This is a genomic window from Bacillus sp. RK1064, from assembly GCF_051488405.1.
Classification (GTDB): domain Bacteria; phylum Bacillota; class Bacilli; order Bacillales; family Bacillaceae; genus Bacillus.
Genome location: NZ_JBPSCZ010000001.1, coordinates 690,950 through 748,620, shown reverse-complemented (window position 1 = coordinate 748,620; position 57,671 = coordinate 690,950). Strand labels below are relative to the sequence as shown.

Here is a 57,671-nt window from a genome sequence, read left to right as displayed (position 1 = left end):
GAAGCTGAGCAGCAGCTTTCCGCACTTGAAGAAGACATACTGGGTCAGGTCAAGCGCTTTAGGGAAGCGGAACAAAAGCTTGAGCAAATGAAACGTCAATACGAGAAAAAAGAAACGGCTCTTTACCAAGCCTATCAATATGTGCAGCAGGCAAGATCGAAAAAAGAGATGCTAGAATCCATGCAGGAAGACTTTTCAGGCTTTTTCCAAGGAGTGAAAGAGGTCTTAAAGGCAAAAGAGCGTTTAGGCGGTATTCACGGTGCCATTGCAGAGCTGATTCAAACAGATCAGCAGCATGAGACAGCGATTGAAATCGCGCTAGGCGCAGCAACGCAGCACGTAGTCACAGAAAATGAAGCAGCTGCGAGACAAGCAATTGCATACTTAAAGCAGCACTCCTTTGGACGTGCGACCTTCCTGCCAATGAATGTGATCAAAGAACGAACCATTCAGCATAGGGACGTCCAAACAGCTGAGCAGCATGCTGCATTTATCGGTGTAGCAAGTCACCTTGTTTCCTTTGATGAAAAGTATCAAAAAGTCATACAGAACTTGCTTGGAACGGTACTTATCGTTAGAGACTTAAAAGGCGCCAATGAACTGGCAAAAATGCTTGGTCATCGTTATCGCATCGTGACCCTTGATGGAGATGTCGTGAACCCCGGCGGTTCAATGACCGGTGGCGGTGTAAAGAAAAAGAACAACTCTCTTCTTTCAAGAAACCGGGAGATCGAAACATTAACAAAGCAGCTCGTTGAAATGGAAGAAAAAACAACGATCCTTGAAAAAGAAACAAAAGAAACGAAGCAATTGATTGCAGTAAACGAAAGCCAATTAAACGAACTGCGTCAACGCGGAGAAACGCTTCGAGAAAAGCAGCAAGAGCTCAAAGGGAAGCTATACGAACTGCAAGTAGCCGAAAAAAATATTAATGCTCACCTTGAACTCTATGATCAAGAAAAAGAAGAATTGCAGCAGCGTTCTACTGAACTTACAGATAAGGACAAAACGCAGGCAGCCCTTGAAGTTTCAATAGGGGAGAAACTGACCACGCTTGATCAAGAGATCAATACATTAACAAAGCGTAAGCAGACTCAAAGCTCAACGAAAGAAACCATTTCTGCCGAATTAACAGAGCTGAAAATCTTGCTTGCCAAAAAAGAGCAGTCCTTAGCGAATGAACAAGAAAAGCTTTCGAGCTTAATGGCCGAATTAGAAGAGGCTGAACAAACGCTGATGGAAACAAAAGAAGACCTGTCACTCTTAACAAGTGAAATGACGTCTAGCTCAAGCGGAGCAGAACAGCTGGAAGAAGCGGCGAAAGAGAAACTGGAAAACAAAAACAAAACAACCGCACTTATTTCAGAGCGTCGTAAACAGCGCCTGGCTCTTTCTGAAACGTTAGAATTTGCTGAACGTGAATTGAAAGAACAAAAGCGTCTTTACAAGCAGCTCACCACAAGCTTAAAAGATGAAGAGATTAAGCTTGGCCGTATGGAAGTTGAGCTCGACAACCTCATCGCTTATTTGAACGAAGAGTATGCCCTTTCGTTTGAAGGGGCAAAAGAGATGTATCATCTGACGTTATCACCAGATGAAGCAAGAAAACGAGTGAAGCTGATCAAATTAGCCATTGAAGAGCTAGGAACAGTGAACTTAGGCAGCATTGATGAGTATGAACGAGTAAATGAACGATATCTCTTTTTAACAGAACAGCGAAACGATCTGACAGAAGCGAAAAATACATTATTCCAAGTCATCGAAGAAATGGATCAAGAGATGACAAAGCGCTTCTCTGAAACATTCTCGCAAATCCGCGGGCATTTCGAATCGGTTTTCCAAGCATTATTTGGCGGCGGAAGAGCAGATCTTAAGCTGACAGATCCAAACGATTTACTAAACTCTGGCGTTGATATTGTCGCGCAGCCGCCAGGGAAAAAACTGCAAAACTTAAGCCTGCTTTCAGGCGGAGAGAGAGCATTAACAGCGATTGCTTTACTATTCTCTATTTTAAAAGTCAGACCTGTTCCATTCTGCGTGTTAGATGAGGTCGAAGCGGCGCTTGATGAAGCAAATGTTTTCCGCTTTGCGCAATATTTAAAGAAATACAGCCAGGAAACACAGTTCATTGTCATTACGCACCGTAAAGGAACAATGGAAGAAGCAGATGTGCTCTATGGCGTTACGATGCAGGAGTCAGGTGTTTCTAAGCTTGTATCCGTCAAACTAGAAGAAACGAAAGAGCTTGTCCAGTAATTAAAGGAGGTTTTTGAACCAAATGAGCTTTTTTAAGAAATTAAAAGAAAAATTTACGCAGCAAACCGATTCAGTATCAGAAAAGTTTAAAGATGGACTTGAAAAAACGAGAAACTCCTTTCAAGGAAGAGTAAATGAACTGATTTCTCGCTACCGTAAAGTCGATGAAGACTTTTTTGAAGAATTAGAAGAAGTTCTGATCGGAGCAGATGTCGGTTTCACAACGGTGATGGAACTGATTGATGAGCTGAAAAAAGAAGTGAAATTAAGAAACATTCAAGACCCAAGTGAAGTACAATCGGTCATCTCTGAAAAACTGGTTGAAATCTACAATAGCGGAGAGGAACAAATCTCTGCGCTGAACATCGAAGACGGCCGATTAAATATCATTTTATTTGTAGGTGTCAATGGCGTTGGGAAAACAACGACTATCGGCAAGCTTGCGAATAAGCTGAAAAATGAAGGGAAATCCGTCATTTTAGCAGCAGGTGATACGTTCCGTGCCGGTGCAATTGAGCAGCTTGAAGTATGGGGAGAGCGTTCAGGTGTCCCTGTTGTCAAACAGACGGCTGGCTCTGACCCAGCAGCGGTGATCTATGATGCCGTTCAATCAGCAAAAGCGAAAAATGCGGATGTACTCATCTGTGATACAGCAGGACGACTGCAAAACAAAGTCAACTTGATGAAAGAGCTGGAGAAGGTCAAGAGAGTCATTGAACGCGAGGTTCCAGATGCACCTCATGAAGTACTGCTCGCTCTTGATGCAACAACCGGTCAAAATGCGATGGCACAAGCGAAGGAATTTTCTAAAGCGACGAATGTGACAGGAATTGCTTTAACAAAGCTTGACGGTACTGCAAAAGGCGGAATTGTCCTTGCAATTCGCAATGAGCTGAACATCCCCGTGAAGCTTGTCGGTTTAGGTGAAAAGGTAGACGATCTGCAAGAGTTCGATGCAGAATCGTATGTGTATGGATTATTCTCAGACGTCATTGATCAAGAGGACTAACAAAAATGCCGGCAAAAACTGCTGGCATTTTTATTTATACACCGCTTCATGAAGTGACAAGATAAAAACTTGACACACAGTAGAGAACCGTGTAAACTTAGTTGATGTAAAGGGAATGAACTTAACAAAGGGGAGAGAGCCCATGACGCTTGAAAAAACAACGAGAATGAACTACTTGTTTGACTTCTATCAATCGTTGTTAACCGCAAAGCAAAAGAGCTACATGTCGCTTTACTACCTAGACGATTTTTCCCTCGGTGAAATTGCGGATGAATATGAAGTATCAAGACAGGCTGTTTATGATAATATTAAACGGACTGAAGCGATGCTTGAACAATATGAAGAAAAGCTGCTCTTGTTTAAGAAATTTAAAGAGCGTAAAGAACTTCTCAAAAAAATGAGAGAGCTTGTAGCAGATTCCGCTCAGACGGAAGAAGCAGAAGCTTTAATTGAATCGCTTGAGAAATTAGATTAGGAGGCGGCACAGTATGGCATTTGAAGGATTAGCCGACCGACTGCAGCAGACGATTTCAAAAATCCGCGGCAAAGGAAAAGTGTCAGAGCAAGATGTAAAAGAAATGATGCGCGAGGTACGCCTTGCCCTTCTTGAAGCTGACGTCAATTTTAAAGTAGTCAAAGACTTTGTGAAAAAAGTAAGCGAGCGGGCAGTTGGACAAGAGGTGATGAAAAGCCTTACCCCTGGACAACAGGTCATTAAAGTTGTAAAAGAAGAACTCACTGAATTAATGGGTGGGGAAGAGAGTAAAATCGCTGTAGCGAAAAAATCTCCGACAGTCATTATGATGGTTGGTCTTCAAGGGGCAGGTAAAACAACCACAACTGGGAAGCTTGCCAATTTACTTCGCAAAAAACATAATCGCAAGCCGATGATGGTGGCTGCAGATATTTACAGACCAGCAGCGATCCAGCAGCTTCAAACGCTGGGGAAACAGCTTGATATGCCTGTGTTTTCATTAGGTGATCAAGTCAGTCCTGTCGACATTGCCAAACAGGCAATCGAAAAAGCGAAAGAAGAACACCACGATTATGTCATTTTAGATACAGCAGGACGCCTTCATATCGATGAAGAATTGATGGATGAACTTCAGAAAGTAAAAGAAGTAGCGAGTCCAGAAGAAATTTTCCTTGTTGTTGACTCTATGACAGGTCAAGATGCTGTCAATGTAGCAAAAAGCTTTAATGAACAGCTTGGTTTAACAGGTGTCGTTCTAACGAAACTAGACGGGGATACACGAGGCGGGGCAGCACTTTCCATTCGAGCTGTCACCAATACGCCGATTAAATTCGCCGCACTAGGAGAAAAGCTGGATGCGATTGAACCATTCCACCCGGAGCGGATGGCATCAAGAATTCTTGGCATGGGAGATGTGCTTACACTTATTGAAAAAGCACAGGCAAACGTTGACCAAGATAAAGCGAAAGAGCTTGAACAAAAAATGCGGACCATGAGCTTTACGCTCGATGATTTCCTCGAGCAGCTTGGGCAAGTTCGTAATATGGGTCCACTTGATGAATTGATCCAAATGATGCCGGGAGCCGGTAAAATGAAAGGGCTCAAAAACGTCCAAGTAGACGAAAAGCAGCTCAATCACATCGAAGCGATCATTAAATCAATGACGACCGAGGAAAAAGAACAGCCAGAGGTCATCAATGCAAGCCGAAGAAGACGGATTGCAAAAGGAAGCGGAACATCTGTACAGGAAGTCAATCGCCTTTTAAAGCAATTTGACGAAATGAAAAAGATGATGAAGCAAATGACCAACATGTCCAAAGGGAAGAAAAAAGGCTTTAAATTACCATTTATGTAATTGGTTATACATGATAAAACCGTTGTTAAGAAAAAACACTTTACAAACCCTTTTATCATTGTTAATATACTATCTTGTTGAAATATTTTCGGAGGTGCTAGTAAAATGGCAGTAAAAATTCGTTTAAAACGTATGGGATCAAAAAGATCTCCTTTCTATCGTATTGTTGTAGCAGATTCTCGTTCACCACGTGACGGTCGTTTCATCGAAACAGTTGGAACATACAATCCAGTGTTATCACCAGCTGAGGTGAAAATCAACGAAGAATTAGCGCTTAAATGGCTTCAAAATGGTGCGAAACCATCTGATACAGTTCGCAACCTTTTCTCAAGCCAAGGAATTCTTGAAAAATTTCATAATGCGAAAAACAGCAAATAATGAATGAGCTGTCCTTGGAAGAATTGATTGTGTCCATCGTCGAGCCACTTGTTGATTTCCCTGAAGATATTCACGTATCTTCATTAGAAAAAGATGAGCAAGTGATTTACACACTGTCTGTCAATGCTGAAGATACCGGAAAAGTGATCGGAAAGCAGGGACGTACAGCAAAAGCGATACGAACAGTCATGTTTGCAGCAAGTGCAGAGTCTTCTAAGAAAGTTCAACTTGAGATTGCTGACTAAAAAGGGAGAGGGCTTAGGACCTCCCCTTTTTTTACACGTTTAAATCTATTTTTCGTTATACTGTAGAGGACAAATGCCTTCGGATAGGGGGACAAAAAGGAAGATGCAGATCATTCAACATGTCACCGTCATGCAAGTATTAACTGAAAGCAGTAAGGACAAACTGTTAACGACTTTTTTGGAGAAAAAAGAAAGACTAGAACGTGAATGCAATCAACTATATTTTCAACTGAAAAAACATGAAAAAGAACCACATCAGCAAGAAGCCATCCCTCAATTTCAAAAAGCCATCGATAAACGCCAGGAGAAGATCCGGCAAATTGATTTTCAAGTAGAGCAGCTGCATATTTTGCCGCTTGGAAGTGAAATGAAAGAGACAGAAGTGGATGCGCTGGTTGAAGTGAAAATAGGTGATAAATGGGATGACAAGATGCAAGATAATGTCATCGTCGTGAAAGACGGCACCATTGTGGAAATACGTCAGGGGTGATTGAGAACATGGAACGAGAATGGTTGAATGTTGGAAAGATTGTCAATACACACGGAGTCCGCGGAGAAGTACGCGTCGTGTCAAAGACAGATTTCCCAGAAGAGCGTTACAAAAAAGGAAGCCTTCTCTATATTTTTAAGCAAGGTCAAGGGGAGCCGCTGAAAGTCACTGTCGCATCACATAGGCAGCATAAACAGTTTGATTTGCTCACATTTGAAGAAATTAGCTCCTTAAATGAAGCAGAGCAGTTGAAAGAATCGATTTTAAAAGTAGAAAAAGAACATCTCGGTTCTTTGGGCGAAGGAGAATTTTATTTCCATCAAATCATTGGCTGTGAAGTATACGATGAAGAAGATCAGCTTGTCGGCCAAATCAAAGAGATTTTAACACCAGGGGCAAATGATGTCTGGGTGGTTGGAAGAAAAGGCAAAAAAGATGCCCTGATTCCTTATATCCCATCTGTTGTCAAAAAGATCGATATCTCATCCAAAACCGTACACATTGAAGTGATGGAAGGACTCATTGACGAATGAAAATCGACTTTTTAACGCTTTTTCCTGAAATGTTCGAAGGTGTGCTTCACTCATCGATCTTAAAAAAGGCACAGGAGAAAGAAGCTGTCTCATTCAATGTTGTCAATTTTAGAGAGTACTCGGATCATAAGCATAAAACAGTGGATGACTATCCGTATGGCGGCGGTGCTGGTATGGTACTGAAAGCACAGCCCGTATTCGATGCGGTAGAAGATTTGACGAAGAAAGCAAGCAAGAAGCCCCGAGTCATTCTTGTCTGTCCTCAAGGGGAAAGATATACACAAAAGAAGGCAGAGGAACTTGCAAAAGAAGAACACCTTATGTTCATTTGCGGCCATTATGAAGGCTACGATGAGCGCATCAGGGAGCATCTTGTCACAGATGAAATCTCAATTGGGGATTTCGTTCTCACAGGCGGAGAACTGCCAGCGATGATGATTGCAGACAGTGTGGTCAGGCTTTTGCCTCATGTGCTTGGAAAAGAAGCGTCTCACATTGAAGATTCATTTAGTACAGGTCTGCTAGAGCACCCGCACTATACAAGACCTGCCGATTATAAAGGACTAAAAGTGCCGGATGTGCTCCTCTCTGGAAATCATGCAAAAATTGAAGAGTGGCGGCGCAAAGAATCCTTGAAGAGAACCTATACAAGACGGCCAGATTTGATCGATTCATGCAAAACGTTAACAGATGAAGAAAAAAGATGGCTTTGGCAGCTTCATAATGACTAGATTGTATTGCACACTGCATAGAGGTATGGTATGATACTACTTGTGACTTGGACGGCTTGCCGATTCAAGTTTGAAAACGATGTTCCGCTGCAATGAAGAAAGAGGACATGAGCATCTGTTGGAAGGAGTTGAAAACGATGCAACATTTGATTGAAGAAATCACAAAAGAACAATTACGCACTGATCTTCCTGCGTTCCGTCCTGGTGACACTTTACGTGTACACGTTAAAGTTGTCGAGGGTACTCGTGAGCGTATCCAGATCTTTGAAGGTGTTGTAATTAAGCGTCGTGGTGGTGGAATCAGCGAAACTTTCACAGTTCGTAAGATTTCTTACGGTGTAGGCGTTGAGCGTACATTCCCTGTACACACACCAAAAATCGCTAAGATCGAAGTTGTACGTCACGGTAAGGTACGTCGTGCGAAACTTTACTACCTACGTGAACTTCGCGGTAAAGCGGCTCGTATCAAAGAAATCAGACGATAATGATATCAAAGGAAAGAGCTTGTTACCTGTAACAGGCTCTTTTTTTGTACAATGTATAGAGATAATCGATAGAAGAGAAGGTGCACATATGACGATTCAATGGTTTCCAGGCCATATGGCAAAAGCAAGACGTGAAGTCACAGAAAAATTAAAGCTCATCGACATCGTATTTGAATTAACCGATGCTAGAATTCCGATGTCCTCTAGAAACCCAATGATCGAAGAAATCCTTCAGAACAAACCCAAAATCATGCTATTAAACAAAGCAGATAAAGCCGATCCTCGTATGACAAAGGAGTGGCAGGCGCACTTTGAGCAGCAAGGCGTTCGGTCACTTGCCATTAACTCTGTCGATGGACAAGGGTTAAATCAGATCATCACAACTTCAAAAGAAATCTTAAAAGAAAAATTCGACCGCATGAAAGCAAAAGGTGTCAAACCGCGTGCAATCCGGGCGCTGATTATCGGGATTCCCAACGTCGGGAAATCGACCTTAATCAATCGTTTAGCGAAAAAGAACATTGCCAAAACAGGAGACCGGCCTGGTATTACCACCTCACAGCAATGGGTGAAGGTAGGGAAAGAACTTGAACTGCTTGATACACCTGGAATCCTCTGGCCTAAGTTTGAAGATGAGCAAGTAGGACTCAGGCTAGCGGTGACTGGAGCGATCAAAGATTCTATCATCAACTTACAGGATGTCGCTGTGTATGGACTTCGCTTTCTAGAAGAGAACTATCCAGAGCGATTAAAAAAACGCTATGACCTGGCGGAGATCCCTGAAGATACGGTTGAGCTGTTTGATGCAATAGGTACAAAGCGCGGCTGTCTCATGAGCGGTGGATTTATTAATTACGACAAAACCACCGAAATCATTATTCGGGATATTCGAACAGAAAAATTTGGTCCCCTCACTTTTGAGAAGCCTGAAAGCTAAAAGACACGCAGCTCATGCGGGTCTTTATTTTTTGCGGAAAACTGCCGATATAAAGAAGGAGGCTGACGAAAAGCTGATGTACACGGTGAAACAAATAAAAGAACTGATAGAAAAGCATTCGCAAGACGAGTCATACATTCGTGAGCTTGTAAAAGATGATACGAGAAAAAGTGTCCAAAAACTGATAGAGAAGTGGCACAAAGAGAGAGAAAAGCAGCAGCAACTTCGTGCAGCATGGAATGAAATGCTGCAATTTGAAAACAAAGCTAAGGCGCAGGGATACACATGTATTGCTGGAATAGATGAAGCAGGAAGAGGACCGCTGGCAGGCCCTGTAGTCGCAGCAGCTGTTATATTAAAGGAAGACACAGTCCTGCTCGGTTTAAACGACTCAAAGCAATTATCTGAGAAAAAAAGATTGGCGTATTATGACCTGATCCAAAAAGAAGCACTTGATATCGGAATCGGCATTGTTGATGCGGCTACGATTGATGAAATCAATATTTACGAGGCATCAAGACTGGCGATGGTGAGAGCTGTGGAGCAGTTAACTCATACACCTGATTATCTACTCATAGATGCCATGACGCTCCCGCTTCCTATTCACCAAGAGAATATCATCAAAGGAGATGCAAAAAGTGCGTCCATCGCAGCAGGTGCATGTATTGCAAAAGTGACAAGGGATCAGATGATGGAAGAATACGGGCGTAAGTACCCTGAGTATCAATTTGAAAAACATAAAGGGTACGGAACAAAAGAGCATCTGGCTGCCATTCAAACACATGGAGCTGTCCCAATCCATCGATTATCGTTTGCGCCAGTGAAATCCGTTATATCATAAATTTTTGACCAAGGAGGCTGCCTGTGATGACAAGAGTTGAGGACATACATACAGCACTGAATAGCCGGTTAAGTGCGGCAGAATCTGTTCCATTAAACACCGAAGGAAAGGAAAATGTGCATCGGCTGATCCTCGGTAAAGTACTGAAAATGCTTGGAGATGATACAGCCCTTGTTCAAATAGGCTCAACAAAAATAAAAGCACAGCTAGCGGCTCAGCTCAAAGCAGACGCATTTTATTGGTTCCAATTTGAACAAGAGGGTGGAGACAGCCTCAATAAACTAAGGCCAGTACAGCAATTTGATCAAGACCCTAAGACATTAAAGGATGCAGCTGCCAAACTATTAGAAGGTCTCTCACTTAAAAACGGACTTGAAAACATCCTAACAGCCACAGCTTTTTTAAAAGAAAAATCCGTTATCAACGAAGCAGAGTTAAAAACGGCAGTGAAGTGGATCGAACAGCTTCAAGGAGCTGATGTGAAAAAAGGTCTTCAGGCACTCCTATTTGCTTTAAAGAAAGACTTGCCGATCCAGGAAGGAGTGCTTCAATCAATTTTAGCCGTGAAATCATCCTCTGCTCTTCATCAGGATATGACAGCGTTGCTAGAACGATTAACACAGCTCCCGAAGCACTCAGACGCCACACAGGCCCTTACACAAGCCATTCGATCAGTCATAGATGCTGAGACGACCGTCCATGCAGAAAAGCTCTTATCGGTCCTTCTAGCAGCGAGAGAAGGGGCGGCGAAGCAAGGAGGCAGTCTATCTGTAACGCCTCAGCCCAATCTGTCTCAGCCAAAAGAAAATAGCCAAGCTCCAATCGCTCAAGAGCGTCAGACGACCCAAGTTCTTCAATCTAACGTGCAGCAGTCAACAAGTCCAAAAGAGCTGCAAATCCCGCTTCAGCAAATTGAGCGGATAATGGCAAGTTTGACGAAGCAAGGTGCAGATGGGCAGCAAGAGCCTAGCTTAAAACAGCTCACGTCATTGCTGCAAGGGCTTCAGCAGGCAGGATCTCAGCCTGACGCAAAAGCATCCGTGCTTCAAAAAGAATTTCCGTTCCTGTCAAAAACAGAGGCAAAAGCATTGGCTCAGGTGGTGCAGCAGACGGAACCGGCATTAAGCAATAAAACCGATGTGCTCGATTTACTCATGACGATGAAAAAGGCAATAGGTGTACGAGATGAAATCGGTATGCTGAAACTACTCGAAAAAGGCAGCCAGGATGTAAAAAGTCAGGAGCTTCACCAATTAAAGCTCGTCTTAAATGATGTGAGGCAGGCTGATTTACCAGAGCCCGTAAAAAAAGAAGTCGATCAATTGTTTCATAGATTGAACGGGCAGTTATTTGTGCAGCAGGAGAACCAAACCATCAGCCAAATGATGGTCTCTTATCCGCTCTTTTCAAAACATAGTGTTCAAGATTTAACCTTTATTCTAAAAGGACATAAGAAAAAAGATGGCTCTATTGATATTTCTCAGTGCCGTCTCATGTTTTACTTAAACATGGAAAACCTCGAAGAGACATTAATCGACTGTACGATTCAGCAAAAGGTCATGGCAATTACAGTTGAAACCGGTCATGAACTTCAAGGAACCATTAATCCGATGATTCCAGCTGTTCGGGAGAATTTAAATGCCTTAGGATACAGTTTAACGGGAATTACAGCAAAGAAGAGACAAGAGCCAGTAGATCCGTCTCACTTTCTAGATGAACACTTTCATAAAATCAGCGAGAAAGGGCTGGACTTACGAGTATGAAGGATTCAAAACCGCTTAGAAGGGCGGTCGCTCTACATTATGATGAAGAAAAACAAAAGGCGCCAAAAGTCGTCGCAACAGGGAGCGGCTATGTGGCAGACCATATCATTGAAGAAGCAAAAAAGTCGGGAGTTCCTATCCAAGAAGACCGTAATTTAGTCGAACTCATGCGCCACTTAACGCTGGATGAGGAGATCCCTGAAGCGTTATACGATACTGTAGCAGAAATATTTTCGTTTATCTATAGATTAGATCAAAAAATGAAAAAATAAGGAAAAATAAGTGATTTGGCTGAAAAATTTATATTTTTAATAAAATAAAAGTTTGAATGTTTAGAAGGATTTTACGATTTTACATAGAACCCTAGACATTCTCTTTTTTATTCTTTAAAATGAAAGCGCAGTCTATTTTATAATTTTTGTTTCTACATATGTTGGGAGGATGGGAAATGAATATCCATGAGTACCAAGGAAAAGAAATCCTAAGAAAATATGGGGTTTCAGTTCCAAATGGTAAAGTAGCATTTACACCTGATGAAGCAGTGAAAGCATCAGAAGAGCTAGAAAGCTCTGTATATGTCGTAAAAGCACAGATTCATGCAGGCGGCCGTGGTAAAGCAGGCGGGGTAAAAATTGCAAAAACAAAAGATGAAGTGAAAGGGTTTGCAGAGGAATTGCTCGGTAAAACACTTGTCACACATCAAACTGGGCCTGAAGGGCGCGAAATAAAACGCTTACTTATTGAAGAAGGCTGCGATATTCAAAAGGAGTACTACGTTGGACTTGTTTTGGACAGAGCGACATCAAGAATTGTATTGATGGCTTCTGAAGAAGGCGGTACTGAAATTGAAGAAGTAGCAGAAAAAACGCCAGAGAAAATCGTCAAAGTGGTCATCGACCCAGCGATTGGCTTGCAAGGCTATCAGGCAAGAGAAGTAGCGTTTAAAATTAATATTCCAACAAAATTAGTTGGCCAAGCTGTTAAGTTTATGACAAGTCTTTACAATGCGTTTATTGAAAAAGATTGTTCAATTGCTGAGATTAATCCACTTGTTGTAACAGGCGATGGAAAAGTCATGGCACTTGATGCGAAATTAAACTTTGATAGCAATGCTTTATATAGACAAAAAGATATATTAGAATACCGTGACCTTGATGAAGAGGATCCAAAAGAAATTGAAGCATCTAAATATGATCTAAGCTACATTTCTCTAGATGGAAATATTGGCTGTATGGTCAATGGTGCAGGTCTTGCGATGTCTACAATGGATATCATCAAGCATTACGGCGGGGACCCTGCAAACTTCCTGGATGTTGGGGGCGGTGCAACAGCTGAAAAAGTAACGGAAGCATTTAAAATCATCTTATCTGATCAAAATGTAAAAGGGATTTTCGTGAACATTTTTGGCGGTATCATGAAATGTGATGTCATTGCAGAAGGTGTCGTTGAAGCGACGAAACAAGTCGGCTTAACATTACCACTCGTTGTACGTCTTGAAGGAACAAACGTTGAATTAGGGAAGAAAATCCTGAGTGATTCAGGCTTAAATATCACTTCTGCTGAGTCTATGGCTGACGGGGCAGAAAAGATTGTATCTTTAGTCAAGTAGAGCAGAAAGGCAGGGAACCTAAATGAGTGTATTTATTAATAAAAATACGAGAGTAATTGTTCAGGGGATTACCGGTTCAACCGCATTGTTCCATACAAAACAAATGATTGAGTACGGAACAAATATTGTTGGCGGTGTCACACCTGGAAAAGGTGGAACTGAAGTAGAAGGAGTTCCTGTATTTAATACTGTATCTGAAGCTGTTCAAACAACTGGAGCAAATGCTTCTGTTATCTATGTACCAGCACCATTTGCAGCAGATGCCATTTTAGAGGCTGTTGATGCAGAAGTCGATCTAGTCATTTGTATCACAGAACATATTCCAGTGCTTGACATGGTCAAAGTGAAACGGTATATGGAAGGGAAAAAGACAAGACTTGTTGGCCCTAACTGTCCAGGTGTCATTACACCTGAAGAATGTAAGATTGGGATCATGCCTGGCTACATTCATAAAAAAGGTCATGTGGGTGTTGTTTCTCGTTCTGGAACGCTTACATATGAAGCGGTACATCAGCTTTCAGAAGCTGGCGTTGGTCAATCGACAGCTGTAGGAATCGGCGGAGACCCTGTCAATGGGACGAACTTTATTGATGTATTAAAAGCATTCAATGAAGACCCTGATACACATGCTGTAATTATGATCGGTGAAATCGGCGGTACGGCTGAAGAAGAAGCAGCTGAATGGGTAAAAGCAAATATGACAAAGCCAGTCGTTGGCTTTATTGGCGGTAAAACGGCGCCTCCAGGAAAACGCATGGGACATGCTGGTGCCATTATTTCTGGTGGTAAAGGAACAGCTGATGAAAAAGTAAAAACAATGCGTGAATGTGGAATTGAAGTGGCAGAGACACCATCTGTCATGGGAGAAACATTGATTAAAGTGTTAAAAGAGAAGAATCTCTTCGAAGCTTGTAAAACGCATTAATGACACAAGAAGACTTGTTCTTTGACAAGTCTTCTTCTTTCTATCTTAAACTGGAGGAATGGTATGTACAACGTGTCCGAAAGAATGATTTTTCACCGCTTAAAAGGCCTCATCTCACCCTCTTTGTTAACAAAATGGTGGAAAGTCGATCCTGAGCTATATATAAATGAAGAAACACAACATTTCAAACAGGATCGATCATTACAAACGATCGACTTTACCCGCTTAAAACAAGCCGAAGAAAATGAATTCCCCATTTTTCAACACATCGTTCAAGCCTATTTAAAGCAAAACATTCACATGATACCCATCACATCACCCTTATATCCCAGCACACTAAAACATATTTATGATCCTCCCCCTGTGTTATTCCTAAAAGGAAACATATCATATTTAAATGAAGAAAAAAGTTTAGGTGTAGTAGGCACACGAGTTCCATCGTCTTATGGAGAAGCATGTGTGAAGAAAATTGTTGGTGAGCTTGTAAAGGAAGATTGGACGATTGTCAGTGGCTTAGCAAAAGGAATTGATGGACTTGCACATAAAGAATGCATTCGGAATAAAGGGAAAACCATCGGTATTATAGCAGGCGGATTTCAGCACTTATACCCAAAGGAACATGTGCAAATGGCTCAATACATGGGAGAGCATCATTTGCTTTTATCCGAGCATCCGCCTTATGTGAAACCAGAAAAGTGGCATTTTCCAATGAGGAATCGTTTAATTAGTGCGCTGACAAGTGGAACCATCGTGATTCAGTGCAAAGAAAAGAGCGGTTCGCTCATTACCGCGTATCAAGCACTTGAGCAAGGCAAAGAGGTATTTGCGGTCGCAGGATCTATCTTTGATCCTAATTCCACAGGTCCAGCCAGACTTATACAGCAGGGAGCAAAGCTTGTTCATTCAACGAAGGATATTTTAGAGGAATTCTCCTTCCGCAGCGTTCAATATACTGAACTCTCATAAAAATATCGTTTGACAAAAGACATAGGAATATTTAATAATAGTGAGGATTTAAGTTTACACTTTGTTTTTCGTGTTTATAATGATGTTCATCATAAAGAATTTTTAATGATTGCCTGTTAGATAAGTGCAATTAACATAAATATGAATTGTGAAATGTATAAAGAGAGAACACCTCTTAAGGGGGATTTTGAGTATGGCTGATTATTTAGTCATCGTTGAGTCGCCAGCCAAGGCGAAAACGATTGAGCGTTATTTAGGTAAAAAGTATAAAGTAAAGGCTTCAATGGGGCACATAAGAGATTTACCGAAAAGTCAGCTTGGTGTTGACACTGAGCATGACTTCGAACCGAGATATATTACGATTCGCGGGAAAGGCCCCGTTTTAAAAGAATTAAAAACAGCTGCAAAAAAAGCAAAGAAAGTCTATCTCGCAGCTGACCCCGATAGAGAGGGAGAAGCGATTGCTTGGCATTTAGCGCATAGCCTTGACCTTGACCTCTCTTCTGACTGCCGCGTTGTCTTTAATGAGATTACAAAAGATGCCATTAAAGATTCCTTTAAGCATCCACGTATGATCAACATGGATTTAGTTGATGCACAGCAGGCAAGACGGATCTTAGATCGTCTCGTCGGGTATAAAATCAGTCCGATTTTATGGAAGAAAGTGAAAAAAGGCTTAAGTGCCGGTCGTGTTCAATCAGTTGCACTCCGCCTGATTATTGATCGCGAGAATGAAATTAATGAATTTAAACCAGAAGAATACTGGACAATTGACGGTACATTCCTAAAAGGAAAAGAAAGCTTCGAAGCGAGCTTCTTTGGCGTCAATGGCAAAAAGCATCCACTGAAAACAAAAGAAGATGTAAAAGAAATCCTTTCGAAACTAAAAGGGAGCAAATTCTCTGTAGAGAAAGTGACGAAAAAAGAGCGTAAACGCAACCCAGCTGTTCCGTTTACAACCTCTACTTTACAGCAGGAGGCTGCAAGAAAATTAAACTTCCGTGCGAAAAAGACGATGATGATTGCACAGCAATTATATGAAGGAATAGATCTTGGTAAAGAAGGTACAGTCGGACTCATTACATATATGAGAACGGACTCAACACGTATTTCCAATACGGCGATTGAAGAAGTATCTGCTTTCATTGATCAGACTTACGGTAAGAATTTCTTAAATACAACAAAACGAACCGCTAAAAAGAACGAAAATGCACAAGATGCTCACGAAGCCATCAGGCCGACTTCTACGCTAAGAAAACCAGCAGATGTCAAACATGTCTTAAGCCGAGATCAGCTTCGTCTGTATAAATTGATTTGGGAACGATTCGTGGCAAGCCAAATGGCGCCGGCTGTTCTTGATACAATGAGTGTAGACCTTGACAATAACGGGCTTACATTCCGTGCTAACGGGAGCAAAGTGAAATTCCCTGGATTCATGAAGGTATATGTAGAAGGGAAGGACGACCAGCTAGAAGAAAAGGACAAAATGCTGCCTGATCTTAAAGAAGGTGATACGGTTCTTTCAAAAGATATCGAACCTGAACAGCACTTCACGCAGCCGCCTCCGCGCTACACTGAGGCAAGACTTGTCAAAACACTTGAAGAACTGGGTATAGGCCGTCCGTCTACGTACGCACCAACATTAGATACGATTCAAAAGCGCGGCTATGTCGCACTTGATAATAAACGGTTTATCCCAACAGAGCTTGGGGAAATTGTTCTTAACTTAATCATTGAATTCTTCCCTGAAATCATTAACGTGGAATTCACAGCGAAAATGGAAAAAGAACTTGATAGCGTTGAAGAAGGTACGATCGAATGGGTTCGCATTATCGACAGCTTCTATCAAGACTTTGCAAAACGGGTAGAAAAAGCAGAAGCAGAGATGCAAGAAGTTGAGATTGAGCCTGAATACGCCGGAGTCGACTGTGAAGAGTGCGGACATCCGATGGTGTACAAAATGGGTCGATACGGTAAGTTCATGGCTTGCTCTAACTTTCCTGACTGCCGTAACACAAAACCAATTGTCAAAGATATTGGTGTGAAATGCCCGACTTGTCATGAAGGAAACATTGTTGAACGAAAATCTAAGAAGCGCCGCATTTTTTATGGCTGTGATCGTTTTCCAGAGTGTGAATTCGTCTCTTGGGACAAACCAATTGAAAGAAAGTGTCCAAAATGCGAAAATATGCTTGTAGAGAAAAAGCTGAAAAAAGGCATTCAAGTTCAATGTGTGAACTGTGATTATAAAGAGGAACAACAAAAATAGCGGTGAACAGCCTTGTTCACCTGCTTTTTTATGTCATCAAACAGAACTTACGAAATAGGAGAGTTGTACAATGAGTCAATTTGTAAATGTGATCGGAGCAGGTTTAGCCGGAAGTGAAGCGGCATGGCAAATTGCCAAACGCGGAATTAAAGTCAACTTGTATGAAATGAGACCTGTCAAACAAACGCCAGCTCACCATACAGATAAATTTGCAGAGCTTGTATGCAGCAATTCACTGCGTGCCAACGCTTTGACGAATGCGGTCGGTGTATTAAAGGAAGAAATGCGTCATTTAGATTCAGCGATTATCGCAGCAGCAGACGAAAGCTCAGTCCCTGCTGGCGGAGCGCTTGCAGTAGATCGTCATGAATTTGCAGCAAACGTTACCGATCGCGTGAAAAATCATCCGAATGTGACGGTTTTTCAAGAAGAAGTGCAAAGCATTCCTGAAGGTCCGACAATTATTGCAACGGGCCCGCTTACATCTGAAGCACTTTCAAAAGAATTAAAATCGTTAACGGGTGAAGAGTATCTGTACTTCTACGATGCAGCGGCACCTATTCTAGAGAAAGATAGCATTGATATGGATAAGGTGTACTTGAAATCACGCTATGACAAAGGAGAAGCCGCTTATTTAAACTGTCCAATGACAGAAGAGGAATTTGATCGTTTTTATGAGGCGCTCATTTCTGCTGAAACTGTGCCATTAAAAGAGTTCGAAAAAGAAATCTTCTTTGAAGGCTGTATGCCAATTGAAGTCATGGCGAAAAGAGGAAAGAAAACGATGCTGTTTGGTCCGATGAAGCCAGTAGGACTTGAAGATCCGAAAACAGGAAAAAGACCTTACGCTGTTGTTCAATTAAGACAAGATGATGCAGCAGGTACTTTATATAACATCGTCGGCTTCCAGACACATCTGAAGTGGGGCGACCAAAAGGAAGTATTCCGCTTGATTCCAGGTCTTGAAGAAGCAGAAATCGTTCGATACGGCGTAATGCACCGCAATACATTTATTAACTCACCAAGTCTTTTAAAACCAACGTATCAGTTTAAAAATAGAGAGGATCTATTCTTTGCCGGACAAATGACAGGCGTTGAAGGCTATGTCGAGTCCGCAGCTTCCGGACTAGTGGCTGGAATTAACGCCGCTCGTTTTGTCAAAGGAGAAGAGCTTGTGACACTTCCGGAGGAAACGGCGATCGGCAGCATGGCTTATTACATCACATCGACAAACAAGAAAAGCTTCCAGCCGATGAATGCGAACTTTGGCTTGCTGAAAGATCTTGGTGTTCGGATTAAAAACAAACAAGAGCGTTATGCAGAGTACGCTAAGCGCGCAATCGAAACTATTCAAACTATTTCGAAATCTCTGTAGTAAAACATTGCACGGAAAGCAAGATATATGATACCATTTAAAAGCCTTAAAGAGGTGTAAAAATGACGAATAAACAGCGTCTTGTCCACTTATTCATTGAATATCTGCAAATTGAAAAAAACTATTCTGCTTTAACAATCTCAGGATATACAGAAGCGATTGAAGAGTTTGTCAGATTTATGAACATTCAAGGAATAGACGGTTTTGAAGAGGTATCCTATCAAGATACGAGAATTTATTTAACAGAAGCTTATGAAAAAGGCCTGACAAGAAGAACGATTAGTAAGAAAGTCTCTGCGCTTCGCAGCTTTTATAAATTTCTATTAAGAGAACAGCTTGTGAAAGAAAATCCTTTTTTACTCGTTAGCTTACCAAAGCAGGATAAACGAATTCCTTCATTTTTGTATGAAGAGGAACTTAAAGAGCTTTTTACAGTTTCTGATGTCAGCACACCGCTTGGGCAAAGAAACCAAGCGATTTTAGAACTTCTTTATGCAACAGGTATGAGGGTCAGTGAGTTATGTTCATTAAAAGAATCTGATCTTGATTTATCGTTGGATACAGTGCTTGTTCATGGGAAAGGCAGCAAGCAGCGGTATGTTCCTTTCGGTTCATATGCTCATGAAGCGCTCATCACTTATTTAGAGGATGGAAGGCAGAAGCTGAAAGCTAAGGGGAATGATCGTGCTGATGCATATGTGTTTTTGAATCAGCGCGGGGCGCCTCTTACAGACAGAGGCGTTCGATTCATTCTCACTGAATTAATGAAAAAGGCGTCAGGCACACTACATATCCATCCTCACATGTTAAGGCACACCTTTGCCACACACCTCTTAAATGAGGGGGCAGATTTGAGAAGTGTTCAAGAACTTCTCGGTCATTCGAATTTATCATCAACTCAGGTGTACACGCATGTATCAAAAGATTCTTTAAGGAAAACATACATGTCTCATCACCCAAGGGCTTTTAAACGATCCTAAAAGGAGGTTTTTTCATGTCATCATTTCATGCAACAACCATCTTTGCCGTTCAACATAAAGGAAAAAGTGCGATGGCTGGAGACGGTCAAGTCACTTTCGGGCAGGCTGTCGTGATGAAACACACGGCAAAAAAAGTGCGCCGTCTTTTCGGAGGCAAGGTGCTTGCAGGTTTTGCAGGTTCAGTAGCAGATGCATTTACACTCTTTGAAAAGTTTGAAACGAAGCTTGAAGAATATGGTGGTAACTTAAAGCGGGCAGCCGTAGAACTAGCGAAAGAATGGCGAAGTGACAAGATGCTCAGACAGCTTGAGGCCATGCTGATCGTTATGAACAAAGACAGCATCCTGCTTGTCTCTGGAACAGGAGAGGTCATCGAACCAGATGACGGTATTTTGGCCATCGGCTCAGGCGGCAATTATGCGCTTAGCGCCGGGAGAGCACTCAAAACACATGCAGGTGATCACCTCACAGCGAGAGATATTGCAAAGGCTGCTCTTGAAACCGCCGGAGAAATCTGTGTCTACACGAACGATCAAATCACTTTAGAAGAGCTTGAATAGAAAGGACATGAGACGTATGGAGAAAAAGCCGTTCACCCCAAGAGAGATAGTTGAAAAGCTTGATCAATATATTATTGGTCAGCTTGATGCGAAAAAAGCAGTGGCGGTGGCTTTAAGAAACCGTTACAGAAGAAGCCTTTTACATGATAAGCTAAAGGATGAAGTCGTTCCGAAAAATATTTTAATGATCGGCCCAACAGGTGTGGGGAAAACAGAGATTGCCCGCAGAATTGCAAAAATTTCTGGTGCGCCTTTTATTAAAGTGGAAGCGACGAAGTTTACTGAAGTTGGTTATGTCGGCCGTGATGTAGAATCGATGGTCAGAGATCTAGTTGAGACAGCGATCAGAATTGTCAAAGAAGAAAAGATGAAAGACGTTCAAGAAGAAGCAGAAAAACAAGCAAATAAACGTCTTGTTCATTTACTTGTTCCTGGCAAGAAAAAAAGCCAGTCTGTGAAAAATCCTTTTGAGATGCTGTTTGGCGGTTCTGATGAAGATGACCGTGATCGAGATCAATCAAGTGAAGAAGTTGAACTTGAATCGACAAGAAAGCGAATCACTCATCAGCTGGCTATGGGCGAACTTGAAGATCATTACGTCACGATCGAAGTGGAAGAGCAGCAGCCATCCATGTTTGATATGCTTCAGGGCTCGGGTATGGAGCAAATGGGCATGAACATGCAGGATGCGCTCGGCAATCTCATGCCTAAAAAGAAAAAACGCAGAAAGCTGACCGTCAGAGAAGCAAGAAAGGCGTTAACTGCTGAGGAAGCTTCAAAACTGATTGACATGGATGAAGTCAGTCAAGAAGCCGTCTATAAAGCAGAACAGCAAGGAATTATTTTTATCGACGAGATCGACAAAATCGCCAAAAGCGGTGGTGCATCATCTGCAGATGTTTCTCGTGAAGGGGTTCAACGTGATATTTTACCGATTGTAGAAGGTTCAACTGTGATGACGAAATATGGGGCAGTGAAAACAGACCATGTGCTTTTTGTAGCAGCAGGTGCATTTCATATGGCGAAACCATCAGATTTGATTCCAGAGCTTCAAGGGCGCTTCCCAATCCGTGTAGAATTAGATAAATTAAATATCGAAGACTTTGTGAAAATCTTAACGGAACCAGATAACGCATTATTAAAGCAATATAAAGCTTTACTTGAAACAGAAGGTATATCTCTTGAATTTTCTGACGATGCTATTCATAAGATTGCCGAAGTGGCTTATCATGTCAATCAGGAGACAGATAACATCGGTGCAAGAAGGCTTCATACCATACTTGAAAAGCTGCTTGAAGAGCTTTCATTTGAGGCGCCTGATATTACACTGGAGACAGTGACCATTACCCCTCAGTATGTAGAAGAGAAGCTAGGAAAGATTGCAAATAACAAAGACTTAAGTCAATTTATACTTTAACAAATGAATAAAGTAATCTAGGAGGATCATTAAAATGGCGTTACTACAAAAAACAAGGATTATTAACTCAATGCTGCAAGATTCAGCAGGGAAACCAGTTAATTTTAAAGAAATGGCGGAAACACTGAGAGATGTCATTGATTCAAACATTTTTGTGTTGAGTAGAAGAGGGAAGCTTCTAGGCTACTCGATCAACCAGCAGATTGAAAATCCGCGTATGAAGAAAATGCTTGAAGACCGTCAGTTCCCTGAAGAATATACAAAGAGTCTATTCAACATCCCTGAAACATCTTCAAACCTTGACATTAACAGTGAGTATACAGCTTTCCCAATTGAGAACCGTGATTTATTCGAATCAGGTTTGACAACAATTGTCCCAATTATCGGAGGAGGAGATCGTTTAGGAACGTTAATCCTGTCTCGTTTGCAAGATACATTCACTGACGATGATTTAATACTTGCTGAGTACGGAGCAACAGTTGTTGGAATGGAGATCCTTCGTGAAAAAGGAGAAGAAATCGAAGAAGAAGCAAGAAGTAAAGCGGTTGTTCAAATGGCGATTAGTTCTCTTTCATATAGTGAGCTTGAAGCCATTGAGCACATCTTTGAAGAACTTGATGGCAACGAAGGGCTCCTTGTGGCAAGTAAAATTGCTGACCGTGTAGGAATCACTCGTTCAGTGATCGTGAACGCCTTACGTAAGTTAGAAAGTGCAGGCGTCATCGAATCTCGTTCTCTTGGAATGAAGGGAACGTATATCAAAGTGTTAAACAACAAATTTTTAATCGAACTTGAAAATTTAAAATCTCATTAATCAAAACCCCTTTTCAGCCAAAATACAAGCTGAAAAGGGTTTTTTTTTTATAAAAAAGAGGATTTGTCCGAAAAATGACACTCTTTTTTCCAAGAAAACCCTTACAATTCTTAGTTCTTTAAATCTAGGTCTTTGTACCTATTCATAAAATAGATATATATTACGAGTTTTTTTTACATATACATCATAGACTTTAATCCTATTATTTCTTACAATGAACATATGGTTTTACAAATCTCGACATGATTAAATGGAATGAAATACATATGATTGGAGGTATATGGTTTTGGATATATTTTCTGGAACGATAAGCAACCTTGAGAATGCCTTGGGCAGAGCGAATGTTAAGCAAAAAGTCATAAGCAATAATATCGCGAATATAGACACACCGAACTACAAGTCGAAAAACGTCACATTTCATGATATGCTAAACGATGCGTCGATCAAGTTGGATGCTAAAAAAACATACCAAGGACACATTGATTTTTCTAAAACAGGGTCTAATTATTCAGTTGTTTCGAGCAACCGTACTTCATATCAAGAAAACGGAAATAATGTCGATATTGATCAAGAGATGAGTGAACTCGCTAAAAACCAAATTCAGTATAATGCGTTGGTTGAAAGAATGAGTGGAAAATTCAATTCTCTTAAAACAGTTTTGACAGGAGGTAAGTGATGTCAATTTTTTCAGGCGTTAACGCTTCGGCCTCAGCATTAACAGCTCAGAGGCTCAGAATGGACGTTGTATCCTCTAACCTTGCAAATATGGATACAACAAGAGCGAAACAGGTTGATGGCAACTGGGAGCCTTATAGACGTAAGCTCGTCACATTACAGCCGTCAGGTGAATCGTTTTCATCTATATTGAACTCAAGCATGAATTCGAGCGGCAAATTAGGAAACGGCGTGAAAGCAACGAAGATTACAGAAGACGAAACTCCATTCAACCTTCAATATGATCCTACAAATCCCGATGCCAATGAAAATGGATATGTTCAAACACCTAATGTTGATCCATTAAAGGAAATGGTTGACCTCATCAGCAGCTCAAGGTCATATGAAGCAAACGTGACCGCACTAAATGCGAATAAAAGCATGTTGATGAAAGCTTTAGAAATAGGAAAGTAAGGTGAAAAGAATTGGTTAACGCAATATCTCCTTTCCAGCTTCAAACCGCTCAGCAAGCAAGTGAATTGACGAATGCATCGTCCGTTCAGGCGGCTGCACCTAAAAGTCAAACGAATTTCTCTGATGTGCTGAAAAATTCCATTGAGGCATTAAATCAATCACAGCTGAAATCAGACCAGTATACAAATGCTCTTGCACAAGGAAAAGATGTCAATCTCGATGAAGTCATGATTGCCTCGCAAAAAGCGAGTGTGACACTCACAGCTGCAACGGAGTTTCGAAATAAAGCAGTCGAAGCGTACCAAGAGATTATGAGAATGCAGATGTAGGAGGTGCTGACGGACAAAAAAAGACTGAATGGAATGACCGGGGGTTAAGATGAATCGTACTTTAATGCAATTAAGAACAAAAACAGTTGAGTTTTGGCGAAATCGATCAAAATTACAAAAAATACTCATGATTGGCGGCGTTGCTGCCCTAGCAATCATTATTACGGTTGTTAGCATCTTTGCTTCTTCTGAAAAAATGGTTCCATTGTTTAGAGATTTGTCTGAGGCAGAAGCTGGGCAAATCAAACAGGAACTGGATGGCAAAAACGTTAAATCGGAACTTGCGAATAATGGAACAACGATTCTCGTTCCAGAAAAGCAGGCTGACACTTTAAAAGTAACACTCGCATCTGAGGGTCTCCCTAAGACAGGGAATATTGATTATTCCTTCTTTGCGAACAATTCCGGCTTCGGTTTAACAGATAATGAATTTGATGTTCTGAAAGTAGACGCAACTCAGACAGAACTATCCAATCTGATCAACACGATTGATGGGATTAAAGATTCAAAAGTTATGATTAACCTGCCAAAAGATTCCGTTTTTGTTGGAGAAGAGCAAAGTAATGCATCAGCATCCATTGTGCTGCAAGTTGAGCCTGGCTACACGCTCGCGCCGCAGCAAGTAAAAGGCCTTTATCATCTTATTTCAAAAAGTGTGCCGAATTTAAAGACAGAAAACATTGTCATTATGGACCAAGATTCCAACTACTACGACTTAAACAGCAGTTCCGATTCCTATGCAAGTGGAATGGATGCACAGCAGCAGAAAAAAGAAGAGATTGAAAAGAACCTTCAAAGAAAAATTCAACAGCTGCTCGGAACAATGATGGGTCAAGAAAAAGTGGCTGTATCGGTCACAACAGACATTGATTTTACTGAAGAGAAAAGAAAAGAAGATCTTGTAGAACCAGTTGATAAAGAAAACATGCAAGGCATTGCTGTCAGTGCTGAAAAGATTGCTGAAACTTATTCAGGAAATGGTGCAGCAGCTGGAGGCACCGCTGGAACAGGCGACGATGATGTCACAAATTATCAAGGCGCCGATGGAGCGAACGGTAGCGGAGATTACGAAAAGAGCGAAGATCGTATCAACTATGAAGTCAACCGCATTCATAAAGATATCAAAGAGAGCCCTTATAAAATTAGAGATGTTGGCATTCAAGCATTGGTCGAACCACCAACTGCAAACGATGTGAACTCTTTAACACCTGAAAGGCAAGATGATATCAAAAAGATTCTTTCAACGATCATTAGCACTTCAATTGATAAAGAATACACAAATGGTCAAGCGCTCACTCAAGCGGACTTAGATAACAAAATTGTTTTATCTGTATCAAAATTAGACGGTAAACAGCAAACTGCAGCAGAAAACCCATCAAACAATATTCCAATCTGGGTTTATATTGTAGGCGGTGTGCTACTACTTGCAATTATCGCTCTCATTATTCTTCTTGTGCGTAAACGCCGAAAAGAAGAGGAAGAAGAGTTTGAGTTTGATGAACGTACACCAATCCATGTTCCTGATATCGACACTGAACCAGAAACAGAAGAAATGGTGAGAAAAAATCAGCTTGAAAAAATGGCAAAAGAAAAACCAGAAGACTTTGCTAAATTGCTACGCAGCTGGCTGTCCGAGGATTAGGAGGAATACACATGTCGAGAAAAGATCCAAATCGACTAACAGGCAGACAAAAAGCAGCAATCCTAATGATTTCCTTAGGGCTAGACGTGTCAGCATCTGTATACAAACATCTGTCTGAAGACGAAATAGAAAAATTAACATTAGAAATTTCCAATGTACGAAGTGTAGATACCGCTAAGAAAGATGAAATCATCGAAGAGTTTCACAGCATCGCCATCGCGCAGGACTACATATCACAAGGCGGTCTTATGTACGCAAGACAAGTGCTTGAAAAAGCGCTTGGTGAGGACAAAGCGGACAGCATCTTAAACCGATTAACATCCTCGCTTCAAGTGAAACCGTTTGATTTTGCTCGAAAGGCTGACCCAGAACAAATCTTAAACTTTATCCAGCATGAGCATCCACAAACCATCGCGCTCATCCTTTCCTACTTAGATCCAGTCCAAGCTGGGCAGATTTTATCTGAATTAGGTGAGGAAGTACAAACAGAGGTTGCGAGACGTATTGCTTTAATGGACCGCACATCTCCAGAGATCATCAATGAAGTGGAACGCATTCTTGAACAAAAGCTTTCTTCAACCTTTACGCAGGACTATACGCAAACGGGCGGGGTCGAAGCGGTTGTAGAAGTACTAAATGGTGTAGACCGTGCGACCGAGAAGACCATTTTAGACACACTTGAAATTCAAGATCCTGAGCTTGCTGATGAAATTAAGAAACGTATGTTTGTCTTTGAAGATATTGTCACTCTTGACAGTAGAGCGATTCAGCGCGTGATCAGAGATGTTGAAAATGACGACTTATTGCTCGCGCTCAAAGTGGCAAGCGAAGAGGTCAAAGAAATTGTCTTCCGCAACATGTCACAGCGAATGGTCGAAACGTTCAAAGAAGAAATGGAGTTTATGGGACCTGTCCGGCTTAGAGATGTCGAGGAAGCACAAACTCGTATTGTCAGCATCGTAAGACGACTCGAGGAAGCTGGAGAAATCGTCATAGCTCGAGGCGGAGGAGACGATATCATTGTCTAGGATTATCAAACATGAAACATCTGTTATTCCTGAGCAAGGCCGGCAAACGATTCCTTTGCAGCAAGTGGAGTTTAAAAAAGAACATCACGAAGAAGAGCTTGTCAATGAAACAGAAGCATCGCAGCTTGTACTAAGTGATGCTGAAGATCAAGCAAGCCGTATAGTAGAACAAGCAAATAGTGAGCTTGAAAAAACAATGGCTGAAATCAATCAGCGCCGCGCTGCTTTTGAAGAAGAAAGAATGCAGCTCATTGAAGAAGCGAAACAAGCAGGTTACCAAGATGGCTTCCAAAAGGGTGAAACAGATGCGAATATGCAGTACCAATCGATTCTTGATCAAGCGAATGACATTGTCAGTCTTGCCAAGCAGGATTACGAAGAAAAAATTGAAAGCTCCGCAGAAAAAATTGTGGAACTGGCTTTCGAACTCGCCAAACGCGTTTGGTACTCGGCTGAGGACACGAAAGATCAATTTTTGGCTCTCGTGAAGCAGGTCATTTCAGAAGTGAAAGAATATGACGATATTTCCATCTATGTTGACCCTGAACATTACGATCATGTGATGGAGTATAAAGACGAATTAATCAGAATCCTTCAAAAGGATACACACCTTGTCATTTACTCGGATGAAAAAGCGCCAAAAGGGACTTGTTACGTAGAAACAAGCTTTGGAAAAGTGGAAGCGAGTGTTGATACCCAAATGAATCAGTTGAAAGAAAAGTTACTAGAAGTCATTGATTCAGGTGATCACAAATGAACATTGATGTGTTAAAAGAAACAATTGAAACCGCCGATCCTTATAAACGATTTGGCAAAGTCAATCGAGTTGTTGGGCTGATGATTGAATCTAAGGGGCCGGAGAGTTCTATCGGGGACGTGTGTCTCATTCATAAAAAAGGGCGTAGGCACGATCCGATAAAAGCAGAGGTCGTAGGGTTTAGAGATGAAAACATTCTGCTCATGCCTTATGTAGAAGCATCCAATATTTCACCAGGAAGTCTAGTTGAAGCGACAGGTGAGTCGCTGAAGGTCAAAGTTGGTACTGGATTAATCGGCGAAGTCGTTGATGCCTTCGGTGATCCGCTGGACGGCAGTATGCTTCCAAAGGGACTTGCGCCTGTTTCGACAGAACAGTCTCCCCCAAATCCGATGGACAGGCCGCCGATTCGAGAAAAGATGGGCGTTGGTGTCAGAGTGATCGATAGTCTGCTCACAGTTGGCACTGGTCAAAGGATCGGGATTTTTGCTGGAAGTGGTGTTGGAAAAAGTACCTTAATGGGAATGATTGCAAAGCAGACAGAAGCAGATCTGAATGTCATTGCCCTTGTAGGAGAGCGTGGCCGTGAAGTTCGTGAGTTTATTGAAAAGGATTTAGGTGCTGAAGGACTGAAGCGTTCGATTGTTGTTGTCGCAACTTCTGACCAGCCTGCACTGACGAGAATGAAAGCTGCTTATACAGCAACAGCTATTGCGGAATATTTTAGAGACAGAGGGAAAAATGTCATGTTCATGATGGACTCTGTTACACGGGTCGCTATGGCACAAAGGGAAATCGGGCTTGCAACTGGCGAACCGCCAACGACAAAAGGATATACACCTTCGGTGTTCGCTATACTGCCTAAATTACTTGAACGAACTGGAACGAATCAGCTTGGTTCCATCACAGCGTTTTACACAGTGCTTGTTGATGGTGACGATATGAATGAGCCAATTGCTGATACAGTCAGGGGGATCTTAGATGGCCACATTGTACTTGATCGTGCTTTAGCCAACAAAGGACAATTTCCTGCTGTCAATATTCTGAAAAGTATCAGCCGCGTTATGAGCAATATCGCAAGTCATGATCACAAGGAGGCGGCCAACCGGTTCCGCCAGCTTTTATCCACTTATCAAAACGCTGAAGACCTCATTAACATTGGAGCTTATAAAAAAGGCTCCTCGAAAGACATTGATGAGGCCATGCAGGCTTATCCTCATCTGATTTCATTTTTGAAGCAGGATGTAGAAGAGGCTGTATCTATTGAAGACAGTGTGAATTTATTGCTCCGTTTGATGAATAGAGAGGATTGACAAAAACAGTGAGATATCAATACAAATTTCAAAAGCTCTTAGAACTGAAAGAAAGTGAAAAAGACAAGTCACTCGCAGCGTACCAACAATCCGTTTCAGCATTTGAGCAAGTCGCTGAAAAACTCTATGAAAATATGAGTAAAAAAGAATTAATGGAAAAAAGCAAAGAAGAAAAGCTGAGAAGTGGTATGAGTGTTCAAGAAATGCGTCATTACCAGCAATTTGTGACCAATTTAGATAACACCATTCAGCACTATCAGCAGCTTGTGATCATGAAACGCCATCAAATGAATGAAAAACAATCTGATTTAACTGAAAAAAACATTGAGTTTAAAAAGTTTGAAAAAATGAAAGAAAAGCAGTATGAAAAGTTTTCCCTTGAACATAAGGCCATTGAAATGAAAGAAATGGATGATATCTCTATCAGCCAATTCATGTTTCAAGGACATTAGGAGTCGAGATGAATGCCTAAGAAGGAAAAAACGAAGGAATCAAGCGGCGGTAAATTTCAATGGATCTTGTTTATTGTCATTATCCCATTGATTGTGCTTGTGATTGTGACTGGCACAATCCTTTATATTGCGGGTTTTGATCTAAAGAAACCGCTCCAAAACATTCCTGTGATCAGCAGTTTGGTTGGTTCAGATGACACCTCAAAAACGTCATCTTCACATAATGATCAAAGCGATGCAGAATTGAAGGAACTGAAAAAGACCATTAAAGAGCAAAAAAATGAACTTGAAATTGCGCAAAAAGATTTAAAAACAAGTGATGAAGAGATTAAAAGACTGAATCAAAAAATCAGTTCGCTTGAAAAAACATCTAAAAATGATGCGAATAATACGTCAGCGAGTGATAGTTCAACAAACAACAGCTCATCAAGCGATACATCAGGTAATAATGCGTCAGGGACAACTTCTGATGGGGCAGGATCCTCTAACCAGAAACCTAAAGGGAAGATTGTCAGTATCTATGAAAGCATGGACGCAGGGAAATCCGCCAAAATTTTATCAGAATTAAGTGATAAAGAGGCATTGAAGATCCTTGAAGAGCTGAGCAAAAATAAACTAACAGATATATTAGCAAAACTAACACCTCAGAAGGCAGCTACATTTACGAAAGAGCTTGCTAAAAAAGAAGAAAGTGAAAATGGGGGTGGACAATAAGTGAAGCTATTGGATATTGGAGCCTTACAGCAATCGTCTCAAGGTCTTTCGGGGCCAAAGGGAGGCGGCGTGGCATCTGCACGCGGGTTGTTTAAACAATTACTTAGCGGGGCAGGCGCACAAAGCGGTCTTGTTAATGCTGAGACAGCGGGTGCCTCTCTTTCCATCAATGATGCGATGCAAATCATTGAAAAATGGATGCAATCACCTGAAGAAGGGATCGACGGAGACCTTCTTGAAGCGCTTCAAACACTTCAAAGTCAAACGCTTGATTCGTCTGATCTCAAGTCACTAGAAGAGTTATTTCAAAAAATGGAATCATCCATTTACGATGATCAAGCTGATAAGCCAGCTTCTGAACATAGTGAGCAGCTCATACAAGTCCACTTTTTCTTATATCAACTGCTCAATCAACAGCCGCTCAGCTTTGATGCAAAGCTAGTGCAGGATATTGAAGCAAAAGGTCAAGACTTCATTCACTTTCTTTCGAAAAACGGGGTAGATGAGAAACTGATTCAGCAAGTAAAAGAGCAGTTTTTCTCGCAGGGTTCAGCACCAAAGCTGAATTCGATGTCTCAAAGTGAGCTGAAACACTTTAATCAGTTAATCGACCATATGATGGCAAACGCAAAAGGATCAGACAAAGAGTTAAAAATTGCTTTAGGAGAGTTAAAAGAATTGGTCTCTCCAAGACAAGAATCTACTCTTGCTTCTCCGGCAAAAGGTGCTGCCTCCCTTGAATGGCTCATCAAAAAGGAAGTTGTCAAAGGACAAAGCACTGCTGCACCTGCTTCTGAAAAAACGATCACTCATACGCTGTTGCCAGGTCATAAGCAGTTTTTTCAACTGCAATCAGCAGCTCCTGTTCAGCAGACACAAACAATGGATGAAAAGCCGGGAACGGTTGATCAGCAAATTCTAAATACGTGGAAGCAAATGAAATTCACGCCATTTGGCAACTCAAGCGGACGCTTTACAGTTCGGTTAAATCCAGAAAATCTCGGATTTATCACGATTCAGCTGACGAAGCAAAATGGTATGTATGCGAGTAAGATTACTGCTTCGACACAAGCAGCAAAAGAGCTGTTAGAGCATCACCTGCCGCAGCTCAAGCAGGCGCTTCCGAATATGTCGGTTCAAGTGGACCGTTTCCATATACCGCTTCAATCAAATGAGCAGCCGCTATTTGGACAATTTAACGAAGAAAACAAGCAGCAGCAGTCAAAAGGGCAGAATTTCCAGAAGCCTGATGAACAGGAAGAAGAATTCCAAGATGTACTGGATGCTCTTGTTGGGTCAGATGAAGAAGAGGAGGAAATCTAATGGCAACAGTTGATGCTACGAATAGAACAGTCGCACAAGCAGACACTTCTTCAAACGCAGCAAAGAAAACAGATACGCTTGGCAAAGATCAATTTTTGAAAATATTGCTTACACAGCTTCAAAACCAAGATCCGACAAACCCACTAGATGACCGTGAGTTTGTCACACAGCTTGCAACATTTTCATCTTTAGAACAGCAAACCAATATGAACGATTCTATCACCAAGCTGAATCAGCTTATGTCTACATTTGTTGCACACCAAGATCCGTTTACGACGTATGTAGGCTGGATTGGTAAAGAAGTATCGGGCAAACTGGATGATAAAGAGATATCAGGCACTGTGAAGTCTGTTAAAAACATAAACAATGAATACTTCTTGTATTTAGAAGATGGAACGAAAATCAGCCCTTGGGATGTTACAGCAGTTGGAGAAAAAACGAAGTAATTCGAGGAGGAAAATAAATGTTACGCTCACTTTACTCAGGAATTAGCGGAATGAAAAACTTCCAATCAAAATTAGATGTTGTAGCCAACAACGTAGCCAACGTCAATACACACGGATACAAAAAAAGCCGTATCACTTTTAAAGATATGGTCAGCCAAACCATTGGAAGTTCTGGTGGACCAACGAACAACTCTGGTTCAATCAACTCAAAACAAATTGGTTTAGGATCATCTTTATCTTCTATTGATAAAATCATGTCAGCGGGATCTTCTCAAAATACAAATGAACCTTACGACTTCTATATCAATGGAGATGGGTTTTTCCGGATTGAAAGTCAAGGAGAAATTCTTTATACAAGAACAGGGAATTTCGACACTGATTCAGAGGGAAGCTTAGTCACCCCTGATGGAAATTATCTGCTTGGAATGAATGGACAAAAGATAACGATTCCAGACGGCGTTTCGAGTGTGAGTGTTGGTCCAGATGGAACGGTTTCGGTTGTTGAAAACAATGTATCAAGAACCGTTGGTCAAGTATCACTCGTATCTTTCCGTAACGCAGGAGGGTTAGACAAAGTTGGTGACAACCTTTACCGCCAGACCTTAAGCTCAGGTGCTCCAAGTAACCCTATCGTACCTGGTGAACAAGGAACGGGCGTCATCCAAACAGGTAAACTTGAAATGTCAAATGTTGATTTAACAGACGAGTTTACTGAAATGATTATCGCACAGCGTGGTTTCCAATCGAATGCAAAGACGATCACAACATCTGATGAAATCCTGCAAGAGCTTGTGAATCTGAAACGATAGGAGGTAGGGGGAGCGGTTTATCGCTTCTCTGCTTAATATGATTGAAGTGACAAGATTAAATGGCAAAGGATTTATGCTGAACGCTCTCCATATCGAGCAAATCGAAAGCTTTCCAGACACGACCATTACATTAGCCAATGGAAAGAAATTCGTTGTGAAAGAAGATAAAGAGCAGCTTCAAGAGAAAATCATTTCTTTCTACAGAAAAATCCAAGTCATTTCATTGAATCAAGGAATAGAGGAGTTTGAATGAAGAAGAAATTAGTCGTAGTAATGCTAATCATGATTATTGCCATCGTCGGAATTGGAGCAGGCATCTTTTTTCTGCTGAATGGGTCAGACGAAGCAAAAGCAGAAAAAGAGCCAACAGCAGATGAAGTCGTAAAAGCTTCTGTTGAAATTCCTGAGATTATTACTAATTTAAAGTCTGAAGGAAATGCTGTCAAACTTGTATTGAATATTGAAACGGACTCTGAAAAAGCAAAAGAAGAGCTCGAGAAAAGAAGTTTTCAAGTGAAAGACGCCGTAATCGACATTTTATCAGACACGAATGCAGATGAACTTGATGGCAAAAAAGGCAGAGAACATTTTAAAACACTAGTCAAAAACAAAGTGAATAACTATTTGCAAGATGGCAAGGTGAAAGAAGTATATATAACCTCCTTTAATCTGCAATAGAGGCGATTAATTGACACGATGGAGGTGAAGAAATGTCAGGAGAAGTGCTTTCCCAGAATGAGATCGATGCATTATTATCCGCCATATCTACAGGCGAAATGGATGCAGAAGAGCTGAAAAAAGAAGAAACGACGAAAAAAGTGAAGGTGTATGATTTTAAACGTGCACTGCGCTTTTCGAAAGACCAGATTCGAAGTTTAACAAGGATTCATGATAACTTCGCTAGACTGCTCACCACGCACTTTTCAGCTCAGCTAAGATCATATATTCAAATTACTGTCAGCTCGGTTGACCAAGTACCATACGAAGAATTTATTCGTTCGATTCCTAATATGACATTATTAAACTTATTTTACGTCAGCCCGCTTGAAGGAAGAATCATGCTTGAAGTGAACCCAACAATCGGCTATGCCATGATGGACAGGCTGATGGGCGGGATTGGCATTAGTCATAATAAGACAGAATCACTTACAGAAATCGAAACAAAGATTATCTCAAACATGTTTGAGGGAGCTTTGGAAAATTACAGAGAAGCGTGGCAGTCCATAACCGACATCGAGCCTGAAATGGCAGATTTCGAGGTAAATCCCCAGTTTGTTCAAATGGTGTCACCAAACGAAACAGTTGTCGTCATTTCTCTTAATACACAAATTGGTGAGGTCAGCGGGGTTATTAACCTATGTATTCCTCATGTTGTATTGGAGCCTATTATTCCGAAGCTGTCTGTACACTACTGGATGCAGTCTGAACGAAATGAACCAAAACAACAAGAAACAAAGGCCATTGAAAAACGGATTATGACGGCAAAAATACCGGTAGTCGCAGAGCTAGGGGAATCGGAAATGACGGTGGAAGAGTTTTTGAATTTGGAAATTGGTGATTGTATTGCCTTGGACAAACCAGTAAATGCGCCTCTTACTGTTATGGTCGGAAATAAACCGAAATTCTTGGGACAGGCCGGCCGCGTGAATCGGAAACAGGCGATTCAAATTCTAGATCACGACATAAGAGGTGAAGAAGATGGAGAATAACGGAAGTAAATTATCACAAGACGAAATCGATGCGCTCCTTAAAGGAGGCAGCAATGACGATATAGAGCCTGATACAATCCTTTCTGCAATGGAGCAAGATGCCATTGGGGAAATCGGAAACATTTCATTCGGTAGCTCTGCAACAGCACTTTCAACCCTATTAAATCAAAAAGTGGAGATTACTACTCCAACTGTTACAGTGATTCAAAAAAGTATGCTGAATGAGGAATTTCCTCATCCGTATGTCGCTATTGAAGTGAATTATACAGAAGGCTTCAGCGCAAGTAACTTGCTTGTCGTCCAGCAAACAGATGCAGCAGTCATTGCGGACTTAATGATGGGCGGAGACGGGACAAATGCTGACCCTTCTTTAAGCGAGATTCACTTAAGTGCAGTGCAAGAAGCAATGAACCAAATGATGGGTTCTGCTGCGACATCCATGTCGACGGTCTTTAATAAAAAGATTGATATTTCTCCGCCGCGCGTCGAATTACTTGATGTGAAAGAAGGAGAAGGGACAGACCGCATTCCAGCTGAAGAAATGCTTGTCAAAGTATCCTTCAGATTAAAAATAGGTGAACTCATCGATTCAAATATTATGCAGCTTTATCCTATTACATTTGCGAAGGATTTAATCGCAGAATTAACAGACCCTGCGCAAGAGGAAGAGCCGGTTCAAGACACTCAAGTGAGCACACCTGAACCTCAGCCGGCAGCTCCGCAAACGCAGTCTGCACCAGCGCAGCAAGCAGCTCCGGCGAAAAGACAGGCGAAGCCAAAGCCGGCAGCACCTGTAAATGTAGCGCCTGTTGAATTTGAAGCGTTCAGTGAGCCTCAGCATACAACAAGCCAGCTTGGAAATCTTGATATGCTGATGGATATTCCGCTTTCCATTACGGTGGAACTTGGAAGAACTCAGCGCAGTGTAAAAGAAGTCCTTGAGCTTTCAGCTGGAAGTATCATTGAACTGGACAAACTTGCTGGGGAGCCAGTAGACATTCTGGTGAACAAACGAATCGTCGCCAAAGGGGAAGTCGTTGTCATTGATGAGAACTTTGGTGTTCGTGTGACTGATATATTAAGTCAGTCAGAAAGACTTTCTAATTTAAAATAAACAAACATATAGGGAGAGAATAAGTAAATGGCTACTAAGGTATTAATCGTAGATGATGCAGCATTCATGAGAATGATGATAAAGGATATTCTTGTAAAAAACGGATTTGATGTCGTAGGTGAAGCAGAAAACGGCGCTCAAGCAGTTGAAAAATACAAAGAAACTTCTCCAGACCTTGTCACAATGGATATCACAATGCCAGAAATGGACGGGATCACAGCGCTAAAAGAAATTAAACAAATCGACGCTTCTGCAAAAATCATCATGTGTTCTGCAATGGGGCAGCAGTCAATGGTTATTGACGCGATCCAAGCAGGTGCAAAAGACTTTATCGTGAAGCCGTTCCAGGCAGACCGTGTACTTGAAGCAATTAATAAAACGTTAGGCTAAAAAAGGGTGTAAGACTTGTTGAAAAAACGTTTGATATGTATAGCAATGATCAGTTTTTTGCTTTTCTTGACGATGCAGCCTGCCTCACTGTTTGCTGAAACGAAAGATCCTGAAAATGGCACAGTGAATGACTGGCTCAAAGAAGAGAAAGGCAGCAAAAAGGATACAGAAAAGACAACCACTGACAATCAAACGAATCCGGCAGAAGAAGTTCCCTCTTCTTCTGTCTCCATTATGGATTTTGTCAAAATGATTGGTGCTTTACTTTTTGTCATCCTGCTCATATATGGATTGGTGAGATTTGTTGGTAAGCAAAACCGCTTACTTAAACCATTTCGCTATGTTGAAAATATTGGCGGAACGACGGTTGGCCAAAACCGTTCAGTCCAGCTTATCAAAGTGGGCAGACGAGTATTAGTTGTTGGAGTAGCGGACTCAATCCAGCTGCTAAAAGAAATTGATGATGAACAAGAATGTGAAGCGATCGTGAAACAATATGAAGAAGCGATGGAAAGCAAAACAGATTTACCAAAAATCGTTCAAAAATTCACATCGCAGGTAAAGAAACAAAATCAGCCAACCACTTCTTCTTTTTCAGCCAATTTGAAGGCGCAGCTAGCCGAATTGAAAAAGACCCAAGCAGAAGTCAGAAAGAAAGGCCCGAAACAAAATGAATGAGTTTATCGATTTATTTAATTCCAGCGGTGCAGGGAACATTAGCACGTCTGTCCGTCTTCTTTTACTTTTAACCGTATTTTCGGTTGCACCAGGCATTCTCATTTTAATGACATGTTTTACACGAATAGTGATTGTACTTTCATTCGTTAGAACGTCACTTGCAACCAACTCAATGCCGCCAAACCAAGTGCTTGTAGGGCTTGCTTTGTTTCTCACATTTTTTATCATGGCACCCACGTTCTCAGAGATTAATAAAGAGGCACTGACGCCGCTTTTAAATGATGACATTACGCTAAATCAGGCATATGAAAAAGCCGAAGTGCCAATTAAAGAGTTTATGAGTAAACATACGAGACAGAAGGATTTGGCTTTATTTCTTAGTTACGCAAAAATGGATACACCTGAATCGATAAAAGATATTCCGTTAACGGCGATGGTACCCGCTTTTGCTATTTCAGAATTAAAGACGGCATTTCAAATTGGTTTCATGATCTTTATTCCATTTTTAATTATTGACATGGTGGTCGCAAGTGTCCTGATGTCAATGGGGATGATGATGCTTCCTCCGGTTATGATATCGCTCCCTTTCAAAATATTGTTATTTGTTTTAGTCGATGGATGGTATTTGATTGTTAAATCTTTGCTGCAAAGCTTTTAGAGTAGGTGCTTAAAACATGAGTTCAGAATTTGTCATTACGATGGCTGAAAGATCAGTGTATGTGGTATTGCTTGTCAGTGGGCCGCTTCTAGCGCTCGCTCTTATTGTGGGACTGATTGTCAGTGTGTTTCAGGCGACAACCCAAATTCAAGAACAGACGCTTGCGTTCATTCCTAAAATTGTTGCAGTTCTTATTGGGCTTGTTGTGTTTGGTCCATGGATGCTGTCAACCATTGTGTCCTTTACGACAGAGCTGTTCTCGAATTTAGATCGATTTGCAGGTTAACCAGCGATGTCAATCATAGAATTATTCCCTGCTTTTCTGTTAGTTTTTATTCGGATCACCGCTTTTTTTGTGACAGTACCGCTTTTAGCGCATAGAACAATCCCAGCTGTACACAGAGTTGGCTTCTCACTGTTTTTAGCCGTGATTAGTTTTAGCACGATTAAGGAACCGCCAGCACTCGACGTAGACGGTCTTTATATGATGCTTGCAGTGAAAGAAGCAATGGTCGGACTTCTGCTTGGACTGATTGCATATATCATGGTGTCCGCTGTTCAAATTGCCGGCTCATTCATTGATTTTCAAATGGGTTTTGCGATCGCCAATGTGATTGACCCGCAAACAGGGGCACAAACGCCGCTGATGGGGCAGTTTTTTTATACGGTCACATTGCTATTGATGCTGGCAACCAATGCACACCACCTGCTGCTTGATGGAATCTATTACAGCTTTCAATATATTGCAGTTGATCAGTACGCACTGAATTTCGGCAGTGAATCCTTTGCTTACTTTATTGCAAAGAGTTTCAACCAAATGTTCATCATTGCCTTTCAAATCTCGGCACCGGTTGTCGCCAGCTTGTTTTTGGTCGATTTGGCACTGGGCATTGTGGCACGAACAGTTCCGCAGATGAACGTATTTGTGGTCGGACTTCCTATTAAAATGGGTGTGAGTTTTATTATGATCATCATCTGTATGGGCGTCATCTTCGGTGTTGTCCAAAATACATTTGATACGATTGTACTCACCATGAGGAATTTCTTAGCATTGGTCGGTGGTTCGTCATGATGACAAGGCTTAGACTAGACTTGCAATTTTTCGCAGGTGAAAAAACAGAAAAAGCAACGCCGAAAAAGAGACAAGATTCACGTAAAAAAGGTCAGGTTGCCAAAAGTACCGACGTCAATACAGCCATCTCATTTCTATTAATCTTTTTATCATTCTTTTTTATTGGGCCTTTTATGAAAGAGCGTATTATTGCGCTCATTGAACGTTTTTATTCAACAACCATGCTAATGAAGGTTAGCACATCTAATATTCATCAACTATTCGTGGAATTGCTTCAGGAAACAGGGCTCCTTCTCATGCCAATCCTTGGTGTTGGTATGCTGGCAGGCGTCATCAGTAACTATTTACAAGTTGGCTTTCTCTTTTCAACAGAAGTCATCAAACCGAAATTAGAAAAGCTAGATCCTATCAAAGGTTTTAAACGGATATACAGTATTCGAGCCCTCGTAGAGCTATTAAAATCTATTTTGAAAATTGGTTTTGTTGGTTTTGCGACATTTATTGCACTTTGGATGCACTTTGACGAAATTCTGCGGCTTCCTTTATTAACAGCAGAGGAAACCCTTCATTTCGTCGCAAATATGACCTTGATTATGGGTCTATATGCAGCAGGCGCTCTAATGGTCTTAGCAGGGCTTGATTATATGTATCAGAAATTTGATTATGAAAAAAACTTGCGGATGTCCAAACAAGACATTAAAGATGAGTATAAAAAATCTGAGGGTGACCCGCTCATAAAATCAAAGATTAAACAGCGCCAGCGGGAAATGGCCATGAGACGGATGATGCAGGAAGTCCCAAAAGCGGACGTCATCATTACAAACCCAACCCACTATGCAATTGCTTTAAAATATGACGAAGAAAAGATGGACGCGCCCTTTGTTGTGGCAAAGGGAACAGATATTTTGGCTTTGAAAATTAGAACGATTGCGAAAGAGCACGATATCATGACCGTAGAAAACCGGCCGCTCGCTCGTGCACTATATGATCAGGTCGACATCGACCAAGCGGTGCCAGAGGAATACTTTAAGGCGATCGCAGAAATTTTAGCTTACGTATATAAAACGAAACAAAAGATTTTATGAATTTTTGGTTTTAAAAGGAGAGAACAGGCATGGCAGCAAGAGATTTATCTGTTTTATTCAGTGTTATTTTAATTGTGGCGATGCTGGTCATACCATTTCCGCCAATGCTATTAAGTATTTTAATCATTATTAATATATCTCTTGCGCTTATCGTGCTTCTCACCACAATGAACATGCAAGAACCACTGCAATTTTCAATATTTCCATCATTGCTTTTGCTCTTAACGCTGTTCCGCTTAGGGCTTAACATCTCTACAACACGATCTATCCTATCAACTGGAGACGCTGGAAAGGTTGTAGAAACGTTTGGTTCATTTGTTGTTGGAGGAAATATACTCGTTGGTCTGGTGGTCTTCCTTATTCTGATCATCATTCAATTTGTTGTCATTACCAAAGGGGCTGAGCGTGTTTCAGAGGTTGCGGCAAGATTTACCCTCGATGCGATGCCAGGGAAACAAATGAGTATTGATGCAGATTTAAATGCAGGGATGCTGACAGAAAGTGAAGCGAGAAATCGCCGTGAAAAAGTAGCGAGAGAAGCAGACTTTTATGGTGCGATGGATGGGGCAAGTAAGTTCGTCAAAGGAGATGCCATCGCAGGTATTATCATCGTCATTATTAATATTATTTTTGGGATTATTATTGGGATGCTTCAGCAAGGAATGTCGATTCAAGAATCAGCTTCCCACTTTACATTATTAACGGTAGGAGACGGGATTGTTTCACAAATTCCTGCACTTCTCATTTCAACAGCGACAGGGATTGTCGTCACAAGGGCTGCTTCTAATGGGAACCTTGGGTCAGATATCACTGAACAGCTGTTTGCATTCCCAGCTATGCTTTACGTCACAGCAGGTACGATCTTCCTTCTTGGGTTGTTTACTCCAATCGGCGTACTTTTGACAGGACCGATCGCAGGTTTACTTGCCCTCGGTGCATACTTGATGTCAAAAAACAAACAGGATCAAGAAGAAATAGAAGAGGTACTAGAGGAACAGGCAGAGGTAGAAGAGATGAAAAGTCCAGAAAGTGTCATTCACCTTCTCCAAATGGATGCCATTGAATTTGAGTTTGGCTATGGCTTGATTCCGCTAGCCGATGCAAATCAAGGCGGTGACCTGTTAGACCGAATTGTGATGATCCGAAGGCAGCTTGCCCTTGAACTAGGTCTTGTGATTCCAGTTGTCCGAATTCGAGACAACATTGCACTTAACCCAAATGAGTATCGACTCAAAATAAAAGGGAACGAAGTGGCAAAAGGCGAGCTGCTGCTTGATCACTACTTAGCGATGTCTCCTACGCCTGATGATGATCCGATTGAAGGAATTGAAACAATCGAGCCATCCTTTGGTCTTCCGGCTAAATGGATCTCAGAAGCAGAAAAAGATCAGGCTGAGATGCTCGGCTATACGGTTGTAGATCCTGCATCTGTTGTGTCTACTCACATCACAGAGAAGATTAGACAAAACACACACGAACTGCTCGGACGTCAAGAAACGAAGCAATTAATCGATCATCTGAAAGAAAGTTATCCTGTGTTAGTGGATGAGGTGACCCCAAATCCACTAGCAGTTGGTGATATTCAAAAAGTGTTGGCAAAACTGTTGAAAGAAAAGGTTTCTATTCGAAATCTTGTCACCATTTTTGAGACGCTTGCAGACTACGGAAAATTAACGACGGATACAGATTTGTTAACAGAGTATGTCAGACAGGCGCTGGCAAGACAGATTACCGCACAATATGCAAGAGAAAATGAATCGCTCAAAGTCGTGACATGCTCAGGCCGAGTGGAAAAGGTGATTGCTGACAGCGTACAGCAGACAGAGCATGGCAACTACTTATCATTAGATCCAGAATCCTCTGAAAGTGTGATTCAATCAGTGGCGAGAGAAATTGAACAGCTTTCGCTTCGTCAGGAAACGCCGGTTCTATTGTGCTCACCTCCTATAAGAATGTACGTCAAGCAGCTGTTAGAAAGATATTTCCCGGATTTACCGGTACTATCTTATAACGAACTAGAAGCAAATGTGGAAGTACAGAGCATCGGAGTGGTGGATATCTAATGAAAATGAAAAAAATCACAGCGAATTCAATGCAGGAGGCAACAATTCAAATTAGGCAGCAGCTTGGGAAAGATGCCGTCATTTTAAATTCCAAAACCGTTGTGAAACGAAAGCTATTCGGTTTAAAGAAACAGCAAATGGTTGAAGTAATAGCTGTGCTGGATCAAGATTTTGAAGAAAGAGCGGGTAAAGGTGGACATCCTGCGCCTCCTCTTCCAGTATTTCCGAAAAAGGAGCAGGTTCAACACCGGCCTGAAGAGCCATCCTTTGCTCCTGAGGCAGTGAAACCAGTACCTTCTCATGCTCAGCCTTTAGAATATGCGAGGAATGAGCGGCATGCTGGTATTCTGCCTGATCCTCTCATGGCAATCGATCAAAAGCTTAAGGATCAAGGTCTTGATGATGCCATTCGGGACGAATGTCTAAAAGGTCTTTTAACGAAAGGTGTTGTCAAGGAAGATCAAATTCAAAAAGAACTTGAACAACTGCTGACAGATATGCTGCCGGCTCACACTTCTGATGAGCCGATGATTCGTTCTAAATACATTGTGCTGTTTGGTTCGACTGGGGCTGGTAAAACAACAACGATTGCAAAGCTCGCTGCCAAAACGGCTATTCAGAAGCAAAAGAAAATCGCTTTTATTACAACAGATACGTACCGAATAGCAGCGATCGAACAACTGAAAACATATGCGGAACTGCTCAATGCACCGCTTGAGGTTTGTTATTCGAGGGAGGATTTTGTGAAAGCTCAAGAGACCTTTAAAGAGTATGATCATATTTTCGTAGACACAGCGGGTCGTAACTTTAAAGAAGAAGCGTATATCAAAGAGCTGACAGACATCATTCCATTTGATGAAAGCATTCAAAGTTTCCTAGTGATGAGTGCGACCTCTAAGTATCAGGACATGAAAGCCATGGTTAAACGCTTTGAACACGTTTCAATCGATCAATTCATTTTTACAAAAGTAGATGAAACAGACACGATGGGAACAATCTTTCAAATCATTGCAGACTCTCAAATCGGACTTGGCTTTTTAACAAATGGTCAAAATGTACCTGAGGATATTCTTGAGGGCTCTCCTCTTGAATTAACAAGGATGGTCTTACAATGATGAAGCCTGACCAAGCGGAAGGTTTAAGAAAGCTCGTTCAGCAGAATCAAACGATCACACCGGCTCCTATTGGTATAAGCGGACAGGCAAAAACCATTGCTGTCATGAGCGGTAAAGGCGGAGTAGGAAAATCAAATTTGACGCTGAATATGGCACTGTCTATCGCAAATGCAGACAAGCGAGTGTTAGTCATCGACCTTGATTTTGGTATGGGAAATATTGATATTTTACTAGGAAAAACATCGACTAGCTCTATATTAGATGTTCTTGTCAGGAAGAAATCCTTCCAAGCAGCTATGACACAAGGAACGAACAACCTTTATTACATTTCTGGCGGAAGCGGACTTGAACAGCTGTTTTCTTTAGATAAAGATCAATGGTCGTTCTTTCTAGAGGAAATGGAAAGAATGATGCACGACTTTGATTGTATCTTCTTTGATATGGGTGCCGGCTTGTCAAAAGATCAACTGCCTTTTGTTTTATCAGCAGGAGAAGTTGTGGTTGTGACAACGCCAGAACCAACATCGATCATGGATGCTTACAGCGCAATTAAACACTTAGCTATTCATCAGTTTGAACAATCTGTGCAAATCATTGTCAACCGGTGTAAAACCCCGTCAGAAGGGTCTGAAACCTACCGGAAATTAGCAGGAGTGGTCACATCATTTCTACACAGAAAGCTAGTATTTGCTGGTGCTGTGCCAGATGATCCTGCGGTTCCTAAAGCAGTGGCTGAACAAATTCCATTTTATATCAAGCAGCCTCACTCAAGGCTGAGTAAAACGATCAAGATGCTGGCAGAAACACTTTATCAACAGCAGATAAGAGAGGCACAGAGAGAGCAGCATACGTTTATAGATAAGTTGTCCTCTTTTTTTAAAAGGAGGAAGGTGGACTCATGATTAGAGTGCTTGTAGTAGATGACTCGGCCTTTATGCGAAAGCTCATTAGTGATTTCCTAAGTGCCGAGCAAGAAATAGAAGTCGTGGGAACGGCGCGAAATGGGGAAGATGCCTTAAAACGGATCAAGGAACTGAATCCAGATGTTGTCACACTAGATGTGGAAATGCCTGTTTTAAATGGAACAGAAGCATTAAAACAAATTCTGGCTGAACATGACCTTGCCGTGATTATGGTGTCAAGCCAGACAAAGCAAGGGAAAGATTTAACCATCCATTGCTTAGAACTTGGTGCGTTTGACTTTGTGACAAAGCCTTCAGGAAGTATTTCGCTCGATTTGCACAAAGTAAGAGGCCAAATTGTAGAGCGAGTGCTTGCGGCAGGGATGTCAAGGAAACGCACAGAAGTGCAGATTTCTCCTAAGCCGGTGATGAAGACGCCAAGTCCAGTGGCTTTTCCTCGCCCGCAAGCAGTAAAAAGCAGCTCACTCCGAAAGATTATTTCAATCGGAACATCGACGGGAGGGCCAAGAGCACTTCAACGAGTCGTCACGAAGCTGCCAAAGGACATAGAAGCACCCATTTTGATTGTGCAGCATATGCCGGCAGGATTTACGGCATCACTTGCTACTAGGTTAGACCATTTATCTCAAATTTCGATTAAAGAAGCACAAGATGGAGATATCGCTAAAAATGGAGTGGCTTACATAGCTCCTGGTGGAATGCATATGTCACTTCATGAACAAGGGGCATCCTTAGTCATCAGGCTGTCTCCAGAGGACACGGAAAGCCGGCACAAACCTTCTGTTAACTATTTATTTGAATCCATCAGCAATATAAAGGGTTACGAGAAAATTGCTGTCATTATGACAGGCATGGGTAGTGATGGCACAGAAGGTGTCAAAAAAATGGTCGCAAGCGGTCATACGAAAGTCATTGCAGAAAAAGAAGAATCATGTGTTGTTTTCGGAATGCCTAAATCAGTCATTAAAGCAGGCCTTGCACATGAAACAAGGCATGTGGATGACATCGCACATGCAATTATAAGCTCCATGAAAAAAGAGAGGGCGTGAACACGTTGGATGTAAACCAATACTTAGATATCTTTTTAGATGAAAGCAGAGAACACTTACAAACTTGTAATGAAAAACTTCTTGATTTAGAAAAGAACCCAACCGACTTGCAGCTAGTGAATGATATATTCAGAGCGGCTCACACATTGAAAGGCATGAGTGCAACGATGGGCTACGCTGATATGGCTCAGCTAACACATCATTTAGAAAACATGTTTGATGCCATTCGAAATGAACAAATGATTGTCACACCTGAGTCAATGGACACGATGTTTGAAGCACTTGATCACCTTGAAGCAATGGTTCAATCAATTGCAGAAGGCGGAGATGGGAAACGCGATGTCACAGAGGTTAGTAAAAAGCTAGATGTGACAGGAAGCCATGCTGAGGCAGCTCCTAGTGTTGAGACAGCGGATGTATCAGCTGCGGCTGCTAACGACTTAGACTATAACGAATTTGAACGAACAGTGCTTGATGAAGCGAGGGAACAAGGCTTTAAATGTTATGAACTCAATGTGACATTAAGTGACGCATGCTTATTAAAAGCCGTTCGTGTCTATATGATCTTTGAAAGACTGAACGAAGCAGGCGAGGTCGTCAAAACAGTTCCAAATGCAGAACTTTTAGAATCAGAAGATTTCGAATCTGAATTCAGTATTTCTTATTTATCTAAACAACCGATGGATGAAGTGAAAAAAATCGTGATGGCGATCTCAGAAGTTGAACATGTTGAGATCTCAGAAGTCTCTGCATTTGTAGAAGCGGCTCCAGCTGAAAAACAAGAGGCAAAACCTGAACAGGAAAAAGAAGAAGTATCTGTGCCTGCTGCGAAAGCACCAGCAAGCGATGCGCCAAAAGCAAATGGCAATAACGGTGCAGCTGCCGGCGGAACAAAAACGATTCGTGTCAACATTGACCGTCTCGATTCTCTAATGAATCTATTTGAAGAACTGGTGATTGACAGAGGCCGTTTAGAGCAGATTGCAAAAGAATTAGAAAATAACGAACTCACAGACACCGTTGAAAGAATGACGCGTATTTCTGGAGACCTGCAATCGATCATCCTGAACATGAGAATGGTACCTGTGGAAACAGTGTTTAACAGATTCCCGCGTATGATTCGTCAATTGACAAAAGAGCTGAATAAGAAAATTGAACTGATCATTGAAGGTGCTGAGACAGAGCTTGATCGAACAGTCATCGACGAAATTGGAGATCCGCTCTTACACTTACTTAGAAACAGTCTAGATCACGGAATTGAATCGCCAGAAGAACGTGTGAAAAAAGGCAAGCCAGAAAAAGGCACCGTTCTATTAAAGGCGTATCATAGCGGAAACCACGTCTTCATTGAAGTAGAAGATGATGGCGGCGGAATTAACCGTAAGAAAGTGCTTGAAAAAGCATTAGAGCGCGGGGTTATTACTGAAAGAGAAGCGGAAACGCTTGAAGATCATCAAATTGATTCATTGATCTTTGCAGCAGGTTTCTCTACAGCTGATACGATTTCTGACATCTCAGGCCGCGGTGTAGGCCTTGACGTTGTGAAAAACAAGCTGGAATCACTAGGTGGATCTGTGAGCATCAACTCAACAGAAGGACAGGGCTCACTATTCTCGATCCAGCTTCCGCTTACATTATCGATTATTTCCGTTCTTCTTGTGAAATTGGAAGAGGAAACATTTGCGATTCCGATTTCTTCTATTATTGAAACGGCTGTCATTAAGAAAAGCGACATCCTTCAAACGCATGATCGTGAAGTGATTGATTTCCGCGGATTTATCGTACCGGTCGTGTACTTGAAGAAACAATTCCACGTACCAAATGCGAATGAATTAGAGGAAGAACTGCACATCATCGTTGTTCGTAAAGGAGATAAGCTGACAGCATTTGTGGTCGATTCATTTATTGGTCAGCAAGAGGTTGTATTGAAATCACTAGGAGATTACCTGCCAAACGTGTTTGCGATCTCAGGCGCAACAATCCTAGGCGACGGTCAAGTTGCACTCATCGTTGACTGTAATGCACTGATCAAGTAAAAAACAATAGAGGAGCGGTCTGAAATGAGTACAGATATCAAAACTGGCGAAAAGATGATTGTGTTTATCGTAAACAAAAAAGAATACGCCATTTCAGTATCAGAAGTAAAGTCCATTGAAAAATGGCAGCAGCCGACAAGAGTCCCTGGCGTTGCCCCTTATATATGCGGTGTTATTAATCTGCGCGGTGTCGTGACACCTGTCATCGACCTTAGAGTCAGACTTGGATCAACTGACAACGACATTACAGATGAAACAAGAATGATTATTGTACAAGTTGGTGACATTGAAGTCGGCTGGATTGTTGATGAAGCGAATGATGTCATTACAGTCCATCAAGAAGAAGTAGAATCTTCTCCTGAATCAGCTGAAAAAGAAGGACAATCATGGGTGACAGGTATCATTAAGCATGATCAGCGTCTATTTAATATCATTCATCCTGGTGCCGTCCTCGACAAGAGCGTTCAAGATGCACCTGTTCATTAAGGAGGATGTGAAATGAGCATTTTCAATGAAATAAAAGATGAACAGCTGGATGTATTAAGAGAGGTTGGGAATATTGGAGCAGGCCACGCCGCGTCTGCTCTTGCCAGCCTATTGGATCGCAAAATAGATATGGCTGTTCCGTTTGTCAAGGTTCTCTCGTTTGAAGAATTAATGGATTTCTTTGGCGGTGCAGACCTCCCAGTTGCAAGTATTTTCCTGCGGATGGAAGGAGATTTATCCGGCTCTATCTTTTTCATTATGCCATTTGAGCAAGCAGAGCAATTTGTAAGAGAGCTTGTACAGGATCCGGCATTTGATATTGATACCATTCACGAGCATGTGATGGGAACGTCAGCACTACACGAGCTGGGAAATATTTTAGCAGGCTCTTATTTATCAGCCCTTGCCGATTTAACAAAATTGCAGCTTCACCCAAGTGTTCCAGATGTTACGCTCGATATGTTCGGGGCTGTCATTAGTGAAGGGTTAATGCAATTCAGCCCTCTAGGGGATCAGGCAATTGTGATTGATACATCGATTTTTGATGATCAAAATAAGCAAGAGCTGAAAGGAAATATGTTTCTATTACCAGACTTTGAATCGTTTGAAAAACTATTCAAAGCATTAGGTAACCTGTAATGAACGTTCAGATTCCGGCAGTTGTAAAGGTTGGTATAGCGGATGTTCAGCTTGTGAAAACACCGGACCGCATTCGGACATCCGGACTTGGTTCTTGTGTAGGACTTGTTCTGTTTGATCAAGAAAAAAAACTGGCAGGTCTTGTCCATGTCATGCTTCCAGACTCATCCCTTGCAAAAGGGGCAGTGGAGAACTTGGCTAAATATGCAGATACAGGTGTCAAGCATACAATTGATCTGCTTCTTAAAGAAGGAGCACGCAAACATGCGCTAAAGGCAAAACTTGCTGGCGGCGCAGAAATGTTTAAGTTTAAGTCAACCAATGATCTAATGAGAATTGGACCTAGAAACGTATCAGCTGTTAAAGAACATCTGTCTCTTTATCGCATCCCGATCATTAGTGAGGATACGGGCGGGAACAATGGCCGTACGATTGAATTTGATCCGCTTACGACAGAGCTTGAGATCCGCACTGTGAAGCAAGGCACTATGAAGATATAACTAAGGAAGTATAGGGGGAGAAAGATGCAATCCTTAAATTACGAAGATCAGGCGCTATGGGCTAGATGGAAAGAGTGGAAGGACCCAGCTGCTGGAGATGATCTTATGCGCCGCTATATGCCGCTCGTCACATATCATGTTGGAAGAATTTCCATCGGACTCCCAAAGTCAGTGCATAAAGAAGACTTGATCAGTCTAGGGATGCTCGGTTTATATGATGCCCTTGAAAAATTCGACCCCGGAAGAGATCTGAAGTTTGATACATATGCATCCTTCAGAATCCGCGGGGCCATCATCGACGGTCTTCGTAAAGAGGACTGGCTGCCTCGTACATCAAGAGAAAAAACAAAAAAAGTAGAAGCGGCTATTGAAAAGCTTGAACAGCGCTATTTACGAAATGTGACGCCGACAGAAGTGGCAGAGGAACTTGGCATGAGTGAACAGGATGTTGTCACAACAATGAATGAAGGATTCTTTGCGAATCTGCTTTCAATCGACGAGAAGCTGCATGATCAAGAAGACGGTGAAAACGTCCAAGTCATGATTCGCGATGAGAAAACAGTGACACCTGAAGAGAAGATGCTGAAAGATGAATTAATAGAACAGCTTGCTGAAAAAATGACCGAGCTATCGGAAAAAGAAAAGCTCGTGATCAGTCTTTTCTATAAAGAGGAACTGACGTTAACAGAAATCGGTCACGTGCTCAATTTATCGACCTCGCGCATTTCGCAAATTCATTCAAAGGCATTGTTCAAGCTTAAGCATCTGCTTGATAAAGCCATTCAATCTTAAAGAGTTAGTGAGTGAAAAAATATGTTATGGCTGATTAGCTTCATGCTTCATGCTGCACTTATTTATTTTGTGATCATTTTATATACGAGAATGAATTCGCTAAAGGCAACTGAACAAAAGCAGCGAGAACTTCTAGAAGAAACGGAAAATACCCTGGCTGCATTTTTGATGGAAGTCAAAGAAGAGAATGACAAACTATCAAAAGTGGCAGCCGCTTCCCCTGATTTTTCTGCTGAAGAGCTGAAATCGGATTTTCAGACACCAAAGCAGCCACAACCACCAATTGAATCCCAGCAATCGGTAGAAAGTGAAGATCCAGTACCAGAGCACTTGGCGGCTCTCCTTAGTGAAGTTGAAGTGCAGGAAGAGAAGGTAAACGAACCCGTTCCACATCTTGAATCAGAAGCTTCTGTGCCTTCTGAAGGTGAAATAGAAGAAACATTTGAGGACCAAGTGAAGACCTTATATGACAAAGGGCATTCGCTAGAAGAAATAGCGAAAGAACTGAAAACGGGCAAGACAGAAATCGAGCTTTTATTAAAATTTAGCGGAAAGCTGTAAAGGATTCTTGATTGTCAGTCCATCATGTGTTATATTATTTCTTGGTGTTAAATACACACGCTTAATGATTCGTATGAAGGTGCTGCCGTGGCGCAGTTTTATGTGAACATGACTTGAGCGGAGGAAAAAAAACCATTATATTAGGAGGCAACAAAATGTCAGTTATTTCTATGAAACAATTGCTAGAAGCTGGTGTTCACTTCGGTCACCAAACGCGCCGTTGGAACCCAAAAATGAAGCGTTACATCTTTACAGAGCGTAACGGTATCTACATCATCGATCTTCAAAAAACGGTGAAAAAAGTAGAAGAAGCTTACAACTTCACGAAAAACCTTGCTGCTGACGGAGGAAAAATCCTTTTCGTTGGTACGAAAAAGCAAGCACAAGATTCAGTGAAAGAAGAAGCAATCCGTTCTGGTATGTTCTATGTGAACCAACGCTGGCTTGGTGGAACTTTAACAAACTTTGAAACAATCCAAAAACGTATCAAACGTTTAAAAGATATTGAAAAAATGCAAGAAAACGGTACATTCGATGTTCTTCCTAAGAAAGAAGTCGTTCAACTGAAAAAAGAATTAGAGCGTCTTGAAAAATTCCTAGGCGGAATCAAAGACATGAAAGGTCTTCCGGATGCACTTTTCATTATCGACCCTCGTAAAGAGCGTATTGCAGTTGCAGAAGCTCGTAAATTGAATATCCCAATCATCGGTATCGTTGACACAAACTGTGATCCAGACGAAATTGATGTTGTGATCCCTGCAAACGATGATGCAATCCGTGCTGTAAAACTTCTAACTGCTAAAATGGCAGATGCGATTCTTGAGTCTAAACAAGGCGAAGAAGAAGCTGTTGTAGAAGAAACGACAGAAACTGAAACAACAACTGCGTAACCTATTCAAAAGGTGATAAGAGGGAAATGCCTTTTATCACCTTTTTTTCACCTAGTAATCCGTGTTTTAACATAGAAGGAGGAAATGTAAAATGGCTATTACTGCTCAATTAGTTAAAGAACTGCGTCAAAAAACTGGTGCAGGTATGATGGACTGTAAAAAAGCGTTAACAGAAACTGATGGTGACATCGACAAAGCAATCGATCTTCTAAGAGAAAAAGGAATTGCAAAAGCTGCGAAAAAAGCAGACCGTATTGCTGCAGAAGGATTAACTCTTATCAAAACTGACGGCAACACAGGCGTGATCCTAGAAGTGAACTCTGAGACTGATTTCGTTGCGAAAAACGAAGGATTCCAATCACTTCTTAACGAACTTGCTGATCATTTGCTTGCTGCTAAACCTGCAACAATTGAAGAAGCTCATGCTTCTAAAATGGAAAACGGTTCAACTGTTGAAGAGCATATCACATCTGCAATTGCAAAAATCGGAGAGAAAATCACTCTACGTCGTTTCTCTGTTATCACGAAAGAAGATAACGCAGCATTCGGTTCTTACTTACACATGGGCGGACGCATCGGTGTGTTAGCTGTTCTTAACGGAACAACTGACGAAGAGCTTGCAAGAGACATTGCAATGCACGTTGCTGCTGTAAACCCTAAATACATTTCTCGTGACCAAGTGTCAGAAGAAGAAGCAAACCGTGAGCGCGAAGTATTAACACAGCAAGCGCTTCAAGAAGGAAAGCCTGAAAATATCGTAGCTAAAATGGTAGAAGGCCGTCTAAACAAATTCTTTGAAGAAATTTGCTTACTTGACCAAGCATTCGTTAAAAACCCAGATGAAAAAGTGAAACAAGTAGTAGCTGCGAAAAACGCAAGCATTCAAACTTATGTTCGCTATGAAGTGGGCGAAGGTATTGAAAAGCGTCAAGACAACTTTGCTGAAGAAGTTATGAGCCAAGTGAAAAAATAATGTTTGAAAAGCTCTCTGGGGCTTTTTTAGGGAGCACAAGCACTGTGTTCCCTATTTTTTAGAGGATATTGATTTACAAAAGACAGTTTCTTACGCATAATAAGAGACGGTATAGTTTACACTTGGAGGTTATCATGAGCAAACCGAAATATAATCGCATTGTACTGAAGCTAAGTGGCGAAGCACTAGCAGGTGATGCTGGAAATGGAATTAACCCAACTGTCATTCAATCAATTGCAAAGCAAGTAAAAGAAATTGCAGAGCTTGATGTTGAAGTTGCAGTTGTTGTAGGCGGAGGAAACCTTTGGCGCGGTAAGACAGGCAGTGACTTAGGAATGGACCGTGCAACAGCAGACTACATGGGCATGCTGGCAACAGTGATGAATTCACTCGCGCTGCAGGACAGCCTAGAAACGCTTGGCATTCAGTCTAGGGTACAAACCTCTATCGAAATGAGACAGGTTGCAGAGCCATACATAAGAAGAAAAGCGATCCGTCATCTTGAGAAGAAACGTGTCGTGATTTTTGCTGCAGGTACTGGTAACCCTTATTTCTCTACAGATACAACGGCAGCACTTCGTGCAGCAGAAATTGAAGCAGATGTCATTTTAATGGCGAAAAATAATGTAGACGGTGTCTACAGTGCTGATCCTCGTACAGATGCGGATGCAGTAAAATATGATAAGCTTTCATATCTTGACGTGTTAAAAGAAGGGCTTGCTGTAATGGATTCTACTGCGTCCTCATTATGTATGGACAATGACATTCCATTAATCGTATTCTCCATTATGGAAGAAGGAAATATTAAACGTGCCGTCAATGGCGAATCAATTGGAACGATTGTGAGGGGGAAATAACGTGTCAAAAGAAGTATTGAACCAAACGAAAGAAAAAATGGAAAAAGCCGTTCAAGCATACGGACGTGAACTAGCAACTGTTCGTGCGGGCAGAGCAAATGCTTCATTGCTTGATAAAGTGACGGTTGATTATTACGGTGCACAAACACCACTCAACCAAATCGCGTCAATCACAGTGCCAGAAGCACGTATGCTGATTATCACACCTTATGATAAAACAGCCATCGGTGATATCGAAAAATCGATCCAAAAGTCTGATCTTGGCATCACGCCAACAAGTGACGGAAATGTGATCCGCATTGCGATTCCTGCACTAACAGAAGAAAGGCGTAAAGAGCTTGTGAAAGTGGTAAGAAAATATTCAGAAGAAGCAAAAGTAGCTGTTCGTAATGTTCGTCGTGATGCAAACGATGAGTTGAAAAAGCTTGAGAAAAATGGTGAGATCACTGAAGATGAATTAAGATCATCGACAGAGGATGTTCAAAAATTGACAGATGAATATGTCGCTAAAATTGATGACGTGACGAAAGATAAAGAAAAAGAAATCATGGAAGTTTAAGAAAAAACTATGTACAATAGATAATAGTGAAAAGACCCTCTTCATGTTTACAGGGGGTTTTTTTGTTAATACTGTTGGTGACTATATTATTAGCGGGAACGCAACCTTTTTGGGTGATGGAGGAATCTCATGCTCAATATACTCAAAAATTGGAAGAATCAGCAAACTGCTGCTTCCAACTTAGAAAGCCTGACAAAAGAAGACATATTAAATGGAGAAATTCCTGAACATATCGCCATTATCATGGATGGGAACGGAAGATGGGCGAAAAAACGTGCTCTTCCACGGGTAGCAGGACATCATGAAGGAATGAAAGTCGTCAAGCGCATGACAAAGCTTGCAAATGAGCTGAATGTCAAAGTGCTGACTTTGTATGCTTTCTCTACGGAAAATTGGAAACGTCCAAAACTAGAAGTAGACTTTTTAATGAAGCTTCCTGAAGAATTTTTGAACATCTACCTGCCTGAACTCATCGAGGAAAATGTCCGTGTGCGCTTAACAGGTGATCCAGACGGCCTCCCGCAGCATACGAAAAGAGCGGTAGAGAACGCAGTAAAGAGTACGGCGAATAACGACGGACTCGTTTTGAATTTTGCGCTCAACTATGGAGGGCGCACAGAAATCGTCTCCGCATGCAGACAAATTTCTGAAAAAGTCAAAGAAGGTAAGCTTCAAGCAGAAGACATCACAGAAGAGATGTTTTCAGCTTATTTAATGACAGAATCTCTTCAAGATCCGGATTTGCTTATTCGCACAAGTGGAGAAATTAGATTAAGTAACTTTATGCTTTGGCAAATTGCATACAGCGAGTTTGTCTTTACGGATGTGCTTTGGCCTGACTTTTCTGATGAGCATCTTATAGGCGCTATCGGAGAATACCAGCGCCGCGGCCGGAGGTTCGGTGGAATTTAGAGGGTGGTGCAGATGAAACAAAGAATTTTGACGGGTGTTTTGGCAGCTGCAGGCTTTTTACTTGCGGTTATATATGGACAGATGCCATTTACCCTGCTGATTTACTTAATGGGAAGTGTCGCTCTCTTTGAGCTTCTAAGAATGAAAAAGATATCGATTTTCAGCTTTCCTGGTATTGTCAGCTTAATATTGCTTTGGCTTTTAATGGGCGGAGAGAACAGCTTCTTCCCGAACGTAGACGCATCAAAAATGCAAATTGCTTTATTTGCAGTCTTAATCCTTTTAACTTATACAGTGTTGAGCAAAAACTCTTTCACATTCGATGAGGTTGCTTTTGTTGTATTAGCGACATTATATATTGGCGTCAGTTTCTATTATTTCATCCAGATTAGAGGCTTATATGGCATGAGTGCGATCTTCTTCGCAGCAGTGATTATTTGGTCCACTGACTCAGGTGCTTACTTTATTGGGAAATCTATGGGGAAACGAAAGCTCTGGCCAGAGATCAGTCCAAACAAAACAGTAGAAGGATTTATCGGCGGAATCGTCACAGCGGTCGTGTTGTCATTTGTGTTTCAGGCGGTTACAGGATTTTTGCCATCATATCTGCTTGTTATGTTTATTACTCTTTTGCTCAGTATCTTTGGACAGCTTGGCGACCTTGTGGAATCTGCTTTAAAGCGTCATTATCACGTAAAGGATTCAGGGACAATTCTCCCTGGACATGGCGGGATTTTGGACAGGTTTGACAGCTTTTTGTTCGTTCTGCCGTTTTTATATTTACTGCTCGCAACGTTTGCCAGCTAACCTCATAGAAACTTATTGAACGAGAGAAGGAGTGGCAATTTGAAATATATTTCGCTATTAGGCGCAACAGGATCAATCGGAGAACAAACATTAGATGTGATTAGGCAGCACCCAGACAAATTTAAGCTGAAAGCCATGACATTTGGCCGAAATGTAGATAAGGCCGTTCCAATCATAGAACAGTTTCAGCCTGAATTTGTCGGATGTTTAAGTGAAGAGACTTATCAGACGCTAAAAGGTCATTCATTTGAATACGATGTCAAGATGGCTGCTGGTGATGAAGCCAACATCGAGGCAGCGACCTATGATGCAGTGGACGTTGTGGTCAATGCACTTGTAGGAAGTGTTGGGCTTGTTCCAACATTAAAGGCCATTGAACAAAAAAAGACGATTGCACTCGCAAATAAGGAAACACTTGTCACAGCTGGTCATATAGTAAAAGAGTACGCGAAAACATATGATGTACCTTTACTTCCTGTCGATAGTGAACATTCCGCTATTTTTCAATGCCTGCAAGGTGAACAAGCTAAAAACATTGAACGCTTAATCGTGACAGCTTCAGGTGGTAGTTTCCGAGATAAAAAACGAACTGAACTTGAAGGTGTTACGGTTGAAGAAGCGCTGAACCACCCAAACTGGTCAATGGGAGCGAAAATTACCATTGATTCAGCGACGATGATGAATAAAGGGCTCGAGGTGATTGAGGCACATTGGTTGTTTGATATACCTTATGAACAAATTGATGTGCTGTTACATAAAGAGAGCATTATCCATTCGATGGTGGAATTTCACGACAAAAGCGTCATGGCTCAGTTAGGGACACCTGACATGAGAGTGCCGATTCAATATGCACTCACATACCCTGACAGGGCGCCATTACCAGAAGCGAAATCATTGAACCTTTGGGAGATTGGACAATTGAATTTCCAAAAAGCGGATTTTGGCAGGTATCGCTGCTTACATTTTGCTTATGAATCAGGTAAAATAGGAGGGACAATGCCTGCTGTGCTCAATGCAGCAAATGAAATGGCAGTTGATGCATTTCTGAAAGGCAAAGTAACGTTCCTGCAAATTGAAGAATTGATTGAAAAGGCACTAAATAGACATCATGTGATTTCAACGCCTAGTTTGCAAGATATCCATGAAGTGGACAAAGATACACGAGACTTTGTTCAATCAATCCTCACATAAGGTGGTATGTTCGTGAATACAGTGATTGCGTTTATTATTATTTTTGGAACGCTCGTTTTTTTCCACGAGCTTGGCCATTTAATTATGGCGCAGCGAGCGGGGATTTTATGCCGCGAGTTCGCAATTGGTTTTGGGCCGAAGATTTTCTCCTTTAAACGAAAGGAAACCGTTTATACCATTAGACTTCTCCCTATTGGCGGATTTGTTAAAATGGCAGGAGAGGACCCTGAAGTCATTGAAATTAAACCAGGTCATACAGTGGGGCTCTTATTCAATGAGCAAAATGAAGTAGAAAAAATCATTTTAAATGACAAAGAAAAATATCCTGATGCACTTGTCATCGAAGTTGAGCAGATTGATTTAGATCATGCCATGAGAATCTCAGGATATGAAGCTGGAAATGAAGATATTTTGACTGGCTACAATGTCAGTCAAACAAGCTTTTATATTGCAGATGGTGAAGAAATTCAAATCGCACCATACAATCGTCAATTTGGATCAAAAACGGTATGGCAGCGTATTAAAGCGATCGCAGCTGGACCGATTATGAACTTTATCCTGGCGTATGTGATTTTGGTTGCTTTAGGCTTTATTCAAGGGGTAACCGTTGATGATCCTGTACTCGGCAAGCTGACGAAAGACGGCCGAGCGGCAGAAGCTGGACTCATGCAGGGTGACCACATCGTGTCCATTAACGGGGATAAAATGAATTCTTGGACAGACGTCGTTCAAACCGTTCAAAAGAACCCTGAGAAAAAAATGAATGTCGTCATTGACCGAGACGGCAAAGAAAGCACTGTGCAGGTTGTACCAGAAGCTGTGAAAGCAGACGGAAAAAGCATTGGCCGTTTCGGATCTTATCCGCCAACGGAAAATGGATTTCTGAAGGTTATTTCATCCTCAGGAACGACTGTGATTTCAACAGCAGGACTGATTTTAACGAACTTGCAAAAAATTGTCACAGGACAATTTTCACTAGATATGTTAGCAGGTCCTGTTGGGATCTATGACATGACAGGAGAAGTAGCCAAGCAAGGTGTGTTAACATTAATGCAGTTTGCGGCGTTCCTTAGTATCAACTTAGGCATCGTGAATTTATTACCGATTCCTGCACTAGACGGAGGACGTTTACTATTCTTGTTTGTTGAAGCCATTCGTGGTAAACCAATTAATCGTGAGAAAGAAGCACTTGTTGTCTTTATCGGTGTTGCATTCCTCATGCTGTTAATGCTAGTGGTTACGTGGAATGACATCCAGCGATTATTTTTATAAAAACCAATGTCTCTTGTTTCTCATTACGGGAAACAAGAGTTTTTGTGAGAAGTCCTATTTCATAAATGAGGTGTAACGACATGAGACAATCCCTGACTTTCATTCCAACTCTTCGAGAGGTGCCGGCAGATGCTGAGGCAAAAAGTCATCAGCTCTTAGTAAGAGCTGGGTTCATTAGACAAAATACAAGCGGAATCTATCATTATCTGCCGCTTGCTCATAAAGTCATCCAGCATATTCAATCCATTGTTCGCAAGGAAATGGAAAAGGCAGGAGCAGCTGAGCTGTTAATGCCAGTGCTGCAGCAGGCAGAAATGTGGCAAGAGTCAGGAAGATGGTATACATACGGTCCAGAATTGATGCGTATGAAAGATCGTCATGGCCGCGAGTTCGCACTTGGCCCAACGCACGAAGAGGTGATCACATCACTCGTACGCAGCGAAGTAAAATCGTATAAGAAGCTTCCTTTAACTCTTTATCAAATTCAATCAAAATTCCGCGATGAACAGAGACCGCGTTTTGGGCTGCTGCGCGGACGTGAATTTATTATGAAGGATGCGTACTCATTCCATTCTTCACCAGAAAGCCTTGATGACACATACAACAAGATGTTTACAGCTTACTCCAATGTATTCTCAAAAGTAGGTCTTAATTTTAGACCAGTCATTGCAGATTCTGGTGCAATGGGAGGAAAAGATACACATGAGTTTATGGCACTGTCAGAAGTAGGAGAAGATACAATTGCATACTCTGACACATCTTCCTATGCTGCGAACATTGAAATGGCTGAAGCTGTTTATCACGGAGAAGAAGCAAATCCTGTGGACTTCAAAGAACTTGAAAAAGTCCACACACCGCAAGTAAAAACGATTCAAGACATCGCTGGATTTTTAGAAGTTGATCCTTCTCTTTGTATCAAGTCTGTTTTGTTTAAAGCAGATGATGCGTATGTTCTAATCCTGACTAGAGGCGACCATGAAGTAAATG

General features: G+C 41.5%; 64 protein-coding genes (2 of these 64 running past the window's edge). All 64 read left to right on the top strand.

Annotation, left to right across the window (positions count from 1 at the left end; genetic code table 11):
* Positions 1-2,256: the 3' portion of a chromosome segregation protein SMC gene (gene smc, locus ACSSTM_RS03950; protein WP_034662414.1), read on the top strand. The gene continues 1,305 nt to the left of window position 1, outside the view; the window shows 2,256 of its 3,561 coding nt (coding positions 1,306-3,561); its start codon lies beyond the left edge, outside the window; the stop codon is at positions 2,254-2,256.
* A 22-nt stretch (positions 2,257-2,278) separates the two neighbouring features.
* Entirely contained in the window at positions 2,279-3,265 is a 987-nt protein-coding gene (gene ftsY, locus ACSSTM_RS03945; RefSeq protein WP_034662411.1) for a signal recognition particle-docking protein FtsY, read from the top strand.
* A 142-nt stretch (positions 3,266-3,407) separates the two neighbouring features.
* Entirely contained in the window at positions 3,408-3,740 is a 333-nt protein-coding gene (locus ACSSTM_RS03940; RefSeq protein WP_012009935.1) for a putative DNA-binding protein, read from the top strand.
* A 13-nt stretch (positions 3,741-3,753) separates the two neighbouring features.
* Complete coding sequence (ffh, locus tag ACSSTM_RS03935; protein WP_437403998.1) at positions 3,754-5,094, top strand: signal recognition particle protein; 1,341 nt, start codon at positions 3,754-3,756, stop codon at positions 5,092-5,094.
* A 105-nt stretch (positions 5,095-5,199) separates the two neighbouring features.
* Complete coding sequence (gene rpsP / locus ACSSTM_RS03930; RefSeq protein ID WP_003212139.1) at positions 5,200-5,472, top strand: 30S ribosomal protein S16; 273 nt, start codon at positions 5,200-5,202, stop codon at positions 5,470-5,472.
* Entirely contained in the window at positions 5,472-5,717 is a 246-nt protein-coding gene (locus ACSSTM_RS03925; RefSeq protein WP_012009937.1) for a KH domain-containing protein, read from the top strand. The genes rpsP and ACSSTM_RS03925 overlap by 1 nt, the downstream gene beginning before the upstream one ends.
* A 103-nt stretch (positions 5,718-5,820) precedes the next feature.
* Positions 5,821-6,207 carry a YlqD family protein gene (locus ACSSTM_RS03920; RefSeq protein ID WP_024424191.1) on the top strand — a complete coding sequence of 129 codons (387 nt, stop codon included), beginning with the start codon at positions 5,821-5,823 and terminating at the stop codon, positions 6,205-6,207.
* A gap of 8 nt (positions 6,208-6,215) precedes the next feature.
* Positions 6,216-6,740, top strand: a complete 525-nt coding sequence (rimM, locus tag ACSSTM_RS03915; protein WP_034662405.1) for a ribosome maturation factor RimM — start codon at positions 6,216-6,218, stop codon at positions 6,738-6,740.
* Positions 6,737-7,471, top strand: coding sequence for a tRNA (guanosine(37)-N1)-methyltransferase TrmD (gene trmD, locus ACSSTM_RS03910; protein ID WP_034662403.1), 735 nt, complete (start codon positions 6,737-6,739; stop codon positions 7,469-7,471). Before rimM ends, trmD begins: the two co-directional genes overlap by 4 nt.
* 137 nt (positions 7,472-7,608) lie before the next feature.
* A complete protein-coding gene (gene rplS, locus ACSSTM_RS03905) occupies positions 7,609-7,956 on the top strand; it encodes a 50S ribosomal protein L19 (protein ID WP_008354510.1) in 348 nt (115 codons plus the stop codon).
* Between the two features lie 88 nt (positions 7,957-8,044).
* The gene (gene ylqF / locus ACSSTM_RS03900) at positions 8,045-8,893 is read left to right on the top strand and encodes a ribosome biogenesis GTPase YlqF (protein ID WP_034662400.1); all 849 of its coding nucleotides are present in this window, start codon (positions 8,045-8,047) and stop codon (positions 8,891-8,893) included.
* A 76-nt stretch (positions 8,894-8,969) separates the two neighbouring features.
* Entirely contained in the window at positions 8,970-9,734 is a 765-nt protein-coding gene (locus ACSSTM_RS03895; protein WP_095285164.1) for a ribonuclease HII, read from the top strand.
* A 26-nt stretch (positions 9,735-9,760) separates the two neighbouring features.
* Positions 9,761-11,497, top strand: coding sequence for a glycosyltransferase (locus tag ACSSTM_RS03890; protein ID WP_095285165.1), 1,737 nt, complete (start codon positions 9,761-9,763; stop codon positions 11,495-11,497).
* On the top strand, positions 11,494-11,769 hold the full coding sequence (locus ACSSTM_RS03885; protein ID WP_003211418.1) for a FlhB-like flagellar biosynthesis protein: 276 nt from the start codon (positions 11,494-11,496) through the stop codon (positions 11,767-11,769). The genes ACSSTM_RS03890 and ACSSTM_RS03885 overlap by 4 nt, the downstream gene beginning before the upstream one ends.
* Before the next feature lie 176 nt (positions 11,770-11,945).
* Positions 11,946-13,106, top strand: coding sequence for an ADP-forming succinate--CoA ligase subunit beta (gene sucC / locus ACSSTM_RS03880; protein ID WP_012009945.1), 1,161 nt, complete (start codon positions 11,946-11,948; stop codon positions 13,104-13,106).
* Positions 13,107-13,128: 22 nt separating this feature from the next.
* Positions 13,129-14,031 carry a succinate--CoA ligase subunit alpha gene (gene sucD, locus ACSSTM_RS03875; protein ID WP_003212080.1) on the top strand — a complete coding sequence of 301 codons (903 nt, stop codon included), beginning with the start codon at positions 13,129-13,131 and terminating at the stop codon, positions 14,029-14,031.
* 63 nt (positions 14,032-14,094) lie between these two features.
* Positions 14,095-14,997, top strand: coding sequence for a DNA-processing protein DprA (gene dprA / locus ACSSTM_RS03870; protein ID WP_034662389.1), 903 nt, complete (start codon positions 14,095-14,097; stop codon positions 14,995-14,997).
* A gap of 193 nt (positions 14,998-15,190) precedes the next feature.
* The gene (gene topA / locus ACSSTM_RS03865; RefSeq protein ID WP_060596250.1) at positions 15,191-17,266 is read left to right on the top strand and encodes a type I DNA topoisomerase; all 2,076 of its coding nucleotides are present in this window, start codon (positions 15,191-15,193) and stop codon (positions 17,264-17,266) included.
* A gap of 70 nt (positions 17,267-17,336) precedes the next feature.
* A complete protein-coding gene (trmFO, locus tag ACSSTM_RS03860; RefSeq protein WP_034662383.1) occupies positions 17,337-18,641 on the top strand; it encodes an FADH(2)-oxidizing methylenetetrahydrofolate--tRNA-(uracil(54)-C(5))-methyltransferase TrmFO in 1,305 nt (434 codons plus the stop codon).
* A gap of 62 nt (positions 18,642-18,703) precedes the next feature.
* Positions 18,704-19,621: a tyrosine recombinase XerC gene (gene xerC / locus ACSSTM_RS03855; protein WP_060596252.1), complete on the top strand. Its 918-nt coding sequence runs from the start codon at positions 18,704-18,706 to the stop codon at positions 19,619-19,621.
* Positions 19,622-19,635: 14 nt separating this feature from the next.
* Positions 19,636-20,181 (top strand): ATP-dependent protease subunit HslV, encoded by a 546-nt coding sequence (hslV, locus tag ACSSTM_RS03850; RefSeq protein WP_003211247.1) that lies wholly within the window; start codon positions 19,636-19,638, stop codon positions 20,179-20,181.
* Positions 20,182-20,197: 16 nt separating this feature from the next.
* The gene (gene hslU / locus ACSSTM_RS03845; RefSeq protein WP_095285167.1) at positions 20,198-21,598 is read left to right on the top strand and encodes an HslU--HslV peptidase ATPase subunit; all 1,401 of its coding nucleotides are present in this window, start codon (positions 20,198-20,200) and stop codon (positions 21,596-21,598) included.
* A 34-nt stretch (positions 21,599-21,632) separates the two neighbouring features.
* A complete protein-coding gene (codY, locus tag ACSSTM_RS03840) occupies positions 21,633-22,412 on the top strand; it encodes a GTP-sensing pleiotropic transcriptional regulator CodY (protein WP_034662375.1) in 780 nt (259 codons plus the stop codon).
* A gap of 286 nt (positions 22,413-22,698) precedes the next feature.
* Positions 22,699-23,088, top strand: coding sequence for a flagellar basal body rod protein FlgB (flgB, locus tag ACSSTM_RS03835; RefSeq protein ID WP_034623641.1), 390 nt, complete (start codon positions 22,699-22,701; stop codon positions 23,086-23,088).
* On the top strand, positions 23,088-23,540 hold the full coding sequence (gene flgC / locus ACSSTM_RS03830) for a flagellar basal body rod protein FlgC (protein ID WP_012009953.1): 453 nt from the start codon (positions 23,088-23,090) through the stop codon (positions 23,538-23,540). Before flgB ends, flgC begins: the two co-directional genes overlap by 1 nt.
* A gap of 11 nt (positions 23,541-23,551) precedes the next feature.
* Positions 23,552-23,869, top strand: coding sequence for a flagellar hook-basal body complex protein FliE (gene fliE, locus ACSSTM_RS03825; protein WP_007499609.1), 318 nt, complete (start codon positions 23,552-23,554; stop codon positions 23,867-23,869).
* Positions 23,870-23,918: 49 nt separating this feature from the next.
* Positions 23,919-25,511 carry a flagellar basal-body MS-ring/collar protein FliF gene (gene fliF / locus ACSSTM_RS03820; protein ID WP_307499616.1) on the top strand — a complete coding sequence of 531 codons (1,593 nt, stop codon included), beginning with the start codon at positions 23,919-23,921 and terminating at the stop codon, positions 25,509-25,511.
* A gap of 11 nt (positions 25,512-25,522) precedes the next feature.
* Positions 25,523-26,539 (top strand): flagellar motor switch protein FliG, encoded by a 1,017-nt coding sequence (gene fliG / locus ACSSTM_RS03815; RefSeq protein WP_008344808.1) that lies wholly within the window; start codon positions 25,523-25,525, stop codon positions 26,537-26,539.
* Positions 26,532-27,296 (top strand): flagellar assembly protein FliH, encoded by a 765-nt coding sequence (gene fliH, locus ACSSTM_RS03810; protein WP_420734927.1) that lies wholly within the window; start codon positions 26,532-26,534, stop codon positions 27,294-27,296. Before fliG ends, fliH begins: the two co-directional genes overlap by 8 nt.
* The gene (gene fliI / locus ACSSTM_RS03805) at positions 27,293-28,609 is read left to right on the top strand and encodes a flagellar protein export ATPase FliI (protein WP_034662365.1); all 1,317 of its coding nucleotides are present in this window, start codon (positions 27,293-27,295) and stop codon (positions 28,607-28,609) included. The genes fliH and fliI overlap by 4 nt, the downstream gene beginning before the upstream one ends.
* Positions 28,610-28,617: 8 nt before the next feature.
* The gene (fliJ, locus tag ACSSTM_RS03800) at positions 28,618-29,061 is read left to right on the top strand and encodes a flagellar export protein FliJ (RefSeq protein WP_034620036.1); all 444 of its coding nucleotides are present in this window, start codon (positions 28,618-28,620) and stop codon (positions 29,059-29,061) included.
* 12 nt (positions 29,062-29,073) lie between these two features.
* Positions 29,074-29,775 carry a MotE family protein gene (locus ACSSTM_RS03795; RefSeq protein ID WP_095285168.1) on the top strand — a complete coding sequence of 234 codons (702 nt, stop codon included), beginning with the start codon at positions 29,074-29,076 and terminating at the stop codon, positions 29,773-29,775.
* Positions 29,776-31,098 carry a flagellar hook-length control protein FliK gene (locus tag ACSSTM_RS03790; protein WP_095285169.1) on the top strand — a complete coding sequence of 441 codons (1,323 nt, stop codon included), beginning with the start codon at positions 29,776-29,778 and terminating at the stop codon, positions 31,096-31,098.
* A complete protein-coding gene (flgD, locus tag ACSSTM_RS03785) occupies positions 31,098-31,544 on the top strand; it encodes a flagellar hook assembly protein FlgD (protein ID WP_034662358.1) in 447 nt (148 codons plus the stop codon). Before ACSSTM_RS03790 ends, flgD begins: the two co-directional genes overlap by 1 nt.
* Before the next feature lie 17 nt (positions 31,545-31,561).
* Entirely contained in the window at positions 31,562-32,353 is a 792-nt protein-coding gene (flgG, locus tag ACSSTM_RS03780) for a flagellar basal body rod protein FlgG (RefSeq protein ID WP_034662356.1), read from the top strand.
* Positions 32,354-32,390: 37 nt separating this feature from the next.
* On the top strand, positions 32,391-32,606 hold the full coding sequence (locus tag ACSSTM_RS03775; RefSeq protein ID WP_034662354.1) for a flagellar FlbD family protein: 216 nt from the start codon (positions 32,391-32,393) through the stop codon (positions 32,604-32,606).
* Entirely contained in the window at positions 32,603-33,031 is a 429-nt protein-coding gene (gene fliL / locus ACSSTM_RS03770; protein ID WP_034662353.1) for a flagellar basal body-associated protein FliL, read from the top strand. The genes ACSSTM_RS03775 and fliL overlap by 4 nt, the downstream gene beginning before the upstream one ends.
* A gap of 32 nt (positions 33,032-33,063) precedes the next feature.
* Positions 33,064-34,062 carry a flagellar motor switch protein FliM gene (gene fliM / locus ACSSTM_RS03765; protein ID WP_003212239.1) on the top strand — a complete coding sequence of 333 codons (999 nt, stop codon included), beginning with the start codon at positions 33,064-33,066 and terminating at the stop codon, positions 34,060-34,062.
* Positions 34,052-35,176, top strand: coding sequence for a flagellar motor switch phosphatase FliY (gene fliY / locus ACSSTM_RS03760; RefSeq protein ID WP_034662352.1), 1,125 nt, complete (start codon positions 34,052-34,054; stop codon positions 35,174-35,176). The genes fliM and fliY overlap by 11 nt, the downstream gene beginning before the upstream one ends.
* Before the next feature lie 27 nt (positions 35,177-35,203).
* Positions 35,204-35,566 (top strand): response regulator, encoded by a 363-nt coding sequence (locus tag ACSSTM_RS03755; RefSeq protein WP_007499584.1) that lies wholly within the window; start codon positions 35,204-35,206, stop codon positions 35,564-35,566.
* 18 nt (positions 35,567-35,584) lie between these two features.
* The gene (gene fliZ, locus ACSSTM_RS03750) at positions 35,585-36,244 is read left to right on the top strand and encodes a flagella biosynthesis regulatory protein FliZ (RefSeq protein ID WP_034662351.1); all 660 of its coding nucleotides are present in this window, start codon (positions 35,585-35,587) and stop codon (positions 36,242-36,244) included.
* Positions 36,237-36,902, top strand: coding sequence for a flagellar type III secretion system pore protein FliP (gene fliP / locus ACSSTM_RS03745; protein ID WP_007499580.1), 666 nt, complete (start codon positions 36,237-36,239; stop codon positions 36,900-36,902). The genes fliZ and fliP overlap by 8 nt, the downstream gene beginning before the upstream one ends.
* Positions 36,903-36,918: 16 nt before the next feature.
* Positions 36,919-37,188, top strand: coding sequence for a flagellar biosynthesis protein FliQ (fliQ, locus tag ACSSTM_RS03740; protein WP_003211206.1), 270 nt, complete (start codon positions 36,919-36,921; stop codon positions 37,186-37,188).
* 6 nt (positions 37,189-37,194) lie between these two features.
* On the top strand, positions 37,195-37,974 hold the full coding sequence (gene fliR / locus ACSSTM_RS03735) for a flagellar biosynthetic protein FliR (protein WP_034662349.1): 780 nt from the start codon (positions 37,195-37,197) through the stop codon (positions 37,972-37,974).
* The gene (flhB, locus tag ACSSTM_RS03730; RefSeq protein WP_095285171.1) at positions 37,971-39,059 is read left to right on the top strand and encodes a flagellar biosynthesis protein FlhB; all 1,089 of its coding nucleotides are present in this window, start codon (positions 37,971-37,973) and stop codon (positions 39,057-39,059) included. The genes fliR and flhB overlap by 4 nt, the downstream gene beginning before the upstream one ends.
* A 29-nt stretch (positions 39,060-39,088) precedes the next feature.
* Entirely contained in the window at positions 39,089-41,122 is a 2,034-nt protein-coding gene (flhA, locus tag ACSSTM_RS03725) for a flagellar biosynthesis protein FlhA (RefSeq protein ID WP_034662346.1), read from the top strand.
* The gene (flhF, locus tag ACSSTM_RS03720) at positions 41,122-42,237 is read left to right on the top strand and encodes a flagellar biosynthesis protein FlhF (protein ID WP_106037765.1); all 1,116 of its coding nucleotides are present in this window, start codon (positions 41,122-41,124) and stop codon (positions 42,235-42,237) included. The genes flhA and flhF overlap by 1 nt, the downstream gene beginning before the upstream one ends.
* Positions 42,234-43,139, top strand: coding sequence for a MinD/ParA family protein (locus tag ACSSTM_RS03715; protein WP_420734925.1), 906 nt, complete (start codon positions 42,234-42,236; stop codon positions 43,137-43,139). Before flhF ends, ACSSTM_RS03715 begins: the two co-directional genes overlap by 4 nt.
* Complete coding sequence (locus ACSSTM_RS03710; RefSeq protein ID WP_095285174.1) at positions 43,136-44,209, top strand: protein-glutamate methylesterase/protein-glutamine glutaminase; 1,074 nt, start codon at positions 43,136-43,138, stop codon at positions 44,207-44,209. Before ACSSTM_RS03715 ends, ACSSTM_RS03710 begins: the two co-directional genes overlap by 4 nt.
* A gap of 5 nt (positions 44,210-44,214) precedes the next feature.
* Positions 44,215-46,245 carry a chemotaxis protein CheW gene (locus ACSSTM_RS03705; protein ID WP_437403997.1) on the top strand — a complete coding sequence of 677 codons (2,031 nt, stop codon included), beginning with the start codon at positions 44,215-44,217 and terminating at the stop codon, positions 46,243-46,245.
* A 24-nt stretch (positions 46,246-46,269) separates the two neighbouring features.
* The gene (locus ACSSTM_RS03700) at positions 46,270-46,731 is read left to right on the top strand and encodes a chemotaxis protein CheW (RefSeq protein ID WP_034662331.1); all 462 of its coding nucleotides are present in this window, start codon (positions 46,270-46,272) and stop codon (positions 46,729-46,731) included.
* Positions 46,732-46,743: 12 nt separating this feature from the next.
* Entirely contained in the window at positions 46,744-47,370 is a 627-nt protein-coding gene (locus tag ACSSTM_RS03695) for a chemotaxis protein CheC (protein WP_034662328.1), read from the top strand.
* A complete protein-coding gene (locus tag ACSSTM_RS03690) occupies positions 47,370-47,870 on the top strand; it encodes a chemotaxis protein CheD (protein WP_034662325.1) in 501 nt (166 codons plus the stop codon). Before ACSSTM_RS03695 ends, ACSSTM_RS03690 begins: the two co-directional genes overlap by 1 nt.
* Positions 47,871-47,894: 24 nt before the next feature.
* Positions 47,895-48,662: a FliA/WhiG family RNA polymerase sigma factor gene (locus ACSSTM_RS03685; protein ID WP_012009976.1), complete on the top strand. Its 768-nt coding sequence runs from the start codon at positions 47,895-47,897 to the stop codon at positions 48,660-48,662.
* A gap of 21 nt (positions 48,663-48,683) precedes the next feature.
* Positions 48,684-49,223: a Swarming motility protein SwrB gene (locus tag ACSSTM_RS03680; RefSeq protein ID WP_095285175.1), complete on the top strand. Its 540-nt coding sequence runs from the start codon at positions 48,684-48,686 to the stop codon at positions 49,221-49,223.
* 155 nt (positions 49,224-49,378) lie between these two features.
* Positions 49,379-50,113 carry a 30S ribosomal protein S2 gene (gene rpsB, locus ACSSTM_RS03675; protein ID WP_003212093.1) on the top strand — a complete coding sequence of 245 codons (735 nt, stop codon included), beginning with the start codon at positions 49,379-49,381 and terminating at the stop codon, positions 50,111-50,113.
* A gap of 91 nt (positions 50,114-50,204) precedes the next feature.
* Positions 50,205-51,086 carry a translation elongation factor Ts gene (gene tsf / locus ACSSTM_RS03670; protein WP_012009978.1) on the top strand — a complete coding sequence of 294 codons (882 nt, stop codon included), beginning with the start codon at positions 50,205-50,207 and terminating at the stop codon, positions 51,084-51,086.
* 134 nt (positions 51,087-51,220) lie between these two features.
* A complete protein-coding gene (pyrH, locus tag ACSSTM_RS03665; protein ID WP_008344767.1) occupies positions 51,221-51,943 on the top strand; it encodes a UMP kinase in 723 nt (240 codons plus the stop codon).
* Position 51,944: 1 nt separating this feature from the next.
* Positions 51,945-52,502, top strand: a complete 558-nt coding sequence (gene frr / locus ACSSTM_RS03660; RefSeq protein WP_003212469.1) for a ribosome recycling factor — start codon at positions 51,945-51,947, stop codon at positions 52,500-52,502.
* A gap of 129 nt (positions 52,503-52,631) precedes the next feature.
* On the top strand, positions 52,632-53,414 hold the full coding sequence (locus tag ACSSTM_RS03655) for an isoprenyl transferase (protein WP_034662319.1): 783 nt from the start codon (positions 52,632-52,634) through the stop codon (positions 53,412-53,414).
* Positions 53,415-53,426: 12 nt separating this feature from the next.
* The gene (locus ACSSTM_RS03650; protein ID WP_034662316.1) at positions 53,427-54,221 is read left to right on the top strand and encodes a phosphatidate cytidylyltransferase; all 795 of its coding nucleotides are present in this window, start codon (positions 53,427-53,429) and stop codon (positions 54,219-54,221) included.
* Between the two features lie 39 nt (positions 54,222-54,260).
* A complete protein-coding gene (dxr, locus tag ACSSTM_RS03645) occupies positions 54,261-55,412 on the top strand; it encodes a 1-deoxy-D-xylulose-5-phosphate reductoisomerase (protein WP_095285176.1) in 1,152 nt (383 codons plus the stop codon).
* 6 nt (positions 55,413-55,418) lie between these two features.
* A complete protein-coding gene (gene rseP / locus ACSSTM_RS03640; RefSeq protein WP_095285177.1) occupies positions 55,419-56,684 on the top strand; it encodes an RIP metalloprotease RseP in 1,266 nt (421 codons plus the stop codon).
* 80 nt (positions 56,685-56,764) lie between these two features.
* A protein-coding gene (locus ACSSTM_RS03635; RefSeq protein ID WP_437403996.1) for a proline--tRNA ligase crosses the window boundary here: on the top strand, positions 56,765-57,671 show its 5' portion. The gene runs 791 nt beyond the window's last position; 907 of the gene's 1,698 nt are visible here — the first part of the coding sequence; the start codon lies at positions 56,765-56,767; its stop codon lies beyond the right edge, outside the window.

Bases quoted from the DNA above. Each gene is read 5' to 3' on its own strand.
- ACSSTM_RS03920 (WP_024424191.1), top strand. From the start codon at position 5,821: ATGCAGATCATTCAACATGTCACCGTCATGCAAGTATTAACTGAAAGC.
- dprA (WP_034662389.1), top strand. From the start codon at position 14,095: ATGTACAACGTGTCCGAAAGAATGATTTTTCACCGCTTAAAAGGCCTC.
- flgC (WP_012009953.1), top strand. From the start codon at position 23,088: ATGTCAATTTTTTCAGGCGTTAACGCTTCGGCCTCAGCATTAACAGCT.
- ACSSTM_RS03795 (WP_095285168.1), top strand. From the start codon at position 29,074: ATGCCTAAGAAGGAAAAAACGAAGGAATCAAGCGGCGGTAAATTTCAA.
- codY (WP_034662375.1), top strand. From the start codon at position 21,633: ATGGCGTTACTACAAAAAACAAGGATTATTAACTCAATGCTGCAAGAT.
- fliF (WP_307499616.1), top strand. From the start codon at position 23,919: ATGAATCGTACTTTAATGCAATTAAGAACAAAAACAGTTGAGTTTTGG.
- flhA (WP_034662346.1), top strand. From the start codon at position 39,089: ATGGCAGCAAGAGATTTATCTGTTTTATTCAGTGTTATTTTAATTGTG.
- topA (WP_060596250.1), top strand. From the start codon at position 15,191: ATGGCTGATTATTTAGTCATCGTTGAGTCGCCAGCCAAGGCGAAAACG.
- ACSSTM_RS03690 (WP_034662325.1), top strand. From the start codon at position 47,370: ATGAACGTTCAGATTCCGGCAGTTGTAAAGGTTGGTATAGCGGATGTT.
- flgD (WP_034662358.1), top strand. From the start codon at position 31,098: ATGGCAACAGTTGATGCTACGAATAGAACAGTCGCACAAGCAGACACT.
- fliI (WP_034662365.1), top strand. From the start codon at position 27,293: ATGAACATTGATGTGTTAAAAGAAACAATTGAAACCGCCGATCCTTAT.
- ACSSTM_RS03680 (WP_095285175.1), top strand. From the start codon at position 48,684: ATGTTATGGCTGATTAGCTTCATGCTTCATGCTGCACTTATTTATTTT.
- flhB (WP_095285171.1), top strand. From the start codon at position 37,971: ATGATGACAAGGCTTAGACTAGACTTGCAATTTTTCGCAGGTGAAAAA.
- flgG (WP_034662356.1), top strand. From the start codon at position 31,562: ATGTTACGCTCACTTTACTCAGGAATTAGCGGAATGAAAAACTTCCAA.
- ACSSTM_RS03700 (WP_034662331.1), top strand. From the start codon at position 46,270: ATGAGTACAGATATCAAAACTGGCGAAAAGATGATTGTGTTTATCGTA.
- ACSSTM_RS03775 (WP_034662354.1), top strand. From the start codon at position 32,391: ATGATTGAAGTGACAAGATTAAATGGCAAAGGATTTATGCTGAACGCT.
- fliR (WP_034662349.1), top strand. From the start codon at position 37,195: ATGTCAATCATAGAATTATTCCCTGCTTTTCTGTTAGTTTTTATTCGG.
- ACSSTM_RS03895 (WP_095285164.1), top strand. From the start codon at position 8,970: ATGTACACGGTGAAACAAATAAAAGAACTGATAGAAAAGCATTCGCAA.
- ACSSTM_RS03755 (WP_007499584.1), top strand. From the start codon at position 35,204: ATGGCTACTAAGGTATTAATCGTAGATGATGCAGCATTCATGAGAATG.
- rpsP (WP_003212139.1), top strand. From the start codon at position 5,200: ATGGCAGTAAAAATTCGTTTAAAACGTATGGGATCAAAAAGATCTCCT.
- hslV (WP_003211247.1), top strand. From the start codon at position 19,636: ATGTCATCATTTCATGCAACAACCATCTTTGCCGTTCAACATAAAGGA.
- ftsY (WP_034662411.1), top strand. From the start codon at position 2,279: ATGAGCTTTTTTAAGAAATTAAAAGAAAAATTTACGCAGCAAACCGAT.
- ACSSTM_RS03890 (WP_095285165.1), top strand. From the start codon at position 9,761: ATGACAAGAGTTGAGGACATACATACAGCACTGAATAGCCGGTTAAGT.
- ACSSTM_RS03650 (WP_034662316.1), top strand. From the start codon at position 53,427: ATGAAACAAAGAATTTTGACGGGTGTTTTGGCAGCTGCAGGCTTTTTA.
- ACSSTM_RS03715 (WP_420734925.1), top strand. From the start codon at position 42,234: ATGATGAAGCCTGACCAAGCGGAAGGTTTAAGAAAGCTCGTTCAGCAG.
- ACSSTM_RS03685 (WP_012009976.1), top strand. From the start codon at position 47,895: ATGCAATCCTTAAATTACGAAGATCAGGCGCTATGGGCTAGATGGAAA.
- ACSSTM_RS03885 (WP_003211418.1), top strand. From the start codon at position 11,494: ATGAAGGATTCAAAACCGCTTAGAAGGGCGGTCGCTCTACATTATGAT.
- pyrH (WP_008344767.1), top strand. From the start codon at position 51,221: ATGAGCAAACCGAAATATAATCGCATTGTACTGAAGCTAAGTGGCGAA.
- fliG (WP_008344808.1), top strand. From the start codon at position 25,523: ATGTCGAGAAAAGATCCAAATCGACTAACAGGCAGACAAAAAGCAGCA.
- ACSSTM_RS03655 (WP_034662319.1), top strand. From the start codon at position 52,632: ATGCTCAATATACTCAAAAATTGGAAGAATCAGCAAACTGCTGCTTCC.
- fliY (WP_034662352.1), top strand. From the start codon at position 34,052: ATGGAGAATAACGGAAGTAAATTATCACAAGACGAAATCGATGCGCTC.
- ACSSTM_RS03710 (WP_095285174.1), top strand. From the start codon at position 43,136: ATGATTAGAGTGCTTGTAGTAGATGACTCGGCCTTTATGCGAAAGCTC.
- ACSSTM_RS03940 (WP_012009935.1), top strand. From the start codon at position 3,408: ATGACGCTTGAAAAAACAACGAGAATGAACTACTTGTTTGACTTCTAT.
- fliQ (WP_003211206.1), top strand. From the start codon at position 36,919: ATGAGTTCAGAATTTGTCATTACGATGGCTGAAAGATCAGTGTATGTG.
- hslU (WP_095285167.1), top strand. From the start codon at position 20,198: ATGGAGAAAAAGCCGTTCACCCCAAGAGAGATAGTTGAAAAGCTTGAT.
- rpsB (WP_003212093.1), top strand. From the start codon at position 49,379: ATGTCAGTTATTTCTATGAAACAATTGCTAGAAGCTGGTGTTCACTTC.
- fliM (WP_003212239.1), top strand. From the start codon at position 33,064: ATGTCAGGAGAAGTGCTTTCCCAGAATGAGATCGATGCATTATTATCC.
- fliP (WP_007499580.1), top strand. From the start codon at position 36,237: ATGAATGAGTTTATCGATTTATTTAATTCCAGCGGTGCAGGGAACATT.
- ylqF (WP_034662400.1), top strand. From the start codon at position 8,045: ATGACGATTCAATGGTTTCCAGGCCATATGGCAAAAGCAAGACGTGAA.
- ffh (WP_437403998.1), top strand. From the start codon at position 3,754: ATGGCATTTGAAGGATTAGCCGACCGACTGCAGCAGACGATTTCAAAA.
- rseP (WP_095285177.1), top strand. From the start codon at position 55,419: ATGTTCGTGAATACAGTGATTGCGTTTATTATTATTTTTGGAACGCTC.
- xerC (WP_060596252.1), top strand. From the start codon at position 18,704: ATGACGAATAAACAGCGTCTTGTCCACTTATTCATTGAATATCTGCAA.
- fliL (WP_034662353.1), top strand. From the start codon at position 32,603: ATGAAGAAGAAATTAGTCGTAGTAATGCTAATCATGATTATTGCCATC.
- ACSSTM_RS03925 (WP_012009937.1), top strand. From the start codon at position 5,472: ATGAATGAGCTGTCCTTGGAAGAATTGATTGTGTCCATCGTCGAGCCA.
- sucD (WP_003212080.1), top strand. From the start codon at position 13,129: ATGAGTGTATTTATTAATAAAAATACGAGAGTAATTGTTCAGGGGATT.
- sucC (WP_012009945.1), top strand. From the start codon at position 11,946: ATGAATATCCATGAGTACCAAGGAAAAGAAATCCTAAGAAAATATGGG.
- trmD (WP_034662403.1), top strand. From the start codon at position 6,737: ATGAAAATCGACTTTTTAACGCTTTTTCCTGAAATGTTCGAAGGTGTG.
- trmFO (WP_034662383.1), top strand. From the start codon at position 17,337: ATGAGTCAATTTGTAAATGTGATCGGAGCAGGTTTAGCCGGAAGTGAA.
- rimM (WP_034662405.1), top strand. From the start codon at position 6,216: ATGGAACGAGAATGGTTGAATGTTGGAAAGATTGTCAATACACACGGA.
- rplS (WP_008354510.1), top strand. From the start codon at position 7,609: ATGCAACATTTGATTGAAGAAATCACAAAAGAACAATTACGCACTGAT.
- ACSSTM_RS03695 (WP_034662328.1), top strand. From the start codon at position 46,744: ATGAGCATTTTCAATGAAATAAAAGATGAACAGCTGGATGTATTAAGA.
- flhF (WP_106037765.1), top strand. From the start codon at position 41,122: ATGAAAATGAAAAAAATCACAGCGAATTCAATGCAGGAGGCAACAATT.
- tsf (WP_012009978.1), top strand. From the start codon at position 50,205: ATGGCTATTACTGCTCAATTAGTTAAAGAACTGCGTCAAAAAACTGGT.